At 69.9% G+C, this 57,671-nt stretch carries 46 protein-coding genes and 1 pseudogene (1 of these 47 running past the window's edge); 30 read left to right on the top strand and 17 right to left on the bottom strand.

The window, feature by feature from the left end:
* On the bottom strand, positions 1-546 hold the beginning of the coding sequence (locus ACTWQR_RS41290) for an MFS transporter (protein ID WP_443232401.1). 957 nt of this gene lie to the left of the window's left edge; the window shows 546 of its 1,503 coding nt (coding positions 1-546); its start codon is at positions 544-546; its stop codon lies off the left edge, out of view.
* A 145-nt stretch (positions 547-691) separates the two neighbouring features.
* On the opposite strand from ACTWQR_RS41290, the gene ACTWQR_RS41285 reads away from it, so the two are divergent.
* Positions 692-1,351 (top strand): TetR/AcrR family transcriptional regulator, encoded by a 660-nt coding sequence (locus ACTWQR_RS41285; protein ID WP_443232400.1) that lies wholly within the window; start codon positions 692-694, stop codon positions 1,349-1,351.
* Between the two features lie 91 nt (positions 1,352-1,442).
* Here ACTWQR_RS41285 and ACTWQR_RS41280 read toward each other — a convergent pair whose 3' ends face one another.
* Positions 1,443-1,886, bottom strand: a complete 444-nt coding sequence (locus ACTWQR_RS41280; RefSeq protein WP_443232399.1) for a nuclear transport factor 2 family protein — start codon at positions 1,884-1,886, stop codon at positions 1,443-1,445.
* A gap of 150 nt (positions 1,887-2,036) precedes the next feature.
* Here ACTWQR_RS41280 and ACTWQR_RS41275 point away from each other — a divergent pair, with 150 nt between their 5' ends.
* A complete protein-coding gene (locus tag ACTWQR_RS41275; protein ID WP_443232398.1) occupies positions 2,037-3,605 on the top strand; it encodes an MFS transporter in 1,569 nt (522 codons plus the stop codon).
* A 47-nt stretch (positions 3,606-3,652) separates the two neighbouring features.
* Here ACTWQR_RS41275 and ACTWQR_RS41270 read toward each other — a convergent pair whose 3' ends face one another.
* The 3 genes from ACTWQR_RS41270 to ACTWQR_RS41260 are packed head-to-tail and all read right to left on the bottom strand — an operon-like array spanning position 3,653 to position 6,704.
* A complete protein-coding gene (locus ACTWQR_RS41270; protein WP_443232397.1) occupies positions 3,653-4,390 on the bottom strand; it encodes an SDR family oxidoreductase in 738 nt (245 codons plus the stop codon).
* 46 nt (positions 4,391-4,436) lie between these two features.
* Positions 4,437-5,489, bottom strand: a complete 1,053-nt coding sequence (locus ACTWQR_RS41265) for a 3-oxoacyl-ACP synthase III family protein (protein WP_443232396.1) — start codon at positions 5,487-5,489, stop codon at positions 4,437-4,439.
* Positions 5,490-5,540: 51 nt separating this feature from the next.
* On the bottom strand, positions 5,541-6,704 hold the full coding sequence (locus ACTWQR_RS41260) for a zinc-binding alcohol dehydrogenase family protein (protein ID WP_443232395.1): 1,164 nt from the start codon (positions 6,702-6,704) through the stop codon (positions 5,541-5,543).
* 154 nt (positions 6,705-6,858) lie between these two features.
* On the opposite strand from ACTWQR_RS41260, the gene ACTWQR_RS41255 reads away from it, so the two are divergent.
* Genes ACTWQR_RS41255 through ACTWQR_RS41220 form a run of 8 tightly spaced genes read left to right on the top strand, consistent with a single transcriptional unit; the run spans position 6,859 to position 21,142 of the window.
* On the top strand, positions 6,859-7,488 hold the full coding sequence (locus ACTWQR_RS41255; RefSeq protein ID WP_443232394.1) for a class I SAM-dependent methyltransferase: 630 nt from the start codon (positions 6,859-6,861) through the stop codon (positions 7,486-7,488).
* 11 nt (positions 7,489-7,499) lie between these two features.
* Positions 7,500-8,345: a hypothetical protein gene (locus tag ACTWQR_RS41250; protein ID WP_443232393.1), complete on the top strand. Its 846-nt coding sequence runs from the start codon at positions 7,500-7,502 to the stop codon at positions 8,343-8,345.
* On the top strand, positions 8,342-8,854 hold the full coding sequence (locus ACTWQR_RS41245) for a hypothetical protein (RefSeq protein ID WP_443232392.1): 513 nt from the start codon (positions 8,342-8,344) through the stop codon (positions 8,852-8,854). The genes ACTWQR_RS41250 and ACTWQR_RS41245 overlap by 4 nt, the downstream gene beginning before the upstream one ends.
* Positions 8,839-10,608, top strand: a complete 1,770-nt coding sequence (locus tag ACTWQR_RS41240; RefSeq protein ID WP_443232391.1) for a fatty acyl-AMP ligase — start codon at positions 8,839-8,841, stop codon at positions 10,606-10,608. Before ACTWQR_RS41245 ends, ACTWQR_RS41240 begins: the two co-directional genes overlap by 16 nt.
* Positions 10,605-12,197, top strand: a complete 1,593-nt coding sequence (locus ACTWQR_RS41235; protein WP_443232390.1) for a type I polyketide synthase — start codon at positions 10,605-10,607, stop codon at positions 12,195-12,197. The genes ACTWQR_RS41240 and ACTWQR_RS41235 overlap by 4 nt, the downstream gene beginning before the upstream one ends.
* Positions 12,198-12,210: 13 nt before the next feature.
* Positions 12,211-13,059, top strand: a complete 849-nt coding sequence (locus tag ACTWQR_RS41230) for an LLM class F420-dependent oxidoreductase (protein ID WP_443232389.1) — start codon at positions 12,211-12,213, stop codon at positions 13,057-13,059.
* Positions 13,060-13,070: 11 nt separating this feature from the next.
* The gene (locus ACTWQR_RS41225) at positions 13,071-17,111 is read left to right on the top strand and encodes an SDR family NAD(P)-dependent oxidoreductase (protein WP_443232388.1); all 4,041 of its coding nucleotides are present in this window, start codon (positions 13,071-13,073) and stop codon (positions 17,109-17,111) included.
* Positions 17,108-21,142, top strand: a complete 4,035-nt coding sequence (locus ACTWQR_RS41220) for a type I polyketide synthase (RefSeq protein WP_443232387.1) — start codon at positions 17,108-17,110, stop codon at positions 21,140-21,142. Before ACTWQR_RS41225 ends, ACTWQR_RS41220 begins: the two co-directional genes overlap by 4 nt.
* Here ACTWQR_RS41220 and ACTWQR_RS41215 read toward each other — a convergent pair.
* The 4 genes from ACTWQR_RS41215 to ACTWQR_RS41200 all read right to left on the bottom strand — a co-directional run bounded on the left by ACTWQR_RS41215 (position 21,122) and on the right by ACTWQR_RS41200 (position 28,625).
* Positions 21,122-21,487, bottom strand: coding sequence for a BlaI/MecI/CopY family transcriptional regulator (locus ACTWQR_RS41215; protein WP_443232386.1), 366 nt, complete (start codon positions 21,485-21,487; stop codon positions 21,122-21,124). The genes ACTWQR_RS41220 and ACTWQR_RS41215 overlap by 21 nt on opposite strands.
* 37 nt (positions 21,488-21,524) lie before the next feature.
* Positions 21,525-22,940, bottom strand: coding sequence for an amidophosphoribosyltransferase (purF, locus tag ACTWQR_RS41210; RefSeq protein WP_443232385.1), 1,416 nt, complete (start codon positions 22,938-22,940; stop codon positions 21,525-21,527).
* Between the two features lie 121 nt (positions 22,941-23,061).
* Entirely contained in the window at positions 23,062-23,862 is an 801-nt protein-coding gene (locus ACTWQR_RS41205; protein ID WP_443232384.1) for a thioesterase II family protein, read from the bottom strand.
* Positions 23,859-28,625: an amino acid adenylation domain-containing protein gene (locus ACTWQR_RS41200; protein ID WP_443232383.1), complete on the bottom strand. Its 4,767-nt coding sequence runs from the start codon at positions 28,623-28,625 to the stop codon at positions 23,859-23,861. Before ACTWQR_RS41200 ends, ACTWQR_RS41205 begins: the two co-directional genes overlap by 4 nt.
* A gap of 349 nt (positions 28,626-28,974) precedes the next feature.
* Between ACTWQR_RS41200 and ACTWQR_RS41195 the strand changes: the two genes are divergently transcribed.
* The 12 genes from ACTWQR_RS41195 to ACTWQR_RS41140 all read left to right on the top strand — a co-directional run bounded on the left by ACTWQR_RS41195 (position 28,975) and on the right by ACTWQR_RS41140 (position 41,917).
* A complete protein-coding gene (locus ACTWQR_RS41195) occupies positions 28,975-30,594 on the top strand; it encodes a (2,3-dihydroxybenzoyl)adenylate synthase (RefSeq protein ID WP_443232382.1) in 1,620 nt (539 codons plus the stop codon).
* A 139-nt stretch (positions 30,595-30,733) separates the two neighbouring features.
* Positions 30,734-32,116 (top strand): salicylate synthase, encoded by a 1,383-nt coding sequence (locus ACTWQR_RS41190; RefSeq protein ID WP_443232381.1) that lies wholly within the window; start codon positions 30,734-30,736, stop codon positions 32,114-32,116.
* Between the two features lie 29 nt (positions 32,117-32,145).
* Positions 32,146-32,838: a TetR/AcrR family transcriptional regulator gene (locus tag ACTWQR_RS41185; protein ID WP_443232380.1), complete on the top strand. Its 693-nt coding sequence runs from the start codon at positions 32,146-32,148 to the stop codon at positions 32,836-32,838.
* A 26-nt stretch (positions 32,839-32,864) separates the two neighbouring features.
* Positions 32,865-33,248 (top strand): BlaI/MecI/CopY family transcriptional regulator, encoded by a 384-nt coding sequence (locus tag ACTWQR_RS41180; RefSeq protein ID WP_443232379.1) that lies wholly within the window; start codon positions 32,865-32,867, stop codon positions 33,246-33,248.
* Positions 33,245-34,153 carry a M56 family metallopeptidase gene (locus ACTWQR_RS41175; RefSeq protein ID WP_443232378.1) on the top strand — a complete coding sequence of 303 codons (909 nt, stop codon included), beginning with the start codon at positions 33,245-33,247 and terminating at the stop codon, positions 34,151-34,153. Before ACTWQR_RS41180 ends, ACTWQR_RS41175 begins: the two co-directional genes overlap by 4 nt.
* Before the next feature lie 266 nt (positions 34,154-34,419).
* Positions 34,420-34,674: a polysaccharide lyase beta-sandwich domain-containing protein gene (locus ACTWQR_RS41170; RefSeq protein ID WP_443232377.1), complete on the top strand. Its 255-nt coding sequence runs from the start codon at positions 34,420-34,422 to the stop codon at positions 34,672-34,674.
* 277 nt (positions 34,675-34,951) lie between these two features.
* The gene (locus tag ACTWQR_RS41165; protein WP_443232376.1) at positions 34,952-36,049 is read left to right on the top strand and encodes an alpha/beta hydrolase; all 1,098 of its coding nucleotides are present in this window, start codon (positions 34,952-34,954) and stop codon (positions 36,047-36,049) included.
* Between the two features lie 7 nt (positions 36,050-36,056).
* Entirely contained in the window at positions 36,057-37,496 is a 1,440-nt protein-coding gene (locus ACTWQR_RS41160) for an FAD-binding oxidoreductase (RefSeq protein ID WP_443232406.1), read from the top strand.
* A 13-nt stretch (positions 37,497-37,509) separates the two neighbouring features.
* The gene (locus ACTWQR_RS41155) at positions 37,510-38,181 is read left to right on the top strand and encodes a hypothetical protein (RefSeq protein ID WP_443232375.1); all 672 of its coding nucleotides are present in this window, start codon (positions 37,510-37,512) and stop codon (positions 38,179-38,181) included.
* On the top strand, positions 38,178-39,167 hold the full coding sequence (locus ACTWQR_RS41150; protein ID WP_443232374.1) for a patatin-like phospholipase family protein: 990 nt from the start codon (positions 38,178-38,180) through the stop codon (positions 39,165-39,167). The genes ACTWQR_RS41155 and ACTWQR_RS41150 overlap by 4 nt, the downstream gene beginning before the upstream one ends.
* Positions 39,164-40,141: an NAD-dependent epimerase/dehydratase family protein gene (locus ACTWQR_RS41145; protein WP_443232373.1), complete on the top strand. Its 978-nt coding sequence runs from the start codon at positions 39,164-39,166 to the stop codon at positions 40,139-40,141. Before ACTWQR_RS41150 ends, ACTWQR_RS41145 begins: the two co-directional genes overlap by 4 nt.
* Positions 40,142-40,174: 33 nt before the next feature.
* Positions 40,175-41,917, top strand: a complete 1,743-nt coding sequence (locus tag ACTWQR_RS41140) for a GMC oxidoreductase (protein WP_443232372.1) — start codon at positions 40,175-40,177, stop codon at positions 41,915-41,917.
* Here ACTWQR_RS41140 and ACTWQR_RS41135 read toward each other — a convergent pair.
* Positions 41,914-42,147 (bottom strand): annotated as a pseudogene (locus ACTWQR_RS41135) (integrase core domain-containing protein); the annotation flags it as partial. The gene ACTWQR_RS41140 and the pseudogene ACTWQR_RS41135 sit on opposite strands and share 4 nt — an antisense overlap.
* 438 nt (positions 42,148-42,585) lie before the next feature.
* Here ACTWQR_RS41135 and ACTWQR_RS41130 point away from each other — a divergent pair.
* From ACTWQR_RS41130 to ACTWQR_RS41105, 6 genes are all read left to right on the top strand, one after another.
* The gene (locus ACTWQR_RS41130; RefSeq protein WP_443232371.1) at positions 42,586-43,014 is read left to right on the top strand and encodes a hypothetical protein; all 429 of its coding nucleotides are present in this window, start codon (positions 42,586-42,588) and stop codon (positions 43,012-43,014) included.
* A 59-nt stretch (positions 43,015-43,073) separates the two neighbouring features.
* Positions 43,074-44,318 (top strand): CaiB/BaiF CoA transferase family protein, encoded by a 1,245-nt coding sequence (locus ACTWQR_RS41125; RefSeq protein WP_443232370.1) that lies wholly within the window; start codon positions 43,074-43,076, stop codon positions 44,316-44,318.
* A 59-nt stretch (positions 44,319-44,377) separates the two neighbouring features.
* Positions 44,378-45,556, top strand: coding sequence for an acyl-CoA dehydrogenase family protein (locus ACTWQR_RS41120; protein ID WP_443232369.1), 1,179 nt, complete (start codon positions 44,378-44,380; stop codon positions 45,554-45,556).
* Positions 45,557-45,752: 196 nt separating this feature from the next.
* Positions 45,753-46,058, top strand: a complete 306-nt coding sequence (locus ACTWQR_RS41115) for a hypothetical protein (RefSeq protein WP_443232368.1) — start codon at positions 45,753-45,755, stop codon at positions 46,056-46,058.
* A 187-nt stretch (positions 46,059-46,245) separates the two neighbouring features.
* Positions 46,246-46,368 carry a hypothetical protein gene (locus ACTWQR_RS41110; protein ID WP_443232367.1) on the top strand — a complete coding sequence of 41 codons (123 nt, stop codon included), beginning with the start codon at positions 46,246-46,248 and terminating at the stop codon, positions 46,366-46,368.
* 156 nt (positions 46,369-46,524) lie between these two features.
* Positions 46,525-47,760, top strand: a complete 1,236-nt coding sequence (locus ACTWQR_RS41105) for a zinc ribbon domain-containing protein (protein ID WP_443232366.1) — start codon at positions 46,525-46,527, stop codon at positions 47,758-47,760.
* Positions 47,761-47,828: 68 nt separating this feature from the next.
* Here the strand turns inward: ACTWQR_RS41105 and ACTWQR_RS41100 are convergent, their stop codons facing one another.
* The 6 genes from ACTWQR_RS41100 to eno all read right to left on the bottom strand — a co-directional run bounded on the left by ACTWQR_RS41100 (position 47,829) and on the right by eno (position 54,403).
* Positions 47,829-48,695: a 3-hydroxybutyryl-CoA dehydrogenase gene (locus tag ACTWQR_RS41100; RefSeq protein WP_443232365.1), complete on the bottom strand. Its 867-nt coding sequence runs from the start codon at positions 48,693-48,695 to the stop codon at positions 47,829-47,831.
* A 400-nt stretch (positions 48,696-49,095) separates the two neighbouring features.
* Positions 49,096-50,004 (bottom strand): LysR substrate-binding domain-containing protein, encoded by a 909-nt coding sequence (locus ACTWQR_RS41095; RefSeq protein WP_443232364.1) that lies wholly within the window; start codon positions 50,002-50,004, stop codon positions 49,096-49,098.
* A gap of 196 nt (positions 50,005-50,200) precedes the next feature.
* Positions 50,201-51,307 (bottom strand): alcohol dehydrogenase catalytic domain-containing protein, encoded by a 1,107-nt coding sequence (locus ACTWQR_RS41090; protein WP_443232363.1) that lies wholly within the window; start codon positions 51,305-51,307, stop codon positions 50,201-50,203.
* A gap of 129 nt (positions 51,308-51,436) precedes the next feature.
* Positions 51,437-51,988 (bottom strand): carboxymuconolactone decarboxylase family protein, encoded by a 552-nt coding sequence (locus ACTWQR_RS41085; RefSeq protein ID WP_443232362.1) that lies wholly within the window; start codon positions 51,986-51,988, stop codon positions 51,437-51,439.
* Between the two features lie 32 nt (positions 51,989-52,020).
* Entirely contained in the window at positions 52,021-53,025 is a 1,005-nt protein-coding gene (locus ACTWQR_RS41080; protein ID WP_443232361.1) for a VOC family protein, read from the bottom strand.
* A gap of 67 nt (positions 53,026-53,092) precedes the next feature.
* On the bottom strand, positions 53,093-54,403 hold the full coding sequence (gene eno, locus ACTWQR_RS41075; protein ID WP_443232360.1) for a phosphopyruvate hydratase: 1,311 nt from the start codon (positions 54,401-54,403) through the stop codon (positions 53,093-53,095).
* A 537-nt stretch (positions 54,404-54,940) separates the two neighbouring features.
* Between eno and ACTWQR_RS41070 the strand changes: the two genes are divergently transcribed.
* Complete coding sequence (locus tag ACTWQR_RS41070; protein WP_443232359.1) at positions 54,941-55,534, top strand: NADPH-dependent FMN reductase; 594 nt, start codon at positions 54,941-54,943, stop codon at positions 55,532-55,534.
* A 79-nt stretch (positions 55,535-55,613) separates the two neighbouring features.
* Here ACTWQR_RS41070 and ACTWQR_RS41065 read toward each other — a convergent pair whose 3' ends face one another.
* Entirely contained in the window at positions 55,614-56,645 is a 1,032-nt protein-coding gene (locus ACTWQR_RS41065) for a LacI family DNA-binding transcriptional regulator (RefSeq protein WP_443232358.1), read from the bottom strand.
* 184 nt (positions 56,646-56,829) lie between these two features.
* Here ACTWQR_RS41065 and ACTWQR_RS41060 point away from each other — a divergent pair, with 184 nt between their 5' ends.
* Positions 56,830-57,609: a fumarylacetoacetate hydrolase family protein gene (locus tag ACTWQR_RS41060; RefSeq protein ID WP_443232357.1), complete on the top strand. Its 780-nt coding sequence runs from the start codon at positions 56,830-56,832 to the stop codon at positions 57,607-57,609.
* The last annotated feature ends 62 nt before the right edge of the window (positions 57,610-57,671 follow it).

Genomic DNA, 57,671 nt, shown 5'->3' with positions numbered 1-57,671 from the left:
CAGGCTGGTGGTCAGCAGACCGCCGAGCAGTACGCCGAACGCGGCTCCGCTGCCGCCGATGGCCGCCCATACACCGAGTGCGCGATTGCGTTCGGCGCCATGGAACATCGAAGTGATGATCGCCATCGCGGCAGGGGAGAGCATGGCGGCTCCCACACCCTGAGCGGCGCGGGCGGCGATCAAGGTTCCGCCGTCCTCGGCCAGACCGGACAGCAGGGACGCGGCGGTGAAGACGAGTAGTCCGGCGAGGAACATCCGCTTGCGGCCCACCGCGTCACCGGCGCGACCGCCGAGCAGCAGCAGACTGCCGAAGCAGAGGGTGTACGCCGTCACCGTCCAGGTCAACTGGCCTGCGCTGAGGGAGAGTTCGTCGCCCACGGTGGGTAGTGCGACGTTGATGACGGTGACGTCCACGATGAGCAGGAACTGGGCCATGCACAGCAGGGCCAGGGTCGCCCAGCGATGCGGTGCGGGCGGGCCGTGCTCGTCTTCGTGGTGGTGTGCTCCGGGATGGGCAGGCCCGTGGGGTGAGCTCTCCTGGGTCACCGGTGCGCTCCTGATCTCTGACGGTGCTGTAAGGGTTACCGTAGCGCCGCGGAATCCTAAAGTGAACGGCCATGTAAAGGTTTCTTGATGCGCCTCGGGGGAACCGGGCCTTGCCCGTTTCAAGCGATCGTTTTAGATTGAGGTCATGGCTGAGAAGGACGTGACCACGCCTCCGGGCACCAAGGACCGGATTCTCGACGTCGCCGAACGGCTGTTCGGCGAGCGTGGTTACGCGGCGACCTCGACGCGCGCGGTGACCGAGGCCGCCGGAGCCAACGTGGCCGCGGTCAACTACCACTTCGGGTCGAAGGAAGGCCTGCTGCGTGCGGTGGTCGGCCGGGCCATGCGACCGGTCAACGAGGAGCGGCGGCGTCTGCTGGACGACTTCCTCTCCGGCCAGGGCAAGCCCGAGGTGGCGGACCTGGTCGGAGCCTTCGTCCGTACAGGCGCGAACCTGACGCGGAAGCTGGAGGACCGGACGCCCGCCGTCGTACGCCTCCTCGGCCGGGTGATGGTGGAACCGGACCCGGAGATCCGCCGCTTGTTCGCCCAGGAGGTCGAAGCGGTGGAAGGCCGCTATCTGGAGGAGCTGGTCCGAGCCCTGCCCGCGCTGTCCCCGGACGAGGTCGCCTTCCGCTACCGGGCCATGGTCGGTCTCCTCGCTCTCCACCAGGCGGGTGCCCTCGCTGATCTGGCCCCCCACGGCACCCCCGCGGGATCCCCTTCCGCGCCGACGGAGCGGGACAGGGAAAGGGAAACGGAACGGCTCGTGGACGCCGTACTGGCGGTCTTCGAGAGCGCGTGAACGGGTGCGGGCCCGGCGAGCTGCCACCGCGGCCCGTACCGAACCCCGCCCGATGTCTGCCCGATGCATGCCAGAGCTCCGTCAGGGGCCGTCAGAGGTCGAGTGAATGACCGGCCTCCACTGCACCGGCCATGATCTTCGCCGCGTAGTCGGTGTCCGTGTACTCCCTGATGGACGTGATGCGGTCGCCCTGGACCTCGTACACGTGTGAGTACTGGTTTTCGTAGACCGCGCCGTGGAGCAACCGGCCGTGGCTGACCGCCTCCGCGCAGACGACATCGCCTTCCGCGATCATGCGGGTGATCTCAGTCTGTGGCTCGCCCGTCTCGAAGATCGCGAGCATGGTCGGGATGATCCGGTCCAGGACCACCTTCTTCTCGTGGGTGCCGGCGCCCGGAATATCGCGTGCGCACACCGTCCATGTCGCGTCATCCGCGAGGAGTGCGTCCAGGCCGGTGCGGTCCTGGCGGTTGAGCGCGTCGATGAAGGCGCGAACCGTTTGCTTGTTCTTCTCGGTGCTGTGCTGCGAAGTCAACGCGATTACCTCCCGTGGGCGCCGGTGCGGCGCACCTGGTTGCGGCGCTCGGGGCGCCTCCCTTACGGTAGTTCAAGCGATCGTTTCAATCAATCGTTTGTATCGTTGGGCCTCCGCCTCACGCGGGCAGGGCCGCGCAAGGAGCGAAACATGGAGAAAACGCAGGGGACGGCCACGTCTCCCGTGCTGAGCGCGCCGCCTGGACCGGCACGACGGCGGTTTGTTCTGGCCGTCATGTGTGTGGCTCTGATGATGATCGTCAGCATGGTCGTCGGTCTCACCGTGGCGCTGCCGGGCATCGCCGGAGACACCGGGGCCAGTCAGGCCGAGCTGCTGTGGATCATGAATTCCTACGGTCTTGTCTTCGCCGGGTTCCTGCTGCCCGCCGGAGCCCTGGGTGACCGTTACGGGCGCAAGGGCATGCTGCTGGCCGGTGTGCTCGTCTTCGGAGTGGCGTCCGCGGCGGCGATGTGGGTGGACGATCCGAGCGTGCTCATCCTCCTGCGGGCGGTGGCCGGCGTGGGATCCGCCATGATCATGCCAATGACGCTCTCGATCGTCACCACCATCTTTCCGTCGGAGGAGCGGGCAGGGGCCGTGGCGATCTGGTCGGCGGTGGCCGCGGGCGGCGCGCTGCTGGGTCTGTTGATCTCCGGCGCGCTGCTGGAGGCGTTTTCGTGGAGGTCGACCTTCGGGGTGAGCGCCGGACTCGCGGTCGTGTCCGGGATCCTCATCCTCGCGGTCGTGCCGACCTCGAAGGATCCGGACGAGACTCCCGTCGACGTGGTCGGCGCACTGCTGTCGGTCGTCGGCCTCGTGGCCATCGTGTACGCGATCATCGAAGGTCCCGAGCGTGGCTGGACCGACCTCGCCGTCGTGGTGGCGGCGGTCGGCGGTGCCGGGGCTCTGCTGGCGTTCGTGGTGTGGGAACTGCGTGTCGCCCATCCGTTGCTCGACCCCCGGTTCTTCCGTATCGGAGCCTTCGCCGCCGGCTCGGTCGTGATCGTCATGGCGAGCGTGGCGATCTTCGGCCTCTTCTACGTGATGCTGCAGTACCTGCAGTGGATCAAGGACTACTCGCCGCTGGTCGCGGGTCTCGCCCTGATGCCCATGACCGTCGCCGTCGCCGTGGTCTCGCCCGCGGCTCCCGCTCTCGTACGGCGGCTGGGGCTGCGGGTCGTGATGACGGTGGCCATGACGATCATGGCAGGGGGCATGGGTGTGCTGGCCACCCTGGACAAGGACTCCACCTACCTTCCCGTGCTGTTGGGTACGTCGGTCGTCGGAGCGGGCATCGCCATGTGTCTGGCGCCGGCCACCGACTCGATCGTCGCCTCCCTCCCGGCCTCGAAGCAGGGCGTGGCGTCCGCGGTGAACGACGTCACCCGCGAGGTCGGCGGGGCGTTGGGCATCGCGATCCTCGGCAGCGCGTTCAACAGCGGCTACCGCTCCGGTGTCGGTGAACGCGGCGACACCATCCCTTCGGAGTCGCTGGCGGTGGTGCGCAACTCCATCGACGGCGCGCTCACCGTCGCGGAACGGATCGGCGGTGCCGCCGGAGCCCGCGTGGCCGAGGTGGCCCGTGATGCCTTCGCGGACGGGCTGGACCGGGCGATGATCGTCGCCGCGGCGTTCGTGGCCCTCGGTGCGGTGGCCGTGCTGCTCCTCGCTCCGGGCAGGGAGGAGAGCATTCGCCTCCAGGAGAAGCAGCCCGGCTGATCGGCGGCCGGGGGTCGCCCGTACCCGTCGACGGCCAGGGTCCGCAGTCAGATCGACATCCCGCCGTCGACGGGGAGCACAGTGCCGGTCACATAGCGGGCCTGATCCGACGCGAGATAGGCCAAGGCCCAGGATATTTCGGCTGCGGGAGCGAAGTATCCCGCCGGGATGATGCTCTGGAGCCGTTCGCGCTGCTCATCGGGCAGGGCCGTGATCATTCGGGTTTCGGCCACGGGGGATATCGCGTTGACGGTGACGCCGAACCGCACGAGCTCCTTCGCGGCGGTCTTGGTGAGACCGATGATCCCCGATTTCGCGGCGGAGTAAGCCGTCTGACCGACATTGCCGTGCATTCCGGCGTACGACGTCACGTTCACCACGCGTCCCCGGCCTTGCCGGCGGAAGTGCGGAACGCTGGCACGAATGAAGCGGAAGGGGCCCCCGAGGTGCACCGCGAGCACGGAGTCCCAGTCTTCGTCGGTCAGGTTCCAGATCATCCTGTCCCGTAGGATTCCCGCGTTGTTGATCAGGACGTCGATCCGGCCGGTGTCCGAGATGACATCCGAAACGACGTCGGTGACCTCCTGTGTGCGACTGACGTCGACTTCCGCGAAACGCGCGCCGTCCAGGCTGTCGGCCGCTTCCTTGAGCCGGGCCCCGTCACGGCCGACGAGCCATACGACGGCTCCCGCGGCGTGGAAGAACCTGGCCGCCGCCAGGCCGATGCCCCGGCCGGCGCCGGTGATGACCACCGTCCGTCCGGTGAAGTCATAGGTGACGTGCAAGGGTTGTCTCCTTGTCGGGTGAGGATCACGTCTTGTCGGGTGGGGATCACGTCTCTTGGATGACGAAGTCCTCGGGTCCGCACCAACGGACCAGGGCGGCCCCGTAGTTCAACCCGCCGCCGAACGCGGTCAGCAGCGCGAGCCCGCCCGGGCGCAGACGGCCCGAGTCGACTGCCTCCCGCAGGACGAGGGGGACGGAGGCGCCGGAGGTGTTGCCGAGCAACTCGATGTTCGTCAGCGTCCTGTCGCGCGGCAGCCCGAGGGCGTCGAGGATTCCGTGCACCAGGTTCCGGTTGGCCTGGTGCAGGGCGAGGAAGTCGATGTCGTCCAGCTCCAGCCCGGCCTTCAGTACGAACTCCCGGATGAATTCGGGTATGACGCCGAGGACGAACTCCTTGATGTCGTTTCCGCGCATGGTCGTGAAGTTGTCCCCGAACGCGGATTTCTTCGGCAGGCCGTTCTTGTCCGTGCGTGACTCACGTGCGGCGTACACCGACGCGTAGTGATCGGGGTCGCTGCGCAGGAGGACGTCTCCCATGCCCTTTCCGGGGAGCGTCGGCTCCAGGATGTAGCAGGCCGCCGCGTCGCCGAAGATGACGCCGACCGTGCGGTCCTCCGGGTCGAAGAGTTTCGTTCCCACATCCGTGAGCACGACGGCCACCCGCGGATATTCTCCGGAGGTGACGTACTTCGCGCCGACGTCGAGTGCGAATACGGCTCCCGGACACCCTCCGCTGTTCACGTCGAAACCCGGAGTGAGAGGCATACCGGCCTTGTGCGTGATCGCGGCCGCGGTATTGGGCAGCATATGGTCGGGCGTATAGGTGCTGCAGATGACCAGGTCCACGTCGCGGACGTCGATGTTCATCTGGTGACAGGCGTCCGCAAGGGCCTTCGCCCCCAGATCGGACGACCACTCGTCGGGCGCCGAGAAGCGGCGTTCCTCGATACCTATCCGCTCGCGTATCCAGTCGTCGTTCGTCGGAAGGGTCCGCGCCAGCTCGGCGTTGGTGACCACCCGTTCCGGAAGATAGCGGCCGATCGCTCTGATTCCCGCCCCGGGCCGGCTCTCCGTGTCGTACAGCGAATGCCTCGCCATGGAGTGATTTCCTTTCTTCGGTCCAGTCCAGCGGGTCTCGGGTGGGGATCCTCAGGCGTGGTTCACGCGATAGAGCGGGAAATAGGATTCGATTTTCCCTTGTGAGTAGTCCTCGGCGAGCTGCTCAACCTCGTCGAACTCGTAGATTCCGGCCGGATCGATCGAGGGCATCCATGCCGTGCGCTCCTGCTGGTCGCGTATGGTCGCGCAGTCTTCGTATCGCCAGACATGCGTATTGACGTGGAGGTGCCGGTTGATGCACTCACTCGCGCGCAGACTGTAGGTTCGCATCCCCTCTTTCCAGCCGACGGTGGTCACGACTCCTTGCCGGGCCATGGCCTTGACGGTCGCCTTGTACAGCGGTGCCCCGATGTTGTCGACGAATATGGCGACGCCGGCCCCGTCGCTGAGGGCGTTGACCGTCCTCAGGAATTCCTTCTCGGACGTGCGGTGACGTGCCACCGCGGCGGGATCATTCGGCGGGTTGTCGGGATCGTGGGTCAGATGCGGGAAGAGCCGCCGGTCCACTCCGGTGATGCCGAGCCGGTCGAGTTCGGCCAGCCTGGCATCGCTGCCGGCGGTCATCGCGACCCGGAACCCGGCCCGCCTGGCCAGTTGCAGCTCGGCGAGCACCACACCGCCGCCCCAGCCGAAGACCAGGTGGTCGCCGGGGTCCTGGTCCTCCATCTGCGTCGACCAGCAGCGGTGGGCGACGCGCCAGTTGTCCCAGGCGGTGAAGTAGCGGGCGTAGGCCGCCCATTGCGGGAGCGAGTACCTACTCTGCTTCGGAATGGGGAGGAGAAGGTCGGAATCCACTTTCGTGCGCTTCGCCAGAAGTCCGATGGTGTGCGGTGCTTCATATGCGTAGACAAGCTCCGCGTAACCATATCGGTCGCGTTTCGAGAAAGGCATCACCATGCAGATGTCGCCCTCTTCGAGGGAATCGGTTCTGCCGGGATCCAGGACCCGCACAATGCCCAGATTTCCCAGGACCACCTTTTTCTCGTCCCGTATACGGCACACATCGATCGGTCGACGCGACCGGGCGTGCTCGATATTCGCTTCCCAGGATCCGTACAGCGGCTCGACCAGTGATTCGTGGCCGCTCGGTTCGGTGAAGGCGAATGATTCGCGGTGTAGAGTTCCGGTCGGTCGAGTCTCCGGGCCGGCGGTCTCCGGTCCGGCGTGGAGCACCCAAGCATCAGTGTTGATCACGTTCGCCTCCTCGTCTCCTGAAATGACCGTAGCGATGAATGCGCGGCAGAAGCAACAGGCCCTCGAATTTTCTACGATGCTGTAGTTCTACGATTTCGTAGAAAATTCACTCTCTATTGCGGCCGTTCGGGACCCGGGGCTAGGGTTGCCCGGCATGGGAAACGGTCGCATATCACAGATGCTCGCCCGGCAGTACGACAGCCTCTCGCAAAGACTGGAAAGGCGTATAGACGGACCGCGGTTGCGCACCGCCGTGGTCGGCGATCTCACCGGTCGTGTGCTGGAAATAGGGGCGGGCACCGGACGTAATCTTCCGTACTACGCCAAGGCCGACCATGTGGTGGCCGTGGAACCCTCACTCGGCATGCGTACGCAATTGCTCGGGAAACTGGACGGCCTGGTGCCGACGGTCGAAGTGATCGATGCCTCGGGCGAGCGCCTTCCCTTTTCCGACGGAGAGTTCGACGCCGCCGTCTCCTCTCTGCTGCTCTGCATGGTGGACGACCTCGACGTCGTACTGCACGAGATTCACCGAGTGCTGAAACCGGGCGGAAAGCTGTCCTTCTTCGAGCATGTCCGTGACGTCGGCCGACGCGGCCGGACCCAGGATCTGACCAGCCCGCTGCTGCGGCGCGTTCAGTTCGGCTGCCGTCCCAACCGCCGGTCCATAGAGCGCATGGAGGCCCTGGGGTTCGATGTGACGGTCTCCGATCCGCCGGCGCCGATCAGTCCCAAACCCCCGTTCAGCGGGCCCTACTTCACCGGAAGGGCGATCCGGAGGTGACGCGGGCGTCGGTGTTCTCGCAAGCGCTGGCGGAGGTGCAGTTCCGGGTCCCGTACAGCAGTGCCGCCTCCTACCACGAGTACTACGGGGCCGGGGCGCCGCCGTGGCGTCTGGGCCGCGGCTGCGGCTGGCAGACCTTCGAGGTCGCGCGACTCGTGGCGGAACACTCCGGCCTTCGCCCGACGCATCTCTACGCGGGCGGCCACTCGCCGGCGACGTACTTCGCAGAGGGGGAGATCACGGTTCTCGACCCCTACCTGCCGCATCTCGAACCCCTGTGGCTGCGCCGCGCGGACGCGGTGTCCGGAGTCGTACGGGGAGGCACGGACGCCTATCCGATCAGGGTCCGCGCCGACGGGACGCCCGCGCCCGCACGCCTGAGCGCGACCTGGTGGGTGGCCGACGGAGTCCTCCTCCTGGAGTACTCCCGGTTCAGCCCCCGACGATCCGCCATGGTGACGCATCGGGCGTTCACCTTTCATCTGGGCACCGAACTTCCGGCGTTCCCGGTGCCGTCGGGGTTCGCCCGGCGCCTGCTGCTGGAACCCATGCAGAACAACCTCTCCGTCCGCGCCCTGCACCGGCGGGAACGCCGGATGGGCGAACTCGTCCTGCCCTTCGGCGGACGACCGCGGGACCGACTGGTGGACCCCGCCTTCCTGATCACCAAGGACAACCAGGGCCGGGTGAGCCGATCCGGGACCCCCGACTTCTACCGCGTACTGGACCTGATCGCCGACGCGGTGCACGGCACACCCGCCGAGGTCACGGACTTCGTGATGGATGCCGCGGCGATCTACCACCGGGTCGTACCACTCGACCAGAAGTGGCCCGAATACTCAGCGGAGGACGAGTGACAACGAGCTTCTTCCTGGCCGGCGTCATGCAGGGAAGCCGCCGCGACATCGACGCCGCCGACCAGTCCTACCGTCTCCTGCTGCGCAGGATGATCGAAAGAGTCCATCCCGCCGCCGTCGTGCACGATCCCCATGAACTGGTGCTGCGGCGCTACGGCGACCGCGTGGCGGAGATGCGGGGAGCACTCGCGGCCGTCGCCGACGCGCCGGTCATCGTCCGCGAGCGCCTCGGTCCCGAGGTGCTCGAACTCCTCGACGTGTTCCACGAGATGGCCCGACTCGCCTCGGCCAGCGACATCTGTGTCGTGTGGCTGCCCGGACACGAACCGAGCATGGGCACCGCCGCCGAAATGTACGGCGCCTACCAGGCGGGACGGACCGTCGTCACGATCACCGAGATGCGCTACAACGTGGCCGTCCTGTCGTGCTCGACAGTGATCCTCCCCGACCTGGCGGCGTTCTCCGACTGGCTTGTGAAGGACGGTGACTCGTTGTGCACGACATCGTGACGTCGGCCCTGCGGGAGGAGGTCTCGGCACTGCACGGCGGATTCGCCGCGGCCGTGCGGGACCTCGCCAGGAAACGCCCCGACGCGGTCGCCATGACGTTCCTCGACCACGACACCGACCGGGCGGGCCGGACGATCCGGCTGACCCGCGGCGACCTCGACGGCAGGGCGACGGCGATGGCCGGACTGCTGCAGAAGCTGGCGAGTCCAGGGGACCGGGTGGCCATCCTCTGCCCCAACGGCCCCGAATACGTGGCGGCCTTCATGGGCTGCCTGTACGCCGGGCTGCTCCCCGTACCCCTGCTGCCGCCCGAACTGCAGCGCCGCACCGAGCGGTTGGCCCCCACCCTCGCGGACTGCACCCCCGCGGTGGTCGTCACGGTCGACCGGCACCAGGGCTCGGTCGCGGCGGCCCTCGCCACCGTCGGCGGCCCGACATCCGGCGCGTACATCGTCCTCGCCGACCAGGTGGACGACGGGCACGCCAACTCGTGGACCCCCGCAGACACGGCCCCTTCCGGGACCGCCTACCTCCAGTACACCTCCGGCTCGACCCGGAAACCCGGCGGAGTCGAGGTCACGCACCACAACATCGCCGTGTCGGTCGCTCAGCATGTCGACCGCCAACAGGTCGACGAGCACTCGACGATCGTGAGCTGGCTCCCTTTCTTCCATGACATGGGGCTCGTGTTCGCGTTGATCCTCCCGCTGGGCACGGGGGTCCCCGCGCTGCAGATGACCCCGCACGCCTTCATCCAGCACCCGCTGCGCTGGCTGCGGCTCTTCGGCGAGTACCGCGGGACGCACACGATGATCCCCAACTTCGGGCTGGACGTGTGCGTGGACGCGATCGCGGAGGAGGACAGGGCGGGCCTCGACCTGTCGTCCGTACGGTACTTCGGCAACGCCTCCGAACCCGTCCGGGCGCAGTCGCTGGCGCGCTTCACCGAGGCGTACGCCCCGTACGGCTTCCGGCACACCGCACACTCGCCCTGCTGGGGGCTGGCCGAGGCCACCCTGCTCGTGACCGGGATCAGTGCGGCGGCCGAGCCGGTGGTGAGCAGCTTCGACCGGGCGGCCCTGGCCGCCGGCCGTGTCGAGCCGTGTGCCGACGCCGACCCGGCGGCTCGCCCCCTGGTGGGGTGCGGCGAGGCCTTCCAGGGACAGGACGTCCGTGTGGTGGATCCCGCCACCGGACGGGAGGTGCCCGCCGGCGAGGTGGGTGAACTGCTGGTCCGAGGCGACAACGTGTGCCAGGGGTACTGGCAGCGCCCGGACAGCGACGAGACGTTCCGCGCCGTCCTCGACGGCGAGGCCCGCTGGCTGCGCACCGGAGATCTCGGCTTTTTCCACGACTCCGAGCTGTTCATCGCCGGGCGGGCGAAGGACATCGTCATCGTCGACGGGCGCAACCACCACGCCATTGACATCGAGGTGACGGTCGAGCAGGTCAGCTCCGCGGTCCGGCGGGGGCATGTCGCCGCCTTCCCGGTGGAGACCGGGGAGCGTGAACTGGCCGTTGTGGTGGTCGAGTTGCGTCCGGAGGCCACCGTCGATCCGGAGGAGCTGCGCACCGCGATCCGCGCCGCCGTGGCGGACGCGCACGACATCGATCTGCACGACGTCGCCCTCGTCACCCGCGGCTCCATCCCCAAGACGTCCAGCGGCAAACTGCGTCGCCGCATCTGCCGGGACCTGTACACCGGCGGGGAGCTCGCGGCCCAGACCGTCGCCGCCGATCGGACTCCGTCATGACGGAGTTGCGGCAGTGGCTGGTGGAGCGGCTCGCCCGGCTGTGTGCCGTCGAGGCCGACCGGATCGACGTCGACCGGCCGTTCCGGGAGTACGGACTGACGTCGCGGAACGGAGTCGCCCTGTCCGGTCAGCTGGCCCGGTTCCTCGGCAGGGCCGTCGCCCCGACGGTCATCTGGGAACACCCGACGGTGCGTCGGCTCTCCGACCATCTGGACGGCACCCCGCGGCCCGCCCCGAAGCTCCGGGACGGGGAGGCGGCCGCCGTCGCCCGCCCCGGTGAGAGCGCCGACCGTGCGCTCGCCGTGATCGGTGTCGGCTGTCGGCTGCCGGGCGGCATCTCCACCCCCGACGCGTTCTGGGAGCTCCTCCGAGCCGGCCGTGACGCCGTCCGCCGCGTACCGGAGGACAGGTGGGAGGCATACCGTCTGGCGTCCCCCGCCCACGCCACGGTGCTCGACCGCACCACCCAGGTCGGCGGCTTCATCGACGACATCGAGGGTTTCGACGCGGAGTTCTTCGGCGTCTCCCCAGCGGAATCCGCCGAGATGGACCCGCAGCAGCGGATGTTCCTCGAGGTCGCCTGGGAGTCTCTGGAACACGCGGGGATCCCGCCGGACAGCCTGGCGCGCAGTCGCACGGGGGTCTTCGTCGGTGCCAGCGGGGACGACTTCGCGCGACGGCGCATGGAGGACCTCCAGGGGATCAACGGCTGGTCGCTGCCGGGCACGACCCTCAGCGTGATCGCCAACAGGCTGTCGTACGTCCTCGACCTGTGCGGCCCGAGCCTCACCGTGGACACCGCCTGCTCGTCTTCGCTCGTGGCGCTGCACCTGGCGGCCCAGAGCCTGCTGACGGACGAGAGCGATCTCGCGGTCGTCGGCGGTGTCAACGTGCTGCTCTCGCCCGGCGGAACGGTGTACGCCGACCAGGCGTCGGCGTCCTCGCCCAGCGGGCGCTGTCGGCCGTTCGACGCGGCCGCGGACGGGATCGTACGCGGTGAGGGCTGTGTGAGCGTCGTGCTCAAACGGTATGGCGACGCGGTCCGGGACGGCGACCGGGTGCTGTCCCTGGTACGGGGCACCGCCGTGAACCAGGACGGCCGCTCGAACGGACTGACCGCCCCCAGCCCGGCGGCGCAGGAGGCCCTGCTCACCCAGGTGTACGCCGCAGCCGGCATCCCGTGGACCGCGGTGACCTACGTGGAAGCGCACGGCACCGGCACGCCCCTAGGCGACCCCATCGAAGCCGGTGCGCTGGGAAACGTCCTGGGGCGTGACCGGCCGGCGGCCGCCCCCCTGCTCATCGGATCGGTCAAGTCCAACCTCGGCCACCTCGAGGCCGCCGCCGGTCTGGTGGGCCTGGTGAAGAACGCCCTGGCGCTGCACCGCGGACGGATACCCCCCACCCTCCACCACACACGGCCCAACCCCGCCATCGCCCTGTCCGACCTGGGGATGGAAGTCGCCTCCCGGCTGACCGAATGGCCCGCGGGCGACGGCGAACGGGTGGCCGGTGTCAGCTCCTTCGGCATCGGCGGGACCAACGCGCACGCCGTTCTCTCCGACCTGCCCCGACCCGTTCGCCCGTGACTGCGAGGTCTTCATGAAGTTCGGACTGCTTTCCGTCATCACCGACTTCTCCATCGACCCGAGAGAACTCGGACGCCAGGCGGAGGAGCGCGGCTTCGACTCCCTCTTCGTACCGGAGCACACGCACATGCCCGTACACATCGACAGCGAACGGCCGGACGGCGGACCGGTCGTCCCCGAGGCGATGCAGGGCCTCGACCCCTTCACGGCGCTGTCCGCGATCGCCGCCTCGACCTCCCGGCTGCTGATCGGCACCGGAATCTGCGAGGTTCCGACGCGTGATCCGATCATCCTGGCCAAGCAGGTGGCCAGCGTCGACGTGCTCTCCCAGGGCCGGTTCCTGTTCGGCGTCGGCACCGGCTGGGTGCGCGAGGAACTGCTCAACCACGGGGTGGACCCGGCCACCAGGACCGCCCGTCTCATGGAGTACCTGGAGGTCATGCGGACCATCTGGGCCGACCACGAGGCCTCGTTCGCCGGAGAGTTCGTCAAGTTCGACCCCATCGTCTCGCTGCCGAAGCCGGTGCAGCGACCGCATCCACCGATCCTGATGGGGCTGACCGGAACCAGGGCACTGGACCGCGTGACAGCGGCCCGGGCGGAGTGGATGCCCATGTACGGGCTGGAGGGTGAAGGCCTCGCCGAGCGCGTCGCCCTGCTCAACGAGCAGGCCGCCGAGTCGGGGCTCGGACCGGTTCCGGTCACGGTCGTGGAGGTTCCGCCGGAGGAAGAGGCGGTCGCCCGGTGCATGGAGTCGGGCGTCAGCCGGTGCGTCTTCACGCTGCCCCCGGGCGAGCGGGAGGACGTGCTGCCGCTCCTCGACTGGTACACGGAACTGAGCGAACAGGCCGAGTACCTGTGAGGGGCGAAGAGATGTCAGCCGCCCGCCCGCTGCTCTTTCCCGTGTCGTGCCGATCCCCGAAAGGGGTGCGGGCCAGGGCCGCGGGCCTGGCCGAATGGCTCACGGGCCCCGGCGCCGACGCGGCCCTCGCCGACGTGGCCCACACACTGGCCCGGCGCCGCCCCCACCTCCCCGTGCGGGGGGCGGTGCTGGCCCATGACCGACAGGAACTCACCGACCGGCTCCGCACGCTCGCGGCCGGCGAGAACGGCGAAGGCATCGTCGCCGCGGAGGCACCGCGACAGGCGTCACCGGACGTGGTCTTCGTCTTCTCCGGATACGGCTCCCAATGGGACGGCATGGGCGAGGGCCTGGCGGCGGAACCGGCCTTCGCCGCCGTGCTGGACGAACTGGAGCCCGTCTTCCGTGCCGAAGGGCGCGGTTCGCTGCGCGAGTTGCTGACGAGGACCGGCCTCTCCCGGGCCGACGCCTCGTTCGTGCAGCCCGCGCTGTTCGCCATGCAGGTGGGGCTCGCCGCGGTGTGGCAGGAGTACGGCATCAGGCCGGCCGCGGTCATGGGGCAGTCGATGGGGGAACTCGCCGCCGCCGTGGTGAGCGGTGGGCTGCCCCTCGCGGACGCGGCGCACGTCATTCTGCGGCGCTCCGAGGTCATGCAGCGCCGCATGTTCGGGCTCGGTGCCACCGCCGTCGTGGAACTGCCCGCCGAGGAGGTGGAGCGGCGGCTGAGCGCCGGTGCCGATCTCGAGATCGCCGTCTACAGCTCGACCCGAGCCACGGTGGTGGCGGGCGACGGGAACGCCATGGAGGAGTTCCTGTCCTCCTGCGAGTCGGACGGCATCGCCACCTATCCCGTACGGGGAGGCCACGCCGCCGGACACAGCAGGTTCGCCGACCGTGTCGTACCGGAGCTGACCGGTCTCCTCTCGGACGTGAACGGCACGACGCCCTCCGTCCGCTTCTATTCCACGACCCTGCCCGACCCCCGCTCGGCACCGGCTTTCGACGGCGCCTACTGGGCGGCCAACGTCCGCCGTCCGGTGCGGTTCCTCGCCGCGGTCGACGCCGCCACCGAGGACGGGCTGCGCACCTTCCTGGAGGTGTCCCCGCACCCCGTCGCCGTGCGGTCCCTCGCCGACACGCTGGCCGACACAGGGGTCGGGGACGCCGCCGTCTGGGAGTCCCTGCGCCGAGGGCGATCGGCCGGCTCCGCCGTACTGTCCGGACTCGCCCGGGCACACTGCCGCGGCATCGAGGTGGACTGGGCGCGGCTGTATCCGTCGGGCCGCCTCGTGGACCTTCCGACGACCCCTTGGGACCACGACCGACGCCAGCCGGTGACCGGCCGCGTCGCCGTCGCGGCCGAGCGCACCCACCCGCTGCTCGGGGTGCACGTCCGGCTGCCCGGTACGCCCGCTCGGCACGTCTGGCAGACGACCCTCGACCCCGCGCACCTCACCTGGCCGGCCGACCATCGGTTCGAAGACCTGCCGATCCTGCCCGGGACCGGCTACTGCGAGATGGCCCTGTCCACGGCGTGCGTCGCGTTCGAGGCGAAGCCGGAGGACGTCGTTCTGACCGAGGTCGCCTTCCGGAGGCTGTTGCCCCTCGTCTCACCGGTGACCGTGACCACGTCCCTGACCGTCACCGGGGCGGCCGAGGGAGAAGTGGAGATCACCAGTAGGCAAGGAGACGCGGACATCGTCCACGCGACGGCGAAGGCCGCCGTCCGGACCCGGGAACCGGCCGACACGGACACCCTGGACCCGAATGCCCTGTCCGGCCCCTTCGACAGCCCCGCCGAGGTCTATGCCCGGCTGCGCGGCGCCGGCCTCAACCACGGTCCGGCGTTCGCAGGACTCACCGGTCTCTCGGTCACCGGGGATCTGACGCTCACCAGGGTGAGCCGTCCGACCGCCGCGCAGCACGATCCCCGGATGCGTTTCCATCCCGCCCTGCTCGACGCCTGCCTGCACGGAGTGGCCGCGGCACTGGTACGGGACTCGGGGCGGGCCTGCCTCCCCGACGCCATCGGCGGGCTGAGGCTGACCGGCGAGCTGGGCGACAACGTCGTATGCCGGGCCCGGGTCCGGACCGACGACCGCGGCTGCACGGCCGACCTGGAGGTGTACGACGAGGACGGGCTGCTCGTGGCGGAACTCCAGGGCGTCGCGTTCCGGAACATCGACGAGGACGCTCTGCCCGCCTCTACGGACGGCCTGCTCTACACGGTGGCGTACGAGCCGGCACCCCTGCCGGCGGAAGCCGGGCCCTCGCCTTCGGGCCCGGACCCGGCTACCTGGCTGGTGTACGGCGGCAGCGGCGAGGAGGAGTTCCGCGAGCGGTTGCTCACGCGGATGGAGGGTGCGGGGATCCGGCCGACGCTGCTCGAAACCGCGGACCTCTCGGAGTGGACTCTCGAGGCGGAAAGCGAGACCGGGACCGAATCCGGGACCGTGACCGCCGCTCCGGCCGTACAGGGAGTGGTGCTCCTCGGCTGGGAGAGCGGCCCGGCCATCTCGGACCCCGCCGATGCGACGGTCGGCGCCGATCGACGCCTGCTGTCCATGGTGCGTCTCGCCGCCGGGTCGGCCCGCGGTTCAGGAGCGGCCGGATCGCCGCGGTTGTACGCGGTCACGCGCGGCGCCTGCCCGCCCACCGGCGAGATCCCCTTCGATCCGGCCCAGAGCGGGCTGGTCGGACTGATCCGGTCGCTGCGCGCCGAACGGCCCGAACTGAGGCCCGTCCTGGTCGACCTGGACCCGGATCCCGACCCCGTCCACCTCGTACGGGAACTGTCGTCCGCGGCGCCGGACGACGAGGTGGTGTGGCGGGAAGGTGTACGGCATGTCGCCCGCCTGAATCCGCTGCCGGCCGGCCTTCCTGCCGCCCCGGAGCGCACGGTGGTGCGGCCGGGCGGGGGTTATGTGGTGACGGGAGGCACCGGGGGACTCGGCCTCGCCACCGCCCGCTGGCTGGCGGAACGAGGCGCCGGATGCGTCGTGGTGAACGGCCGCTCCGTTCCCGGCCCCGACGCCGCCCGCGCCATCGAGGACATCCGAGCCACCGGCACCCGCGTCGTGGTCGTCCTCGGCGACATCGCGGAACCGGGTGTCGCGGACGTGGTGATGAGGGCGGTGGCGAAAGCTGGTGCCCAGGTCCGCGGAGTGGTGCATGCCGCCGGTGTACTCGACGACGCCCTGGTGACGGACCTCGACGCGGAACGTGTCCGGCGCGTGTGGTCGGCGAAGGCCGTCGGTGCCTGGCGGCTGCACCTCGCCACACCGGAGGACGGCGTGGACTGGTGGATCGGCTACTCGTCCTCCGCCGCCCTGCTGGACGCCCCCGGTCAGGCCAACTACGCCGCCGCCAACGCATGCCTGGACGCGATCGCCTGGTGGCGGCACGCGCACGGGCTCCCCGCGCTCTCCGTCAACTGGGGACCCTGGGCCGAGATCGGGGGAGCCCGGGACGCGAAGGTCAGCGGGCTCGCGAAGATACGCCCACGGGAGGCGTTCGCCGCGCTGGAGGAACTTCTGGCCCATGGTCGCACCCAGGTAGGCGTCGTCCGGCTCGGGCCCGACTTCTCGACGGTGTTCCCCGAGACACGCGGCTCGTCCTACTTCGCGCGGGTCGTCGCGGGACTCGCCCAGGACGTGGCGGACACGGCCCGGTTCGACCGGCATCGACTCCGCGGAATGAGCCACGAGGCGGCGCGCCGTGCGGTGACCGGGCGGCTCACCGAGCGGATCCGCCCGCTGCTCCGGCACCAGACCAACGGGCTGCCGCTCGGCACCCCCCTCGTCCACCTGGGGCTGGACTCCCTGGCCGCCGTGCGGATCAAGAACGCCGTACGGGACGACTTCGCCCTGGACGTCCCCGTCTCCCGTCTGCTGCAGGGAGTGAGCGTGACCGCACTGGCCACCGAGATCGTCGCCGGTCTCACCGACAAGGCGGAAGAGCCGACGGAACCCGCCGCCGGTCGGGGCGACCGACGCATCCGGAGCCGTCGAACGCGCACGGCACAGCAGGCTCGAAGGAGGAGGCCGCAGTGAACGTCGGACCCGTGCAGGACCCGGACATGGCGGAAGAACCGCTTGAGGGCATCGCGGTCGTCGGAATGGCGGGGCGCTTCCCGATGGCGCGCACGGTCGCGGAGTTCTGGCGCAACCTGCGGGAGGGCAGGGAGTGCCTGGAGACCCTGGACGATGACGAGCTCCGTCGCCAGGGCGTACCCGACTCCGTGCTGAGCGATCCCACCTACATGCGGCGGGCAGGAACGCTCGAGGGGATCGAGGAGTTCGACGCGGAGTTCTTCGGATTCGCGCCCGGGCTCGCGGCCACGATGGACCCGCAGCAGAAGCTGCTGCTCGAATGCTCCTGGCACGCGCTGGAGGACGCCGGGTGCGATCCGGCACGCCACGGGGGTGCCATCGGGGTGTTCGTCTCAGGGTCCGCCTGCGGCTATTACCCGTATCACGTACTGTCCCGGCACGATCTGCGCAGGCTGCTGGGCGCGGGTTCGTCCTCGGCCCAGATGTCCATGTGGTCGGCGAACGACGTCAACTTCTACGCGACACGCATCGCGCACGCCTTCGACCTGCACGGCCCGGCCCTGAGCGTGCAGACCGCGTGCTCCAGCGCACTCACCGCCGTACACCTCGCCTGCCAGAGTCTGCTGTGCGGCGAGTCCGACATGGCGCTGGCGGGTGGCATGTCCGTCAAGGTGCCGCACCGTGTCGGCTACCTCCGGGATCTCGACTCGGTGATGTCACCGGACGGCCACTGCCGGCCGTTCGACGCGAAGTCCGGCGGGACGGTCTTCACCAGCGGCGGGGGAGTGGTCGCACTCAAGCGGCTGAGTGACGCGCTCGCCGACGGTGACGACATCCGGGCCGTCATCCGGGGCTCCGCCGTCAACAACGACGGTTCGCTCAAGATGGGTTACACCGCCCCAAGCGTCGAGATGCAGGCGGCCGTGGTCCGCGAAGCCCTCGCCGTGGCGGGGGTGGACCCGCGCCACGTGGGATACGTGGAGGCGCACGGCACCGGCACCGCGCTCGGCGACCCCGTGGAAGTGGCCGCACTGCGCAGGGCGTTCGGCGAGCGGCCTGACGGGCCCTGGTGTGCGCTCGGCTCGGTGAAGGGCAACGTCGGGCACTGCGAAACGGCGGCCGGAGTCGTCGGCCTCATCAAGACCGTGCTGTGTCTGCGGAACCGGACCCTGGTGCCCACCCTCCACTTCACCGAGGCCAATCCTGAACTCGAGCTGGCAGGAGGCCCCTTCCGGATACAGGCCGAGCCGGCCGACTGGCCCGGCGACCAGCCGCGGCTCGCCGGGGTGACGTCGCTGGGCGCGGGCGGCACCAATGTGCACGTGGTGCTGGAGGAAGCGCCGAACCACGAGGTGTCGCCGGCTCGCTCCGAACCACAGGTACTGGTGCTGAGCGCGCGCACCGAGCGCGCCCTCACCGAGTCGGGTGAGCGTCTCGCGGCACACCTGGGTGAGCGGCCCGACGCCGACCTGGCCGACACGGCGCTGACGCTCGCGGACGGCCGCCGGGCGTTCCGTCATCGTCGAACCGTCGTGGCGCGTGACGCGACGGAGGCCGTGACGGCGCTCCGGACCACGGGCCCGGTCACCGACAGCGAGGCGATTGGCGAAGTGCCCGCCGTGCTGCTGCTGTTCCCCGGAGCGGAGGAGGGCTACGCGCCGACAGCCCCGGCGTTGTACGAGACCGACCCCCTGTTCGCGGAACCCTTCGACCGCTGCGCCGAGTTGTTCGTCAAGGAACTCGGCACCGAGTTCGGCGCCGCCCTTCGCCCGGACTCCGGGGGACCGGCACGGCACGCGGAGGCTGCCGATGCGCGGATGTTCTGCGTGGAGTACGCGATGGCCCGTGCCCTGGAGGGGTGGGGGGTGCGTCCCACGGCGGTCGCCGGCGAAGGGGTCGGTGAGTACGTCGCCGCCGAACTGGCAGGAGTGATGAGCCTCGCGGATGCCGTGCGGCTCGTCGCCGGGCGGGACTCCGCGGACCTGACGCTGAACGCGCCGACGCTGCCTCTTCTCTCGGTGGAAGCCTGCGGGTGGCTGACACCGGCCGAGGCGACCGACGCCGGTCGATGGGCCGGACGCGGCAGCGCGCGGGCGCGCTGGGACACGGCACTGGACATCGCCCAGGCCGACGGCGACCACCTGCTCGTCAACTGCGGACCGGGACACCGCCGGCGTGCGGATCTGCACGTCGTACCTGGTCCCGATGAGGATGCCGACGACCTGGCGGTCTTCCGGGGAGCACTGGGGAAGCTGTGGGCGCACGGCGTGCCGGTGGACTGGGCGCCGATGCGTCCCGGACACCGCCGGACCGCTCTGCCCGGCTATCCGTTCCAGCGGTCGCGGCACTGGCTGGACTCGACGTACGCGCAGACTCCGGCGGCTGCCCCGGGGGAGACGACGGATGTCACCGCCTTGGCCGCCGCGGAGTCCGACCTCGCGGCGGGCACGACGGAGCAGGTCCTGTCCGACCTCTGGTCCGACGTCCTCGGCATCGACGCGATCAAGCCCGACGACGACTTCTTCCTGCTGGGAGGCGACTCCGTGATGGCCGCGCAGATCGCCGGCCGCGCGCGCTCGGCAGGGCTGCGGTTCAGCCCGCGTGCGATGTTCCAGCACCCCACGCTGCGGTCGCTGACCGAGGCGGTGGACCCTGACGCGACCGGCTCAACGACTCAGGCGACAGTCGCACCGCCCCGCCCACCGGTGTCCGCCGCCGACGAACTCCCCCTGACACCGGCCCAGTTGGAGCTGGTCGGCGACCCCGCCGATCTGCTGGACCTGAATGTTCCCCTGGTGTTCCGGGTCGGCGACGAGATCACGGCGGACGTGCTCGACGAAGCGCTGCTCCGGACGGTGCGCCATCACGACGCGCTCTGCGTGGAACTGGTCGAGCGGTCCGGGATGTGGGAGCACCGCAGGGCGAACCCGGACGGCCCCCTGCTGACCGTCGTGCCATGGGAGGAGAACGGCCAGGTGGACCCGGCCGCGCTGGTCGACGCCGCCGCTGCCGAGGTTCGGGGCCGCCGCGACCCCGCCGGGCGCGCCGCCGTGGAGGCGGTACTCGTCGACGCAGGGCCGGAGAACGGTCGTCACCTCGTGCTCCTGGTGCATGCCACGGCGATCGACCTCACCGCACAGCGCCTGCTCGCCGAGGACGTGGCCACCGCCTGCCGCCAGCTTCTCGCCGGACGGCCGGTGAACCTGCCCGCCGTCAGCACGACATGGCGGACCTGGTCCGACTGCCTGACGACCTGGGCGCTCGACGACGCCGTGCTGCTCGAACGCCCCTTCTGGCTGGACCTCCTGCGCCGGGCCGGTGCACGGCCGGCGCTCGCGTCCGGAGCCGGCGACGTCCCGGGCACACCGGGAGCCCGAGGGGCCGTACGCCTCCTGCGCGGCACCGTCGACGCGTCACTGACGGGCTCGCTCCGGGCGATCCAGAGGCGGGAGCGCATGGGGCCGGGCACGCTGGTGCTCGCGGCCGTGTCCGGGGCGCTCGCCGAGGAGGCGGACGGCGAGGAGGTACTGATCGACATCATGGACAGCGCGCGCAACGGCGAGTTCCCCGGTATCGACCTCAGCCGGACCGTGGGCCGCTGCACCTCCGCGCATCCGCTCCTCGTCGGGGCGAACCGCAACGGACCGGCGGACCTGCTGAGCCGTACGCGCGAGGCGCTGGACAGCGTGCCGTTCCACGGCGTGCACTACGGCGTACTGCGTCATCTCCACTCGCAGACGGCCGAGGCCCTGCGACGGCTGTCCGCGGCGGACGTGACCTTCACCGACGGCGGAGTGCGAAAAGAGGGGACCGCCACCACCCGCCGGGCTCCGCTCCAGGCCGTACCACTGGGTGACCTCCCACTCGGCGAGCCCGCCGTGGCTCGTGGTCACGCGCTCGATGTGCGCACCTACCGGCAGTCCGGCAGGATCCACGTCGACTGGTGGTACGACGGGGCGCGTTGCGCGGAGGAGACCGTGCGGCGCCTGCGCGACCGCGTTCTCGCGACGCTAGGAGGATTCGCGCAGTAGCGCCGACTCGTCGACGGCCAGGCGCAGTTCCGCCCGCAGCGCGGGATCGGCGTACGCCTGGTCGACGAAGTGGGCGACTGCGTCGGTCCCGAAACTGGTGAGTACCTTTCGCACGGCCAGGCCCACCTCGTCACGGCAGGTGGCGTGGTAGACGTAGTGCCGCCCCTTGCGGTGGCGGGCGGCGGCCCCGTTGTCCACCAGCCTGGTCAGCACGGTCAGGACCGTGGTGTAGGCGAGCCGGTCCTCCCGTTCCTTGTTGAGCTGCTCCTGCACTTGGCGTCCCTGCATCGGGCAGCCGGCCGCTGAGAGGAGATTGAGGACTTGGATCTGCAGTGAGGTACCCATCGGTTCCCTCCGGTTGACCGGTGCGGCACGAGTCGTGTCAGCGCTGCTGCTGTAGGAAGGCCCCGTCCCGGAGGTCCACCGCGGTGGGGAACCGGCCGTCGAGGCAGGCGGTGCAGTAGGTGTCCGGGTCTCCGCCGACCGTGTCCAGCAGGGTTTCGAGCGGCAGGAACTCGGCGCTGTCGCAGCCGAGATGCCCGGCCAGCCGGTCGGGCGGAACCTGCGCGCCGAGCAGCGCGTCCCCCCGCCCGGTGTCGATGCCGTAGAAGCACGGCCAGCGGTGCGGTGGGGATGCGATCCGCAGGTGGACGGCGCGCGCCCCGGCCGCCCGGAGCATGGCCACCACCGCGGTCATGGTGGTGCCCCGGACCAGCGAGTCGTCGATGAGGACGACCTCGCGTCCGGCGACCGCGGCAGGCACGGCGGACAGCTTCTGCCGGACGGCGGCCTCGCGGCCCGCCCGGTCACCGGCGATGAAGGAACGGCCCACGCCTTCGTGCCGCAACAGCCCCTGCACGGTGGGAAGTCCGGCCTGCCAGGCGTAGCCGTCGGCTGCCACCCGGGCCGTGTCGGGCACGGCCACCACCACGTCCGAGGACGGCGGCGGAGGTGCGCACGCGGCCAGCGCCAGTCCGGCCGCGTACCGCGCCTCGTACACGCTCCGGCCGCCGATACGCGAGTCGGCCCGGGCGAAGTACACATGCTCGAACACACATGAGGCGCGCCGGGCCCCCAGCACGTCGAGACGGCTGCTGTGGATACCGTCGGCATCGGCCTCCAGGACCTCGCCGGGCTCCAGTTCACGGACGAAGGTTCCGCCGGTGGCGGCGATCGCGGCGGACTCCGATGCCAGCAGCCAGGTGTCGTCGAGCTGACCCAGGCACAGGGGCCGGAACGCCTGGGGATCGCGGGCCCCGTACATCCGGCGGCCGTCGGTGAGCACCAGGGAGTACGCGCCGGTGACCTGCGGCAGTACTTCGTGGAGCGCCTGGAACAAGGTCACACCGCTGTCGGCCATGGCCGAGGTGAGCAGCCGGCCGAGGACGGCGCTGTCCGTGGCACCGGCGGATATGCCCAGCGTGGCACGGGCCTCGTCGGTGTTGACGAGTGTGCCGTTGTGGGCCAGGGCGACAGTGCCGCTCGCGTCACCGTCCATCACGAGGGGCTGAGCCGACTCGTCGTCGGGTCCCGCGCCGCCCGACGTCGCGTACCGCACATGTCCGATGGCCCCCGCCCCGCCCCGCAGCGCACGTGGGTCGGGGTCAGGGAAGACGTCCGTCACTCGCCCGGATCCGGTTCGGCACTCGATGCCGGAGCTTCGGCAGACGGCGATGCCGGCGCTCTGCTGCCCGCGGTGCTGGAGGGCGATGAGCATGCTGCGCACGGCCGGTGCGGCCGGGCCCCAGGCGCCGACCACGCCGCACGACTCGCGGGGTTTGGCGAGCGGATCGTTCACCGGGAACCGTCCTCGGACGTGGGCCCGCACTTGTGTCCGTCGTGGTCGAGCCCGCTCACGCGTCCTCCATGAAGTAGTCCGGTTCCTGGGCATGAGCCGCATGCGGCGGGCGTGGCCCGGGTCAGGGTGTCGAGGCGTGGCCGTCTCGGTGGCTGCCTCGCATGCCGAGCGCGGTGAGCAGGTAGGCGATCAGTTCGGACCTGCGGTCGGTCAGGTAGAAGTGGCCGCCCTGCATGACGCGCAGGGTGAAGGTGCCGGTGGTGGCCGCCTGCCAGCCTTCCGCGAGCCGGTTGGGGACTTCCGGGTCGTGGCTTCCCACCACGGCTGTCGTGGCGCAGGTGAGCGGCGGGCCTGCCCGGTAGCGGTAGGCCTCGATCAGCCGGTAGTCCCCGCGAATGGCGGGCAGGAGCGTGGCGCGGATCTCCGGATCGTCGAACAGCGTCGAATCCGTCCCGCCGAGCCGGGCCAGTTCTCGGACCAGGGTGTCGTCGTCCCGTGGCCGTCCGTTCCCGGCGTCGGTGTTGAAGGGGGCCGGCCGCGCCGAGATGAACAAGTGGCGTACGAGACCGGGGGACCGGCCCTCGAGGCGGCGTGCCACTTCGAAGGCGACGGATGCCCCCATGCTGTGTCCGAACAGCACCAGCGGTACGTCGGCGACCTCGGCCACGGCCTCGGCGAGGGGGTCGGCCAGCAGGTCCATCCGGGCCGGCACGGGCTCGTCGAGACGATCGTCGCGTCCCGGGTACTGAACTGCCAGCAGCTCGACTCCCACGGGGAGTTCACGCAGCCACGGGTAGAAGAAGCGGGCCGATCCGCCCGCGTGCGGGAAGCAGACGAGGCGCAGCCGCGTGCGACGTCGCGGCCGAGGGCTGCGCAGCCACTCCTGAGCGAGGCCGGTGGCCCCGGGTTTCGTCGGGTTCACCGGTCTGCCACCTCTCCGCCCGTCACCTCTCCGTCCGCCGTGTCTCCGTCCGTCACCCCTTGGTCCGTCTGCCGAAGCCGCTCCGCGACTGCGGCGAGAGTGGGTCGGCGCACCATGGTCCGCAGCAGTTCGTCGAAGGACAGCGTCCCGGCCCCCGGCAGCTCACGGCGGAGTCGTCCGATGAACTGGGCGACGAGCAGGGAGTCCCCGCCGAGCTCGTGGAAGTTGTCGTCACGGGCGACCGCGGGTACGGAGAGCAGGTCCGCCCACATGGCGGCCAGTCGCCGTTCCAGACCGTCCAGCGGGGGCGCCGAGCGCACCGCGTCCTCGTGCCGGCCCTCGGCGACCCAGGAGAGCACGGTCTTGCGGTCGACCTTGCCGTTCGAGCTGAGGGGCAGTTCCTCGACCGTCTCGATGTGGGACGGGATCATGTACTCGGGGAGTTGTTCGCAAAGATGCTCGCGCAGGTCCTCCAGATCGATGTCGGCCCGGTCCCGCTTGAAGGTGGCCGCGATCAGGTGCTGGCCGAACGGGGCGAGGTCGCCGCCGTCCTCGGGGAGTACCAGCATCGCCTGCGCCCCGGCCTCGGCGAGCAGGGTGCGCCACTCGTCCACGTTGAAGAAGGTCTGGTCGCGCCCGCGCCGCCGGTCATCGAAGTCTCCCTCTGTGTCCGGTGTGGTGCCGTCGAGTTGGATGAGGAACTCCATCCAGGTCATCAGGTCGGGGCGGTCCACGGCGAGTTCGGTGAAGACCAGCCAGCCGCCGGGAGCGAGCAGTTCCCGCAGTCTGCCGAGCACGGCGTCGATGTCGCGGGCGTTGTGGAGTGCGTTGGCGACCACGATCATGTCGAAGCTCTGCGGCCGGAACCCCTGGGCGCGGTAGTCGGCATTGAAGTCGAACAGGCCGTAGCGCAGCCACTGATGGGTGGCGAACCGGTTCCGTGCCTCGTTGAGGAAGAAGTGCGACACGTCGGTGAACAGGTAGTCGGGCTCCATCCCGGGAGTCCCCGTGGCCGTGGGCAGCACGGAGATCATCTGGTCCGTCGTCGCCCCGACCCCGGCCCCGGCTTCGAGAATGCGCAAGGGGCGTCCGGGGCCCGCGCCGGCGGCGAGGTGCGCGGCGACGCCCGCGGTGGCCCGGTTGAGATACCGCATGATCGTGTTGTCCGCGTACAGCGACCGGGCGGACTCCGACTCGCCGTCGGGGAACAGCAGCCGGACCTGATCCAGCTCGCCGCGCAGCAGTTCGGGCAGCCGCCGCATGCTCGTCGTGAGCAGCGGAAGGACGGGCGTGGTCCACAGCGGTTCGCAGCCCTCGGTCTCCAGTCGGTGCAGTTCCCCGGTGAGCAGTCCGGCATCGGCCGGCATCAGGTCCCGGTAGCGTCCGGTGTCCGGGTCGCGGTGCACCAGGCCCGCGCCTTCCAGTGCCGCGAGCCAACGGCGTACGACACGGTGGAAGCGGGGTGGCACACCCGCGCGTCGCAGCACCTGCTCCGCCGTCGGCGGTTCGGCGTCCGGTGGGAAGGCACCCAGAGTGCGCAGGGCCGCCGCCATCGCCGTGAACGCCGTCCGGTTCAGCCGCTGTTGCTCCGCCTCGACGTGAACGAGCTCTGTCCGTCCGGCCGTTCGCGCGCCCATGGCGTGAGCGACCTCGGCCAGCACACGGGTCTCCTCGGCCGCTGAGGCGGATTCTTCGCGGCGACTGCCGGTCACCACGGCCGCTATGCGCCGGTTCGCGGAGCTCGTGCCGTCGACGACGACAGCGGTGGTTCCGACGTCCGGATGTGCGAGCAAGGCGGCCTCGATCTCGGCCAGTTCGATCCGGTGCCCGCGCACCTTCACCTGGGTGTCCTCACGGCCGAGGAACTCGATGCTGCCGTCCGGGAGGTACCGGCCGAGATCGCCGGTGCGGTAGAGGCGCTCCCCGGTGGCGGGGTGGGTGACGAACCGCTCGGCGGTGCGCTGCTCGTCGCCCAGATAGCCCATGGCGACGCCGACACCGCCGATCCACAACTCTCCCGGGACGAGTTCGGGGCGGGGACGCAGGGCCGCGTCCAGTACGTGGAAGGTCTGGTTGGCCAGCGGTGTGCCGTACGGGATGCTGCGCCAGGTGGCGGGTACGTCACCGATGGGGTGGTAGATCGACCAGATAGCCGCTTCCGTGGCACCCCCGAGGCTGATGAGTTCGAGGCCGGGACAGCGACGGCGGACGGCGTCCGGGAGAGTCACCGGTATCCAGTCCCCGGACATCAGGGCGAGCCGGAGTGTGCCCAGACCGACCGCGGGTTCACTCTCCGCGTAGTGCTGGAGCATCTGCAGCTGTGCCGGTACGGAGTTCCACACGGTGACGCCGTGCCGGTCGATGAGTTCCGCCCAGTGCGAGGGATCGCCGCGGCGTTCGGGGTCCGGCAGGACGAGACAGGCTCCGACGCCGAGCAGGCCGAAGATGTCGTACACGGAGAGGTCGAATCCCAGGGCGGCGAGGGCGAGTCCGCGGTCCTCGGAAGTGATCTTGAACCGGTGGTTGATGTCCGTGACGGTGTTGACCGCGCTCCGGTGGCTGATCATCACGCCCTTCGGGCGGCCGGTCGAGCCCGACGTGTAGATGACGTACGCGAGGTCGTCGCCGCTCACCGTCGGTTCGGGCAGCGCCGTCCCGGGGGGAGCGGGGGCCAGCACGTCCACCTCGACGGTGTGCAGTGCGGCGGGGAGTTCCCCGAAGGCCTCTGACCGGGAGTGGGTGAGTACCTCACGTACTCCGGCGTCCGCGAGCATGACGTCCCGGCGGGCCGGCGGCTGATTGGTGTCCACGGGCAGGTAGGCGCCGCCGGCGAGCAGGATGCCGAGTACGGCGACGATCTGCTCCCAGCCCTTGTCCAGGACGACGGCGACCGGTTCACCGGCCCGTACCCGGCGCGCGCGGAGTTCGCGGGCCACGGCGAGGGCGCGGTGCAGGAGTTCGTCGTAGCTCATCCGTCCGTCGGTGCCCCAGCGCAGCGCGATGTGATGGCCCTGACACCGCGCCGCCCGGACCACGGCGTCGTGCAACAGTTGTCCGGTCTCCGGGGCACCGGTGTCGTTGACGCGCTCGCGGGTGGCGCGCTGCCGATCGGGCAGGAGCGCGGGGACGGGGGAGGACCAGGCACCGTCCGTGGTGGCGAGGGCCCCGACGAGTCGCTCGTACGCGCTGAACATGGCGTCCAGCAAGCCGTCCGGGAACAGCTCCTCGGCCGCGTCCCAGGCGAGCAGCAGCCCCCCGGAGTCCTCGTACAACTGGTGGTCCAGCCATACCTGCGGGGTCTGGGAGATCATCCAGCCGAACTCGCCCAGCGTGTTCCGGAACCGCTCGTCGACGAACGCGGAGCCGAGGTTGCTGGCGAACACGACGGGAGCGGACGCCCGGTCTCCGGGCCGGGCACGCGCCAGGTCGCGCAACACCTCGACCGCGGAGTACTCGGCGTGTGCCACATCGCTCTGGAACTGTGCCTGCAGCCGTCGGGCGTGCTCGACGAACGGCCCGTCGTCCGAGGTGTCGGCCGTCACCAGAACGAGATTGGTGAAGTCGGCGACCAGGCCGCCCACCTCGGGGTGCAGGGGCTGCCGGTCGAAGAGCGGGAGATTCAGTACGAATCGTTGCTGGGCGCTCCAGGCACCGAGCACCTCGCTGTAGGCGGCGGCCAGGGCCATGGCGGGCGTGACTCCGTGTGCCCGGGCCCGTTCGGTGAACCCGCGCCAGGCGTCGGGCGCCAGCCGCGCCAGGCGGCGGGTGAACCTGGGACGCTCCACCTGCTCCGGGTCCACGGCCAGCGGCAGCGCGGGACCGCCGGGCAGCTCGGGGAGCCGGTCGCGCCAGTACGCCCGGGCCTCCTCCCTGGACGAACGCCGCCGCGCGGCCAGCTCGCTGAGGTAGCGGGGGAAGGAGTACGCGGGCTCGGCCGGCGAAGGTCCCGAAGGGCCGGGCGCATCGTGTACATCGTGTGGTTCGGTGTAGTACTGCGCCATCTCGGCGAGCAGGTGCTGGATGCTGAGCACGTCGGCGACGAGCAGATCGATCCCGAAGTGGATCCGGGTGGCACCGCCGGGACGCAGGGACAACTGGACGTCGAAGACGTGACCGGCGGCCACGTCGAACCGCCGGTGCGAGAGCTGGTCCCGGATGCGGTCGAGGGCCTCGTCCGCCGCTGCCCCGGGCGACGTCCGCAGGTCGTGCACGGTGAGCCCCGGCCACGGCGAGGTGTCCGCGACCCGTTGGGTCCCGTCCTCCAGGAAGCGGGCCCTGAGCATGCCGTGCCGGGCGATGAGGGCCCGCACGGCAGACTCGAGGCGGTCGGCCCGTACACCCCGGCCGTCGAACTCCATGTACGCGTGGCAGCCGTTGCCGCCCAGCGACTGGCCGTCCGTCCGCCCGATCCAGTAGGCCTGCTGCACCGGGGTCAGGGGAAAGGCGGCCGCATCGTCCGTCACGGTCTCGGCCGGTCCGTGCGGGCCGTCGGTACATCGGTCCGCCTCCGCGGCCCCCGCACCGGAGAGCCGTTGCGCCAGCAGCCGTGTCCAGGCGCCGATGGTCGGCTCCTTCGCCAGTTCCGCGTAGTCGACCTCGGCTCCGGCCGAGCGCCAGCGCCCGACGAGGGCCATGGTGCGGATCGAGTCGAGCCCGTGCGAGATCAGGTTGTCCGTCTCCGCGGCGGCGTCGGGCGGCAGGCCGAGCACTTCGGACACGGCCTCGCGGATCCGGCGCTGCACAGCGGGTGCGGGGTGCGTCATCACTGTCCTCTCTCCGGGGCCTCGCCGGCTGATTTACCGGCGCTTTCTGGATGGCCAGCGCGGTTAATTCACGGGATTCAGATCATCGTCCAACGTAAAGCACCGTGCACGTCCGGTGGAAGGTAGGTACTCAAAGGAGTAGTACCCGGCGTGGGTATGTCGTAAGTGACCGTTTAATCCCCCCAAATCTCCCCAAAACCACAGCGAACTTGACTCTTGCTTTGCCTTTTCATGGGTGATTGTTTATTGACTTGGATCTTTATGGAAGACAGATTCTTTACGGTTCAGTAAGAGTTTCCGGATCCCTGGAAATCTCGATTTGAGGGGTGTGAATCCCGTGGAAGTGGTTATGTGGCCCGCCGAATTCGCCGAACGGTATCGCCGTGCCGGCCACTGGCGGGGACGGCCGCTGGGCGACTTGTTGCGCGACAGAGCGCGCAAGCACCCCGATGCCGCCGCGCTGCGCTACGGCGACCTGTTGTGGAGCTACGCCGAGCTCGACGATCGAAGCGACCGGCTCGCCGCCGGACTGGCCGAACTGGGCATCCGCGCCGGAGACCGGGTGGTCGTCCAACTTCCCAATGTCCCCGAGATGTTGCCGCTCCTGTTCGCACTGTTCCGCCTCGGCGCCCTGCCGGTGCTCGGGCTGCCCGCGTACCGCAGCAGCGAAGCCGTTCACCTCTGCCGGAGCACCGACGCCGTCGCCTACGTCATCCCCGACACGGATCCGGACACCGGCTTCGACTACCGAGGGCTCGCCGACGAGGTGCGCGCGAAGGCTCCTTCACTGCGCCATGTACTGGTCGCCGGAGAGCCGGGGTCGAACAGTTCCCTGCGCGAGATCGACGCCTTCCCGCGGTCGTTGCCCGCGCCGCGGGCGAGCGACCCGGCACTGCTCCTGGTCTCCGGCGGTACGACCGGGCTGCCCAAGCTGATCCCGCGCACCCACGACGACTACTACTACAACCTCCGTGCCAGTGCCGAAGTCTGTGCGCTGCACGAGCACAGCGTCTACCTCGCGGTACTGCCCATCGGCCACAACTTCCCGCTCGCCTGCCCCGGAGTCCTCGGCGTGCTCCACGCCGGAGGCACGGTCGCGCTCTGCCCATCGCCCAGTCCCGAGACCGCGTTCGCCGCCATCGAACGGTTCAGGGCGACTGTCACCGCGGTCGTGCCGCCCCTGGCCGCACTGTGGTCCCAGGCCGTCCAGTGGAACACTGCGGACATCAGCAGCCTGGAGCTCCTTCAAGTGGGCGGTGCCCGTCTCTCCCCGGACACGGCCCGGCTCATCGGCCCGGCCCTCGGCTGCGAACTCCAGCAGGTGTTCGGCATGGCGGAAGGCCTGCTCAGCTACACCCGCCGGGGCGACGACCCGGAGACCGTCGCGACAACACAGGGCCTCCCGCTCAGCCCCGACGACGAGATACGGATCGTGGACGAGGCCGACCGGGACGTCCCGCCCGGCGCCGTCGGCAGCCTGCTCACCCGGGGCCCGTACACATTGCGCGGCTACTACCGCGCGCCCACGTACAACCTCCGAGCCTTCACCGCGGACGGCTACTACCGCACCGGCGACCTGGTGAGGCTCACCCCGGAAGGCCGGCTCGTCGTCGAGGGCAGGGAGAAGGACCTGGTGAACCGGGGCGGCGACAAGGTCTCCGCGGACGAACTGCAGAACCATCTGCGGGCTCACCCCGCGGTCCTCGACGCCGCCGTGGTGCCGGTGCCCGACCCGTATCTCGGCGAGCGGACCTGCGCCTGCCTTCTCCTGCGCGAAGGGTACGACGACGTGTCCGACCTGGCCGGCTTCCTGCACAGCCGAGGACTGGCCGCGTACAAGATCCCCGACGTGGTGAGGATCTGCGACTCCTTCCCCCTGACCAGCGTGGGCAAGGTCGACAAACGAGAACTCGCCCGGTCCGCCGCGCCCGACCCCGGTGCGACGGCAGCGGACCTCCGCCCCAGGTGACCCCGGGGTGGGCCCCCGCTCCCGGTGACCCTGGGACGGAGCTCCGCTCCGGCGATCCCGGCGCGGAGCCCCACCGGGGGGTTCCCGTCTGTGGGCGTGCCCCGATCCGACCCGCTCACCTTCAACCCGGAGGACAGCCATGGCCGAACGGCAGCACTACTTCGAATTCACCGTGCCGATTCCGGGCGACCCGATGCTCCACGCCGCCCGCCTCGCCCGCCGCGGAGCGCACGAGCAGTACGTGGTGTACGAACGACAGCGCGAGTGGTGCTACGCGGGGGGAGCCGAAGCCGAAGTCACGGTCTTCCGCGACTTCGTCGACTTCCGGGCGGGTACGGAACGCGCCTCGGTGCCGGCCGCGGACGAACCACTGCGCCAGGTGCGCCAGTTGCTCGGCAGCCTGCCCTTCGACGGCTGGCGGGCATACGGCTGGGCGTCGTTCGAGCTCTCCTACGCGCTCGCCGACCGGGCGGACGAAGAGGTCCCGCCGGACGGCGACCCGTTGCTGCATCTCGTCGTCCCCGCGGTGGAGGTGCGCCTCGGCTCGGGTGAAGCACTGATCCGATGTACCGACCCGGCCATGGCGGACAAGGTCCGGGGCCTCCTGGCCGACACAGCCTCCGAGCCGCTGCACGCGCCCGCGTGCTCCGTGGACATCTCCGGCGGCGGACGGGAGCCGTACCAGACGGCTGTGTCCGCCGCGGTGTCGGCCATCCGCAGCGGTGAACTGCACAAGGTCATCCTCTCCCGGACCGTCGAGGTCGAGCAGGAAATCGACCTGGTCGGCACGTATGTGACAGGACGGCGGGCCAACAACCCGGCCCGCTCCTTCCTGCTGCGTCTCGGCGGGGTCGAAGCCGCCGGATTCAGTCCGGAAACGGTCGTGGAGGTCGCCGCCGACGGCGCCGTCTCCACTCAGCCGCTCGCCGGCACCCGTGCGCTGACCGGAAACGCGCCGCAGGACGCAGAGCTGCGGATCGAACTGCTCGGGGACGCCAAGGAGGTGTACGAGCACGCCATTTCGGTGCAGGTGGCGTGGAACGAGATGACTGGGGTCTGTGCCCCCGGGTCGGTACGGGTCGAGGAGCTGATGGACGTGAAGCAGCGGGGCAGCGTCCAGCACATCGCCTCACGTGTCACCGGCCGTCTCGCCGAGCGCGCCGAGGGACCCTGGCCGGCCCTGGCCGCGGTCTTCCCGGCCGTCACCGCGTCCGGCGTGCCCAAGCCGGCCGCGTACGACCTGATCCGTCGTCACGAGCCCGAACCCCGAGGCCTGTACAGCGGCGCGGTCCTGACGGTGGGCAGCGAGGGCGACCTGGACGCCGCCCTGGTACTGCGCACCGTCTACCGAAGTCGCGGGCGTACGTGGCTTCGCGCCGGAGCCGGCATCGTCGGCGAGTCCCGCCCCGAGCGGGAATTCGAGGAGACTTGCGAGAAACTGCGCAGCGTCTCCCGGCATCTCGTACCGGCGGACGATGCGGCGACCGCGGGATGGCAGGCCCAGGTCGGCGGTTCTGGATGAGAAAAGGGGCGGTGGCGTACCCTCCCCCCATGCCTACGACTCCCAGCCGCAACGCGCAGTACGGCGGTGCGGCGCGGACGGCATCCGGCGCGTCCGGCGGGACTCCGCGTCGGCGCGCCGACGCGGAGCGAAACATCGACTCCATCGTCGCGGCCGGGCTCGAGTGCTTCCGCGAGGACCCGAACGCCAGCATGACGGCCGTCGCCCGCGCCGCAGGAGTCAGCCGGGTGACGCTGTACGCGCACTTCCCCTCGCGTGAGGAGTTGTTCGAGGCGGTCCTGGCCTACTCGGTGAACGAGGCGGACAAGGCCCTCGCGACTCAGGAACTGGACAATGGCCCTGCCGACGAGAGCATGGTCCGCATGGTCCGTTCCTGCTGGCGGATCCTTGACCAGCACTCCTTCCTGTTGACCGCCTCCGAAGGGCTCGTCGGAGAGCCACGCCGACGCCGGCAGCACCGCAAGGTGCTCGACCGCGTCGACCGGCTCATCGCCCGGGGTCAGGAGGAGGGCGTCTTCCGTACCGACCTTCCCCGTACCTGGCTGGTCACGGTCTTCTACAGCCTGCTCCACACCGCGGCCGGGGAGACCAGGGCACGGCGGCTGAAGGCCGGAGAGGCGGCATCCGTACTTGAACGCACCCTGCTCGCCACACTCAGGAAACCCGAGCCACGCGAAGGACCGGCATCCGGGACCGAACCGGGCTCGCACCCGTCGCTATGATCGCAGCGCGCTGGGGAGGACGGTCGATGTGGAATCTGGGAAGTCTTGAGGCCGAGGTGATGGACCGGATCTGGGCCGGCGACGGACCGGTCACGGTTCGCGACGTGGCAGAGGAGATCAACTCGGCCAGGCCGCAGCCGCTCGCGTACACCACGGTCATGACCACCATGTACAAGTTGTTCCGCAAGGGCTGGCTGGACCGCAGCAAGTCCGGGAAACAGTATGTCTACGCACCCGTCGAGGCCCGGGACGCCTGCGTCGCCCGCCTCATGACACAGGTGCTCGGGAAGAGCACCGACCCGGAGGTCGCGCTCCTCCACTTCGTCGAAGGGCTCGGCTCGGAGCGATCGACGGCACTGCGCTCCGCCCTGCACCAGCTCCCTGCCGAAGACGACGACTCCGGCACATGATCCGCCTCGCGCTGCTGGCCGGCTATCTGGTGGTGTTCGCGACCTGGATTCCCTGGGCGCTGTCCCGGGCCGCCTGGGTCTCGCGTCTGCCTCAGGCCGCCATAGCGCTGTGGGCGGGGCTCGTGGTGGCGGTTTCGGCCGGAGCGGCGGCATTCGGAGTGATGTCCGCGCGGCATGTGCGGTGGCATGCCACCGACCTCGTCCGGTGCTGCACACGGCTCCTGGACGCCTTGGCGGGACACCTCTTGGTGATCCTCTGCCTAGCGGGTGCGCTGTGGGTCGCGGTGGTCGGCCTGCGCGGCGTCATCACCGGCACGAGGACACTCTGGCGGCTGCGCAGGGGATGGCGTGACCACGTGGACGCACTCGACCTGTTGGCCCGTCCATTCGGGGACCTGCCCGCCGTGGTCCTGGAACACACGACGCCGGCGGCCTACTGCGTACCGACCAAGGGCGGCCGCGTGGTGCTCACCTCGGGTGCGCTGCGGCGGCTGCCGCCCGGCACGGTGGCCGCCGTCGTGGCCCACGAGCAGGCGCACCTGCGCGGTCGGCATCACCTGATGGCGGCTCTGGCCGCCTCACTCGCCGGGGCGTTCCCGTACGTGCCGCTGTTCCGCCTGGCCGGCGCTGCCATGGCCGGGCTCGTCGAACTGGCCGCGGACGACCACGCGTCCCGACGATGCCGTAGGGAGTCGGTGGCCAGGGCATTGTCCGTCCTGGTCGCCATGCCGCTCGGCGCGGGAGCGCTGCAGGCGGGCGCCGAAGGCGCCAGCGAACGTATCCGCCGACTGCGCAGGGCTCCCGCGAGCGGGGGACGACAGGCTGTGGTGGCCATGGGCGGCTTTCTGTCCACCGTTGCTTCGTCGGCCGTGATCGCCACTTGGGCGTGGGTCGGCGGGTGTTGATGCCGGGCTGTCCGGCGGCGACGGAACCTCGACCGAAGAGCGGAAGGCATGGGGTCACGCCTCGCGGGCAGCGGACTTTGACCGCAGCCCCACACGCCAGCCAGCCTCGATCGAACCGCGCGAGGTCTTCAACGCGATTCTGTACGTCAACCGCACGCGAATCCCATGGAGAGTATTCCAGCACCCACGCCTGCAGGCCTTCACCCACACCGGCCTCGGCCTGACGGCCGCCAACAGCTTCACGCGGCCGGCACGAGGCCAACGGGATGCGTATGCGCATCGACGGACCCGCCTCGGTGATCGTGCGGCGCGAACACCGCGGCCCGACCACCGTCGCCGTGTCCGACCCGACCATGCGCCGGGACACGGTCAGTGTCCTGCTCCGCGGTCGGCCGCTGCGGGAGGTCACGCCGGACGACGGAGTACGCGTGAGCGAGGTCTACGGCGGAACCCGGCTGGACTTCGACACGCACCACTCGTACGGACGTAGCTTCACGGTCGTGCTGCGCCCCTCCGGTTAGAGGGCGCCGGCGCCGCCACGGCTGCGGATCGGCCGGAAAAACGTGCGTCAGACGCGGAACGCACACATCCGTCACGCTCTTCAGATGATGCCGCGGGGGAGCCGCCGACGTAGCCTGCGAGTGTGTTTGGTCCGGCCGCGCCCCGTGCGATTGACCGCTTGGGCCGAAGGCTGTTGACGCCGTACGAGAGCGGTCCGTAGCGTCCTGAACTCCTCAGCGCACGTACCGAAAACGATCCCGGGGCCCGTCAGCGGGCGATTCCCGAGGGGAGACCGACGTGACACGTGCCATTCCGCTGTTCACGCTCCAGGGCGTACCGGACGCGGGGATCACCACACACCCGTTCACCACCGATGACGGAATCGGTCTGAGCATGCTGCGCTTCCTGCGGGGTGCCTCGGACGACGTCGTGCTGATCATCCACGGGCTGACCACTTCGAGCGACATGTTCATCATGCCCGAGCACCGAAATCTGGTGACCTGCCTGCTCGACAACGGCTACTCGGACGTATGGACGCTCGACTACCGCATGAGCAACCGCCACCCCTACAACCGGGGGCGGCACCGCTACACCATGGATGACATCGCGCTGTTCGACTATCCGGCCGCGCTGCGCGAGCTGCGTGCGGAGGTCGGCCCCGACCGCCGGATCCATGTGATCGCGCACTGCCTGGGTTCCGTCTCGTTCACCATGAGTCTCTTCGGCGGCGCGGTCGACGGCATCGCCAGCGTCATCGCGAACAGCGCGGCGCTGACCCCGCGGGTGCCTGACTGGTCCCGTTTCAAACTCGCCGTCGCGCCCAACCTGACCGAGTACGTGCTCGGCTTCCCGTATCTCGACCCCCGCTGGGCAGACGAACCGCGGTTCACCCCCGCCTGGGCCTTCGCCCAGCTGGTGGACCTCTTCCACCAGGAGTGCGACGAGAGTTCCTGCCACATGCTCAGCATGATGTGGGGCACCGGCTGGCCCGCCCTCTACAGCCACAACAAACTCCACGAGATCACCCACCGGCGCAGCGGCGACCTCTACGGCGCCACCGGGGTCCACTACTACCGCCATGTGGCCGCCATGGTGCGCGCCGGGCGGGCCGTCAAGTACGACAAGGGCGATCCGGTGTACGACCGGCTGCCCGACGACTACCTGGCCGGAGCCGCCGACATCGACACCCCCATGCTGCTGACCACCGGGGACAGCAACCGGGTCTTCACCGACTCCAACGTGGTCTGCCACCAGCGGCTCGAAGCGGTCGCCCCCGGCCGCCACGAACTGGCCGTGTTCCCGGGCTACGGCCACCAGGACGTCTTCATGGGCGAGCGCGTCGACCGCGACATCTTTCCCCGGATGCTCGACTTCCTCAAACAACACGGAGCCTGACGTGCCGATGGCGTACGAGCCCAGCAGCCACGAAACGTTCACCCACGACTCCCTGGCAGGCCTCGCCTACGACTGGGAACGCGTCGGAGATCCCGGCGTCGAGGCCAAGTGGCCCGGCAAAGTCCTGCTGCCGCGCGGTACGGCCGACGTGGTGCGCGCGGTGCGCGAGGCACGCCAGCTGGACGAGAAGATCGTGATCCGGGGCAGTGGTCACTCCAGCAACAACCTGGTCACCGCGGACGGCGGGACCCTCCTGCTGACCACCCGGATGAACCGGATCGTCGAGGTCGACGAGGAGAACCTGACCTGCACCCTGCAACCGGGGGCGTTGCTCGCCCAGGTCGACGAGCAACTGGCCAAGCGCGGCCTTGGGTTGTCGATCATCGGGGACCACAACCACATCACCGCAGCGGGGTTCGCGTCGGTGGGCGGCATCAGCCCGGCGTCGCACCGCTTCGGGCTGTTCCTCGACACCGTGTCGGAGCTGGAGTACGTCGACTGGGCAGGCGACATCCACCAGTGCAGCCGTGACCAGCAGCGGGACAGGTTCCTGCGGGTGCTCGCCGGTACCGGACGGCACGGGGTGATCACCAGTCTCACCGTACGGATCATCCGCATCGACAAGTTCCGTACCGTACTGGCCAACAACCGCTTCATCACGACCGACTTCGACGACTTCGTCGAGCGCTCCGCACGGCTGATCCGCGACCCGGGGGACGCGCTGATGGAGCGCGGAGCGTGGGCGGACCTGCCCCTGCCGGTCGGCAGCCTGCGGATCGGGCAGTTCTCCTCGTACCACGGGACCCAGCAGAACCCTCTCAAGTCGATCTATGACCGGATCGCCTACGGCTACCAGCAGTTCCTCGGCTACTGGGCCGGCCGGCTGCCCAGCGCCCTGGACGAGATCGTCAAGTACGTGGGCATGGGGGCCATCCTGATTCCGCCGCGGTTCGGTACGGCGAAGAACATCGAGCGCTTCACCGACCAGATCCTCGACTCCACGGTCGGCGACCCGACCCGGATGTTCATCGTCCTCGCGCCGGTCGAGCACTACGAGACGCTGTTGCGCGAGCTGTCCGCGCTCTGCCTGCGGGAGCGGAGGGCCAGCGGGGCCGTCACCTTCGTGTCGGTCTACGTCAAGGCGGTCCGCTCCGAGTACCTCTCCGGTCCCGGCAGCGCAGACGCCGGTCCCGACAGCGGTGACGGGGCGAGCGCCCGGACCCCGAAGGGCTTCTGCGAGCTAATGCTCTACCTGGGCGTCGACCCGGAGAAGATGACCGGCCCGGTGCTGCGCTCCCTGGTCTCCGGTATCGACGAACTCGCCGTCGAGCACGAGGCGTTCCGCTACATGCACTCGCTGACCAGCGAGGACCCGGTCATCCGCCGCAAGGTCGACCCGAACGCGCTCTACGACCTCGAGTACGCCCTGGAATCGAAGGAAGCCTAGGAGGCGGGCCACCATGACGACACAGACGACACAGACGTCGCTCACCTTCCGCGAGAAGATGTCCGGTCCCTTCGCGATGGGCGCCACCTCCCCGCAGGACGGTGCCCGCCGAGGGCGGCTGACCGACTGGCGGTTCGTCCTGCACGCCCTGGTCACCGTGGACGACACCCGGGCCTTCACCACTGAGCCGCGCCGCCCCGGCCGCCTCACCGGCGAAGTGGAACTCCCCGGCGTCAAGAACCGGATCCCTTTCACCGACGGCGTGTTCCACCTCTTCCCCGACCCCCGGGGCGACGCCGCCGAGGGCAGCCTCCTGATGGAGTACGAACTGACCTTCCATCACCGCGGAACGCCCTACCACCTCACCGGGCGCAAGTCGTCACCGCCGCGGCCCGCCGCCGTGGCGCCGCTGTGGCTGTGGCCGGACACCACCACGATGGCGGTGCGGCTGCGCCGTGGTAACGGCGGCGACGGCGAGATCGTGGGCGCGGGAATCCTCCGGCTCGGCGCGGGCGACCTGGCCCGTCTGCTCGCTTCGGTCCGCACCCCCCGGGCCGACGGGCTGCTCGACTCCGGGCAGGCCCTGGGCGCGTACGCTCGACTGTTCGCCGGCGGCCTGGCGCAGACCTACCTGCCGTGGGACCGGAAGCCGGTTCCCGCGGACGTCGAAAGCGGTGCGGCGTGAAACTCGCGGTGGTCTTCTCCGGCGGAGGCGCCCCCGCCGCCTACTTCAGCGTGGGCGTGGCACGCGCGCTGGCCGATGCCCGTCTGGTGCCCGACGTCCTGTCCGGGGTCTCCGGCGGAGCCCTCACCGCGTACGGTCTTGGCACCGGCCTGGACGCCGAGGACCTGGCCCGCATGTGGGAGTCGATCGACTGCACCGACCTCTTCACGCCCCGGCTCGACGTCTGGAACCTCCTGGACGTGCGCGCTCTGCTGAGCCGGCCGCGGCGGGGCATCCCCGAACACCTCCTCGGCGCGACCCGGTGGATGTGGCTGCTGAACAACGGACCGGCCCGCCGTACCTTCACCCGCTACTTCGGCGCCGGGCAGCGACAGGTCGGCGAGGGCCGTACGGTGATCGTCTCGGCCGTCGACCAGGCGGGCGCCGGAGTGGTGCGGTTCACCAACGCACTGCCGCCCGAACACCGCCGCAGCGACGAGTTCCGGCAGTCGGACCTCGGCATCGACCACCTCCTCGCGACCACCGCCGTGCCGCTACTCTTCGCCTCGGGCACGGTCTCCGGCGACGCCTTCGTGGACGCCGGACTGGTGGCCAACACACCGCTGAAGCCGGCGCTCGCCTACGAACCGGACGGGGTGATCGTCGTCGCGGCCGGGGGCGCCGTACGTCCCGCCCCGGCACCCGGCTCACTGTCCGAAGCCATCGGTCTCCTCGCGGAGAACGTCGCGCACGCCGCGCTGATGGCCGACTACCGGCACGCCGGGACCGTCAACCAACTGATCTCCGAGGCCCCGCAGGCCACTCCGAAGAAAAAAGTGGAGATGCTGCTCATCAAGCCCACCGGGCTGCCGTTCACCGCGTCGGGGTTCCTCGACTTCAACCCCTGCACGGCCCATGAGGTCATCGAGCGCGGCCGGGAGACCGCGGCGAAGGCCCTGGCGTCCTGGACACCGTTGGCCTCCGCCACGACGGGAGCCGGCACGTGAGGGTCTTCGTCACCGGGGGCTCCGGCTTCCTCGGCGGTCACCTCCTCCACGCGCTCGCCGCGGATGGGCACTCGGTACGGGCACTGGCACGCAGCGCCGCCGCGGCGGACACGGTCACCGGACGCGGCGCGGAAGCGGTCCAGGGCGGGCTCCTCGACCCCGTGGCGCTGCGCTCGGGGATGGCGGGCTGCGACGCGGTGGTCCACGCGGCCGCGTTCACCGGGCAGTGGGGGCCGCGAAGCGAGTTCGTCCGGGTCAACGTGGCGGGAAGCGAGGCCGTGGTCCGCGCGGCGCGGGAGGCCGGGGTCCCCCGGCTCGTCCACGTCAGCTCCGAGGCGGTACTGGCCGACGGTCGCCCGCTGCGGCTGGCCGACGAGTCCCGGCCGCGGCCCGCGCGCCCGGCCGGCGAGTACGCCAGGACCAAGGGGCTGGCCGAGGACCTGGTGCTGGCGGCGTCGTCCACCGTGCTGACCACGCTCGCTGTGCGCCCGCGCCTGGTGTGGGGCCCCGGCGACACCACCGTGCTGCCCGCGGTCGTCGAGGCGGCCCGGCGCGGACGGTTCGCCTGGGTCGACGGCGGCCACTACCTCACCTCCACCTGTCACGCGGCCAACGCGTCCGCGGGCATCCTGGCCGCCCTGCGGCGCGGCGCGGGCGGACGGGCGTACTTCCTCACCGACGGTGAACCGGTGGAGTTCCGGACCTTCCTCACCTCGCTCGCCGCGACCAGGAACACCGTGCTGCCGGACCGCTCCGTGCCGCACCGGGTGCTGTCCGCCACCGCGCTCACGGCGGAGACCGTCTGGCGTGTGCTCCGTCTGCGGGGTGAGCCGCCGGTGACCCGGACCTTCGTCGCGCTCTCCGCGCAGGAGATGACCGTCGACGACAGTGCGGCGCGGCGGGAGCTCGGCTACCGGCCCGTCCTCACCCGGGACCAGGGACTCAAGCAGCTCGCCGCGAGCGAGCAGCAGTAACGCGAGCGAGCAGTGATACAGGAGGGCCACGCCATGACCGCGACCAGTGTTCCCGGTGTTCCCGAACATGTCGATGCCGTCGTCGTCGGATCGGGCTTCGGCGGCGCCGTGTCCGCCTACCGGCTCGCCGAGGCCGGACAGAGGGTGATCGTGCTCGAACGAGGCCGCCCGTACCCGCCCGGAAGCTTCCCGCGTACACCGCGCGAGATGGGCCGTGCCTTCTGGGACCCGAGTGCCGGGCTGCACGGAATGTTCGACGTCTGGACGTTCCGCGGGTTCGACTCCGTCGTCTCCAGCGGCCTCGGCGGCGGCTCCCTCATCTACGCCAACGTGCTGCTCCGCAAGCCCGAGAAGTGGTTCGTCCGCGAGGATCCGCTGCCCGGCGGCGGCCATGAGAGCTGGCCGGTGACCCGCGCCGAACTCGATCCGCACTACGACACGGTCGAGAAGATGCTGGGCGCCACCCCGTATCCGCTGCACGCCCCCGCCTACACCGACACCCCCAAGACCCAGGCGATGCGCAGGGCCGCCGAGAAGCTGGGCCTGGAATGGCAACTCCCGCCCCTGGCCGTCAGTTTCGCGCCCCGGCCCGGAGCCGCGCCCGCCATCGGACTGCCGCTCGACGACCCGGGCTACGCCAACCTGCACGGCGTGCCGCGGCGCACCTGCCGGCTGGTCGGCGAGTGCGACATCGGCTGCAACGACGGCGCCAAGAACACCCTCGACCACACCTATCTCTCCGCCGCCGCGGCCGCGCACCCGCACCCCGCCGACATCCGCACCTGCTGTGAGGTGCGCACCGTCGCCGTCCGGGACAAGGGCGGCTACGCGGTGGGTTACGTCGAGCACGACCCGGCCGCCGAGGGAAAGCGCACCGACACCGCCAAGCTGCCCCTGCGCACCGTCACCTGCGACCGGCTGATCCTGGCGGCCGGCGCCTACGGCACGACGTACCTCCTGCTCAGCAACCGCGACCGGCTGCCGGGTCTGAGCCGGGCGCTCGGGACCCGTATGTCCGGCAACGGCGACCTGCTGACCTTCCTGCTGCCCAAGGGTGACCGTCCGGGGCCCGCACTCGACGCGAGCCGGGGCCCCGTCATCACCAGCGCGATCCGGGGAGGCGACTTCACGGACGGCGGGGACGCCCAAGGGCGCGGTTTCTACATCCAGGACGGCGGATATCCCGGCTTCGCCGACTGGCTCGTCCAATCGGCCGACCTGACCGGCAGCCTCTTCCGCACCGCGGAGTTCCTGGCCCGCCTGGTGCTGAACCTGCTGCGCGGCCGGCCCGACAACCGGCTCGGCACCGAACTCTCCCGCCTGCTGGGCGAGGGCGCCCTGTCCGCGGGCACCCTGCCACTGCTCGGCATGGGCCGCGACGTACCGGACGGTGTCGGCCGGCTGCGCGACGGACTCCTCGACGTGGCCTGGACCACGGAGACGAGTGCCGCGTACTTCGCCCGCGTACGGGAGACGATGGGTGAGCTGGCCGAGCAGTTGGACGCTCACTACCTGGACAATCCGATGTGGTTGTTCCGACGGATCGTCACCGTGCATCCGCTCGGCGGGGCCCCGATGAGCCACCACCCGGCCGAAGGGGTCTGCGACGCCTACGGCCAGGTGCACGGACTGCCCGGCCTGTACATCGCCGACGGCGCGGCGATGCCGGGGCCGGTCGGCGCCAACCCCTCCCTCACGATCGCGGCGCTCGCCGACCGGATGAGCACGCGCCTGATCGAGGAAAATCAGGCCCGACCCGCGGGAGCCCGTGGCTAGGTGTGCTGTTCGGACACGTTGGTGACGCGACTGGCTGGTGTTTGGCCGCTGATGCCGGTGTGGGGTCGGTGGTAGGTGTACCAGTCCAGCCAGTCGGGAAACGCGGCCTGGCGTTCGGTTTCTGAGGTGTAGGGCTGCTGGTAGGCCCATTCCTCCCGCAGGGCGCGGTGGAAGCGTTCGACCTTGCCGTTGGTCTGCGGCCGCCAGGGACGGGTCCAGCGAGGGCCGATGCCCAGCTCGTGGCAGGTCTGGCGTTCTGCTTTGGGCGGACGCCGAAGGCGCCCCAGCGTTGCCAGGGCGCTGGCCGCGCCGCCTCGACGCTCACTTGACACTGGTTCTGATGGGGCGTCAGGCGCCCCCCCCTGCTGTCAGTTCTCGGAGCGGCCCTGGAGAGGGGCACGGCCGTCCACCGGGAAGTGATCGACGGGCACGGTACTAACGTACGGCGGCGTCCAGCTGAGCACTGACCGGACCCGCTCGCAACCGGGGCTCCGCTGTGAGGCTAGCGCCTGGAAAGCAGCTCTGACCTCAGCGAATGGAACGCGTTCCGCGCACAAAGATGCGTCAGCTCGTCGTTGACCGGCGATCCGCGGCAGGGCCAGGGTGGTGGAGCCATATCGGATTCCGATCACCGTTTCCGGTCACCGAACTGCATGCAGGAGGCCGTGATGCTCCAGACAGATACCCGTGAACACACCGAGTTCAGGGAAGACAACGAAGCGGCTACCGCCGGCACGACCGCGCCCGCCACGCCGAACGCACCGGCGGACTGCGACGAACTGCTCTTCCAGCGCTGCCTCTGGTGCCGCACACCGGCCTACCGCCGCTCGTTCTGCCGTGCCTGCGGATCCACGGCCTTCCAGCGGGACCGCAGCGTGGGCGTCGGGGTCGTCGTTCGCCGCCACGGCCATGTCCCGCACAACACGTGGTTCGTCGCGATGGACGAGGGCTTCAACCTGCTCTGCCAGGTCACCGGGACGGAGCCGGTCGCGGTCGGGTCGAGGGTGAGTGTCGTACGGGCTGTTGCCCCTCTCGGTCAGGGACTCCCCGTCGTCGAACCCACTCGTCCGGCACCGACTTCGGAGCGCTGGTGGTAACTGCAAACGGCTGAGACGCAGTCACCTCGCGTACGCGGGACAATCAGAGAGGAGGGTGCGTGGGCACCCAGCAGAACACGCCGGACGGATGGGCCGGCGTCGTCGAGGGAGCGGGGCGCGGCGCGCTGGAGGGTCTGCGCATCGCCGACTTCTCCCGGGTTCTCGCGGGCCCCTACGCCACCATGCTCCTCGCCGACCTCGGCGCAGACGTGGTGAAGGTCGAGCGGCCGGGCATCGGGGACGACACCCGGGCCTGGCACCCTCCGGCGGACCACGACGGCACGTCGACCTACTTCCTCGGCGTCAACCGGAACAAGAAGTCCGTCACCCTGGACCTCACGACCGACATCGGCCTCGAACAGGCCCGCGCCCTGGTCGCCGAGTCCGACGTGCTGGTGGAGAACTTCCGCCCCGGCACGATGGAACGGCTCGGACTCGGCCAGCGCGAACTCCGCGCCCGGCACCCGGGGTTGATCTACTGCTCGATCAGCGGTTTCGGCAGCGGTGCGGGCGCGGCGATCCCTGGATACGACCTGCTCGTGCAGGCCGTCGGCGGTCTGATGAGCGTGACCGGGGACGCGGCCGGGGAGCCGGTGAAGGCGGGCGTGGCCCTGGTCGATGTGATCACCGGCCTGCACGCCTCGCTGGGCATCCTCGCGGCCCTCCGGAACCGGGACGCCACCGGGGAGGGCCAGCACGTGGAGGTGAACCTTCTCAGCTCGCTGCTGTCGGCCATGGTCAACCAGGCGTCCGCGTTCGCCGTCGCCGGTGTGGTTCCGGGGCGTATGGGCAACGCGCACCCGAGCATCGCCCCGTACGAGACCTTCCCTGCCGCCGATCGTCCGATCGCGATCGCAGTGGGCAACGACCGGCAGTTCGCCGCGCTCGCCGACCTCGTCGGGGATCCCGGTCTCGCTCTCGACGACCGCTTCCGCACCAACGCCGACCGAGTCGCCCACCGCACCGAACTGCGGGACATCCTGACCGAACGGCTGGGCGCCGCCGACGCGGACCACTGGTCGGCCGTCCTGCTGGCCGCGGGTGTGCCCGCCGGACCGGTCAACACCCTCGACGAGGCGTTCGACTTCGCCCGGAAACTCGGCCTTCCCGGCATCGTAGACATCCCCGTCGCACCCGCCGACGGAGCAGAGGGCAGACCCTCCCGCCAGGTCGCGAGCCCCATCACGCTGAGCGGCACGCCCGCGCGGTACCGCCTGCCGCCACCGCGCCTGGGCCAGCACACCGCCGAGATTCTGCACCGCCCTTTCCACCACGCCTCCGCACAGAACGAAGCGGTCACCTGACCGTTTCCGTCGCAGGCACCACGACCCAACCGATCACCACAAACCCCCAGGAGCTCACGATGAGCGGCGCCAAGCCCATGAAGGACCCCCTCGACCTGCTCGACCTCTCCTCCACCCTCAGCGACGAGGAACGCGAGATCCAGGCCACCGTCGCCAAGTTCCTCGCCGACCGGGTGCGCCCGCACATCGGCGAGTGGTTCGAGAACGCACACTTCGCCCGCGAACTCGCCCCGGAACTCGGCAAGTTGGGTGTTCTCGGCATGCACCTCGAAGGGTACGGCTGCGCCGGGACGAACGCGGTCAGCTACGGCCTCGCCTGCCTGGAGCTGGAGGCGGCGGACTCCGGCTTCCGCAGCTTCGTCTCCGTGCAGGGCTCGCTGTCGATGTTCTCCATCTGGAAGTGGGGCTCGGAGGAGCAGAAGCAGGAGTGGCTGCCCCGGCTCGCCGCCGGTGAGGCCATCGGCTGCTTCGGTCTGACCGAGCCCGACTTCGGCAGCAACCCCTCCGGGATGCGCACCAGGGCAGTCCGCGACGGCGAAGACTGGATCCTGAACGGCTCCAAGATGTGGATCACCAACGGCGGCATCGCCGACGTGGCCACCGTCTGGGCACAGACCGAGGACGGCGTCCGCGGCTTCCTCGTGCCTCGCGGAACGCCCGGCTTCACCACACAGGACATCAAGCAGAAGATGTCGTTGCGCGCGTCCATCACCTCGGAGCTGTACTTCGACAACGTACGGCTGCCCGACTCGGCGCGGCTCCCGCTCGCGGAGGGCCTGCGCGGCCCGCTGTCCTGCCTGAACGAGGCCCGCTTCGGCATCCTGTTCGGCGCGGTCGGCGCGGCCCGCGACTCGCTGCAGGCGGCCATCGAGTACGCCGACTCGCGCGTGCAGTTCGACAAGCCGATCAGCGCCTTCCAGCTCACCCAGAAGAAGCTCGCCGACATGAGCGTATCCGTGGGCAATGCCGCACTGCTCGCCATCCACCTGGGCCGGCTCAAGGACCAACACCGCATCAGGCCCGAGCAGATCAGCGTCGGCAAGCTCAACAACGTTCGGGAGGCGATCGCCATCGCGCGGGAGTGCCGCACCGTCCTGGGGGCCAACGGCATCTCCCTGGAGTACTCGCCGCTGCGCCATGCCAACAACCTGGAGTCCGTCCTGACCTACGAAGGCACCAGTGAGATGCACACCCTGGTCGTCGGGCAGGCGATCACTGGCCAGGCGGCGTTCCGCTGACCGCTGAAGGCCGGACTGCTGAAGGCTCACGTGTTTCCTTTGGCATCCGTAGCGATGCATCGCCCGTCGGTGTCGTGCCGTGTGTCCGGTACCGGTCTCGGTGTCGTGTCTGAGTGCGTGGATCGAATGCGTGACCTTTTCGCGGGTGTGTCGTTGATCGGATGACATCACCACGGGCAGGAAAGGGGGAGTGCCGGTGAGCCGGAAGCTGCCGCTGGGCGAGGGCGAAACGGCCCGGACCGCCTGTGCCCGTGGACTGCTGTGTACGGGCGTGGTGGAGAAGACGGGCGAGGTGCTGTCGGCCGCTGTGCTGGCACAGCGGGTAGGCTGCGCCGCCGATCTGGTCTCCGGGATGGCCGCCGACCTGCTGGCCGAGCACTGGAACGCCACCGATGTGGACACACTTGCCTCCGGTGAGGACGCGGGTGGGCGGACGCTGCCGTCGAACGCGTGGATGGCGTTGCGGAGGCTGGGCTGGACGGCCGCCGCGGCCGGGGCGTGAGGGTCAACGACCGGCTCGTGCGCATGGCCCAGGAGCAGGCCGGGCGTGTCCTGCGCTCGGCCCACTGGCGGGCCGAGCTGACGTCTGCAGTCCTTCAGACGTGGCCGTGCGATCCGGGCAGGCGCACGCCTGAGGAGTGGGACCGGGTGCGGGAGGCGGTCTCCGGCGGCCCGGATCTCCCGTCGAGGTGATCCGCTCCCGCACCCGACAGATCAGCGCCTTCGCCACACAGCACGGCCGTCTGCCCGCTGATGTGTTCGAGCTGGAGGCCCATCCTGGGGCGGCGCAGATGCTGCTGCTGTCGGCGTGAGACGGGCAGCAGGCCACCATCGAACGCGGCGAGGACGACCCGCAACGCGCGCTGCTGCGTCTGCAGCTGCCCACCCGACCCGACCCGCGTTCCTACCGCGACTGGACGTGGGTAGCCTGCCCCATCACGCTGCCGCCCACGGTCCCGCCCGGCGCGGTGCTGCACCTGCCCACCCTGCGCCTTGCGGGCGGGAAGGTGCGCGCCGACCTGGCCTACACCCACGCCGTGCCGAAGACGTCCCGTACCGGCCACACCGTGGCGCTCGGTGTGGACTGGGGCTTGAACACCCTGCTGTCCGCGGGCACCGCCCGGTTGCACGGCGACGGTCAGATCACCGCGCGCGGGCACGGCGCCCAGTTCCGGGCCGCCGGCGTCCTGGCTAGGCAGCACCGGCTCCGGCGCCTGTCGGAGTACCTGCACGCCAAGGCCGACCAGTATCAGCGGCTCATCGGCGACACCACCAGGCATTCGCTCACCGGCAGACATGAGGTGCTCCGTGAGGAGATCCGCCAAGTCTGCGACCGCAGGTCGAACCTCAACGATGCCCTGGCCTGGGCCGCTGCCCGCTGGACGGTGGATCAGGCCATCGCCGCCCAGGCCACGGTGATCTACCTGGAAAACCTGCGGTCGATGGAAGCCAAGGGCATGGGCCGCACCACGAATACGCGCCTGTCCCAGACGGTGCGCGGGCAGATCGCCGACCGCATGCGGCATCTGGCCGCAGAGGTGGGGATCGCCGTCGTCACCGTCCCGCCGCGCAACACCTCCCGGCACTGTCCGAGGTGCCTGACCCCGCTGCGGCACCGCAAGGCCCCCGACCGCCCCACCGCACCGGGCTGGAAATGGGCCGTCTGCCCCGACCGGGCCGGATGCGGCTGGCAGGGCGACCGCGACCACGGCGCCTGGCAGCGCATCGCCGCACGCGGCCTCGCCCACCAGGCCAAGACCGTCACCGACCGGGCCACCGGACAGATGGCGATCCGCACGGTCGTGGACAAACTCGAAACCCAGGCGGTCATCACCCCGACCGCCGATACCAGCCGGGCCGACCGGACCAAGACCGGCCCCATCCGGCGCCGATCCACACGCCCCACGCCCAGGCGACGCAGGGCACCCTCCCCCATCGGCCCCTGCGGCCCGGCGGGCCAGCGTCCGGAGGGACACGCACCAACGGGCCGGAGGATGCTGCCCCGCGCAGCCCACCGGCACCAGGGCGTGACGACGATCAGCACACCCACCCCCAGACTCCGTCCGGGGGGACCCCCATCCGGCCGACACCGGCCACGAGGAGCAGCACTGGGCGCGGGCTTCCACCTGCACGCCCACGCCACCCCTCCACAGTGGGCACAACCCACGCCAGAAGCTATGTCTTGCATGGGATCACTAGGCTGATCAGAGACGCAGAAGGAAGACGCCCGGAGTACGGTGCCCGTACGCGCGACACCGCGTGCTGCGAGCCCTCAGGCCGCCTGGTAGCTGAAGAACCCCTGTCCCGACTTACGGCCCAGCAGTCCCGACTCGACCATGCGGCGCAGCAACGGGGGAGGGGCGTACAGCGGTTCGCGGTACTCCTCGTACAGCGCCTCCCCTATCGCCGCCACGGTGTCGAGGCCGATGAGGTCGGCGAGGCGCAGCGGGCCCATGGGGTGAGCGCAACCGGCGGTCATCCCTGTGTCGATGTCCTCCGCCGTCGCCGTGCCGGAGCTGACCATCCGCACTGCTGCCAACAGGTAGGGAACCAGCAGGGAATTCACCACGAAGCCCGCGCGGTCCTGCGTGACGACCGTCTTCTTGCCCAGGATCTCGCTCGCGAAGGCAATCACGCGCAGTTCCGTGGACTTCGACGTGTGCAAGGAGGGGATCACCTCGACCAGCGGCATGACAGGGACGGGGTTGAAGAAGTGGAGGCCGACCACTGACTCCGGCCGTCCGGTCACGGCCGCGAGCCGGGCGATGGGGATCGAGGAGGTGTTGCTGGCCAGTACGGCGGCCGGGTCGGTGACCACCTCGTCCAGCTGCCGGAACAGAGCCGTCTTGGCCTGCTCGTCCTCGACGGCGGCCTCGATGACCAGGTCCGCCCCGGACAAGTGGGAGAGGTCTGCGGTGACCGAGACCCCGGCCAGGGCATGAGCGCGGTATTCCGGGGTGATGGCGCCGCGCTTCTCCGCCTTGAGCAGGGAGTCCGCCACGCCCGCCAGGCCGGCGCGGGCTCTGTCCTCGGTCACGTCGCACAACGTGACGCGCAGTCCGGCCCGGGCGCAGACCTCGGTGATGCCCCGGCCCATCTGCCCGGCGCCGACGACGCCCACGTGCTTGATAGATGTCATGTGCTCCTCCGCCTGTCCCTCCGTCCGGCGGCGGTCGAATGCCGCCGACCCGGTATGTGGTGCGGTGTTGAGCCTAGGCCGGGTACACCCCGTCTGACCTGCTCAGATGGTGCGTTTTCCGCGTACAAACATGCGTCGGCTCGTCGTTGACCGGCGGTGCCGCGCCGAGCCAAGCCGATCACGATCCGGGGCGGGTCTCGGCGGCCGGAGAGACGAGCACGAGGGGGCGGTCGGGGATCGCGGACCGCACAACCGGACAGGAACGCGACGGCACTTCCGGGGGAGCGGGTCCAGGGCCCCTGAGCAGACTGCAGAACGTGGACTTCGCCAGAAGGCGGCGTACTGCACGTCCGGGATCTCCTGCGAGGGCATACCGACCGCCTGCCTGGGCAGCGCGGCTTCAGTCGGCGGCGACCGTGGCGGCAGCCGCCTCCCGCAGACGGCGGATCACGCCGCGCACCGCGGGCGAGGTCTCGCCCCGGCGGTAGGCGCCCACCAGCCGGGTGGTCAGCGGTACGTCCGCCAGCGGACGGTAGGCCACCCCGGGGATCTGCACGCGGCGCAGCGAATCGGGGACCAGGGCGACCGCGAGACCACCGCCCACGAGTGTCAGAGCAGCGATGAAGTCCCGTACCGGGGCAGCGCACCGCGGGCTGAACCCCCCCTGTACCGCCACCTCCAGGATCTGGTCGCGGCAGCCGTACTCCTCGTCGAAGTGCGGGGCCACGAACTGCTCGTCGCACAGCTTCGCCGCCGGTACCGCTTCGTACGCCGCGAGCGGCGCGTCGGCCGGCAGCGCCAGGACGACGTCTTCGGTGAGCAGACAGGTTGCCGTGACTTCGGGCGGGTACTCCGGCCTCCAGCGCAGGAAGCCGACGTCTACGTCCCCGCAGGCCAGCGCTTCCAGCTGCGCCGGCGTCTCCAACTCGCGTACCTGTACGATGAGTTGTGTGCCGGGGGCCGCGCAGCGGGTGAGCACATCGGTCAGCACCCCGGAGAACGCGGCCGAGGCGACGTACGCGATCTGGGCGTGCCCCAGCTCCCCACGACCGGCACGTCGGCCCACGGCCTCGGCCCGCGCGGCCTGGGCGAGGGTCAGCCGCGCCTCCTCGACGAACAGTTGCCCGGCGCTGGTCAGCGCCGGGCGGGTGCGTCGTCCGCGGTCGATCAGGCGGACGCCCAGGTGTGACTCCAACGCCCTGATCTGAGCGCTGAGTGCCGACGGAGCGAGATGCAGACGGTCCGACGCACGCGCGAAGTGCAGTTCCTCCGCGACGGTGACGAATGATTCCAGCCAGCGCAGTTCCACCGGTTCCTCCGTCCTGCCGGGCCTGTTCCGACGAGAGCACCGGCCGTGTGCACGGCCGGTGGGTTGGACACCCCGCGGCGAGCAGTCAGGGCATAACAGGACCGCCGCGGGGTGAGTATGGGCGTCAGGGCCGCTGTCGGCCGAGGAGCGTCCGGACGAGCGGGCAGGCCCGGATCCGCACCTGTGGACCGGCGGCTCAGGGGATGACGACGTAATTGCTGAATCCGCCGTCGCGGTCCTCGAGGCCCGAGATCGCCTCGTTGACCTTGGACAGCGGGAATGGCTTGGCCTGCAGGTAGGACAGGTCCAGGGTGCCCGTGGCCACCATGTCGGCGAGTTCCTGCCCCTGGGCGGTGGTGAACCAGTTGGAGCCGATCAGCTGGACCTGCTCGTCCATGAGCCACTTCACGTCCACGGGCAGCCGGTCTGCCACGCCGCCGACGTTGACCACCTTGCCGCCCCGGCGGACACCCTGCATGGAGTCGAGCATCGTCTCCACCGGGGCCTTGGCGCCCAGGGCGCTGATCACGTAGTCCGCACCTTCGCCGCCGGTCAGGGACTTCGCCCACTCGCCGGTGGAGCCGTCACCCAGGCGGAAGACCTCGATCCGCTCCGGGGCCAGTTCCTTCACGCGCTTGAGGAGCTCCTCGTTGCGGCCGGTGCCGAGGATCCTGGAGGCGCCGGAGGCCAGCGCGAGCACCGTGGACGCTACACCGAGTGTTCCCGTGACCCCGTCGATCAGCGCTACCTGGCCGGGGCCGGCGGCGGCGTTCTTGAGAGCTCCGTAGGACGTTCCGATGTAGCCCAGCTTGCCGGCCTGCTCGAACGTCATGGTGTCAGGGATGTTGACGATCGAGTACTGCGGGGCGGTCATGTACTCCGCGAAACCGCCGTACGGGTACAGGTCGAAGATCCGCTGGCCGTCACGGGACGTGCTGAAGTAGCCGTTCAACGTGAAGTAGCGGCACCGGCTCAGTTCACCGCCCCGGCACACCTGGCAACTGCCGCAGGACCGCAGCGGGTTGACGTACACCCGGTCACCCGGCTTGGTGTGCAGCACCGCCTCGCCGACCTGCTCGACCACGCCGGCGGCATCCAGGCCGAAGATGGCGGGGAACCGCGGCAACGGTTGGTGCGGGAACCAGGTCGGCCAGTTGTTGATCACGTTGGCCATGTTCGGCACGATCCCGCACGCTTTGACCCGTACCAGCACGTCGGTCGGCCGTGGGGTGGGCACGTCGATCGTGTCCACGGACATCGGCTCACCGAGCGCGTGCAGTCGGGCAGCGAGCATTTTCGCCATTGAAATACTCCTTGAAACTGCTCCGTCCCGACGATCGGGGACGGAGAAATCTTTTTCGGCGACCGAGACGACGGACCGGCGGCTCGGTAATCACATCTCAGGTATTGACGGGCCTTGCGGCGCCGAGTCCTACGAACTCGGGAAAGGATGCGGGTAATTGTCCTCGAGGTCGATTCCCAGCAGCCCCATGATGCGGACGCCGGAGTTGTACCAGGCGATGGACAACGACAGTTCGACCATCTGCTTGTCCGTCAGGTGGTCGGCAGCGGCACGCCATGTCTCGTCCGAGACGTCGACCAGGAGCGTGGACTCCTTGGCGAGGCGCATCACCGCCTTCTCCGTGTCGTCGAACAGACCGGACGACTCGAAGTCGGCCACCGCCGCGAGCTGTTCCCCGGTGAGCCCGGCCTTGAGCCCGTGCGACTGGTGGTGCGCGACCTCGTACGCGGACCGGGTCGCGTACCCCACGGTCAGGATCGCCAGTTCGCGCAGCTTGGGGCTGAGGTCGGCGGCTCGCAGTGAGTTGGCATAGGTCAGGAAGGCGTCCAGCTGCGTGGGCGCGTTGGTGAGGGCGAGGAAGATGTTCGCCGTCGGTACCTTGCGTTCGGTTTCCAGCCGGTCGTACAGGGGCTTCTGCGACTCATCCGCGTCCTCGCGGCGCAGGTAGGGGACTCGTGCCATGGCGTCTCCTTGGGTGACGTAGCGGCGAAAGGTCAGGGGGTGGGCTGCTCGAGCAGGAACCGCTCGAGCGACATCGGCTTCGGCGGCTCGGCCGGCGGAATCTGCGGCACGCCGACGAAGGGCGACGCCTCGAAGTACCACTTCTCAAGGGCCGGGAGGCCCCAGCGGGCGTTGGTGCTCAGCGACCCCGCGTCCCAGCGCACCGGCTCGATCTCGGTGTCGATCGTCTGGTAGTGGCTGTTGAAGACCTCCACCCGGTGCCCGTCGGGGTCGCGGAGGTAGGCGAAGAGCATCCCGCCCGGACCGTGGCGTCCGGGGCCACGCTCCACGCCGTCGCCGTAGCCTTGGATGCCCGCCCAGTCGCAGGCGGTGAAGATGTCATGGCTCTCGGAGACGGTGTAGGCGAAGTGGTGCAGGGCGGGCCCGGTGTTCTCGACGATCGCGAGGTCGAGGCAGGTGCCCTTGCGGTACATGAAGGCACCCAGCAGCTTGTCGCCGTGCTCCAGGTACTCCGAGTTGCGGAAGCCGAGCTCGCCGTAGAACGCGCACAGCTCGTAGGTGTCGGGCGCGAAGGTCTGGTAGTGGTCCAGCCGCTGCGCGTGGGCACCCTTGTGGAGTTCGAAGTTGATGTGCAGCCTCGGCCGCGTCTCCATGTGCGCGCACAGTTCGAGCGGTGTGCCGATCGGGTCGCTGACGTGCAGGGTGCGGCCCTGGTACGGGACGTCGACCCACTCGGCGGGCAGTCCCCGCTCACGGAACCAGGCGTACGCGAGGTCGAGGTCCTCGTCGAAGAACACTCGGAAGCCGATCCTCCCGCACTTGCCGGCGCCCTCCTCGTCCAGCTCCAGGACGAGGCTGTGGTGGCAGGCTTCGGCCAGGCCGCGGAGGTAGCAGGTGCGCTCGTCCTCGTCGCTGACGACCAGCCCCAGCACGTTCACGTAGAAGTTCCGGCTCTCGGCCAGATCCGCGACCGTGAGGCGAACGTGACTGGAGCGGGTGATGTTGAAACTCGGGCGCAGATTGACGGGTGGCAGCATGCTGGTCTCCGTGCTCGGATCGGCTCTGGATTTCGATGACAGTGATATGTAGTATCTCGTGGCCGATTTACGGCTTGGTCGTCGAGGGCCCGGCACCGGCGAATGTGAATGCGGACCATCCACTGAATTCCGCGGATTCACCGAGGGACTCCTCGATACGCAGAACCTCGTTCCACTTGGCCATTCGCTCGGAGCGGGTGAACGAGCCCACCTTCAGCTGGCCCGCGTCCCAGCCGACGCTGAGATGGGCGATGGTGATGTCCTCGGTCTCTCCGGAACGCGCCGAGACGATCGTGCCGAAGCCGGCCTCCTTTCCGGCCTGCAGGGCCTGGAAGGCCTCCGTGACCGTACCGGCCTGGTTCGGCTTGACGAGAACGGCGTTCGCTGTTCCGCCGGTGGCCGCCGCCTCGACCCGCTTGGCGTTCGTGACCAGGTAGTCGTCGCCGATCACCTGGCAGCGGTGGCCATGGCGCCGGGTGAACTCCAGCATGCCCTCGTGGTCGTCCTCGCCCACCGGGTCCTCGATGGACAGGATCGGATACTGCTCGATCCAGCTGCCCAGCATGTCGATCAGCGCTTCGGTGTCCAGGGTGCGGTCGTCCAGGGCCAGCGTGTACTGTCCGCCGCTGCCGAACTGCGAGGCCGCGACATCCAGTGAGATGGCGACCTGGGCCGAGGGGGCGAAGCCCGCGCTCTCGATCGCCTGGGTCAGTGTCTCCAGCGCCTCCTCGTTGGAGTCGAACGCCGGCCAGAAGCCGCCTTCGTCGGCGACCCCCTGCGCTTTGCCCGCTTTCCGCATCAGACTGCCGGCGGCCCGGTAGATCTCCGCGGTCCAGTCCAGGGCCTCGGAGAAGCTCTGTGCCGCGGGGCAGACCACCATGAAGTCCTGGACGTCGACGCGGCGGTCCGCGTGGGCGCCGCCGCCGAAGATCTGGATCTCCGGGAGCGGGATACGGACCGGCCGTCCACCCGCCAGGTGCTGCCACAGTGGCACGCCCGCCGATGCGGCGGCGGCGTGCAGCACCGCCATGGACGTGGCCACGATCGCGTTGCCGCCGAGTCGGCTACGGTCGGGGGTTCCGTCGAGGTCCACCAGAAGCCGGTCGACGGCTTCCTGATCGGTCGCGTCCCGGTCAAGGAGGGCGGGCGCGATCTCCTGGTTCACCGAGCCGACCGCACGCTGGACGTCGAGGCCGCCGAAGCGGCTGCCGCCGTCGCGCAGGTCGAGCGCCTCGCCCTGGCCCGTCGAGGCTCCTGCCGGTGCGATGGCCCGCCCGATCGCGCCGTCCGCGAGGTGGGCCTCGACTTCGACGGTCGGCCGACCGCGTGAGTCCCACACCCTGCGGCCGTAGAGCTTGGCGATCCGCGCGTCTGTCATTGCGGTGCAACCTTTCGGAGTTCGGACGATCGGGTGATGAGGCGGGGCCCGTGCCTGTGTGCACGTCTGTCATCCGAGTGCGGGCAACCCCGCAGCCACCGGCGCACGGAAAGTCCTCGCCGACGAAAGGGCGCGGGCGGACCCCGTGCGCTGACACCCGAGTCGGTGCGCCGGCGCCGGACGCGAGCGAAGTGTCGTAACGGCTCTGTTCGTTGTCGTGTCCGGGCCGGCGAGGGAATCCGGAGACGAAGGGCGGTGACGAGGGTTGCCCGCCCGCACTTTCTTGGTGCTAACGATAGCGCAATCGTGCGAAGTGCCTGGGGGTTGTGTCAAGAGGCAGGTGAAACTTCGATTCAGTGAGGTCGTCGGTTGCCCCCGGCCGTTGGCTCGCCGAGTCGACAGTGCTATCGTTCGCACATTCCATCGCGCTCCGGCAAGGACTCCGCCGGACCTGCGCTCTTCCTGGATCGGACGGACAGCACAGGCGAGCGCGGGTCCGTCGGGCCGGATCGCGCCCGAGAGGAAAGTGAGCCCGATATGGCACCCGAGCCCTCCGCGGCGCCGATGACCCTCACCACTGTTGTGGCCAGTACGCGTCCTGGACGTGTGGGCAGATCCGTCGCGGACTGGTTCACCCTCCGAGCCGCGGAGTGCGACCAGTTCGAGTCGCGCACCGTCGACCTGTACGAACTCGCCCGTCCCTTCTTCGACGAGCCGCATCCGCCCGCGCTGCAGCAGTACACGAAGAGCCACACCCGCGCATGGAGCCGGCTCGTCGACGCGTCGGACGCGTTCGTCTTCGTCACTCCGGAGTACAACGGCGGCTTCCCCGCCCCGTTGAAGAACGCGTGGGACTACCTCGTCGTGGAGTGGCGGCACAAGCCGGCCGGGTTCGTCAGCTACGGGGGTGTCTCGGCGGGCACTCGGGCGGTGCAGATGTCCAAGCAGGTCGTGGCGAACCTCAGGATGCTGCCGATCGGTCCGACCGTGAGCATCCCGTTCGTCAACGAACTCGTCGAGGACGGCGATTTCCGGCCCGGCAAGCCGCACGAGGCCGCTGCCGAGCAGATGCTCGACGAACTCGCGCGCACCGCCCGGGCCATGCGCCGGCTGCGCAGCGGAACGTACTGACCTGCCGCCGAGAACACGAAGGCGCCCGGAGCGATGCGCTCCGGGCGCCTTCGTGTCTGTGGGCGAGGTCGCCCGTGGCTCATCCGGTCCTGGTCGGAGCCCTTCCGCCGGGGGGCGCCGTGCTGCCGCGCAGGACCAGTGATCCAGGGGAGACCGACGTGTACGGGCCGTCGTTGCCCGACTTGGTTTTGAGCCGGCGCATCAGCCACAAAGCGCAACCGGTGGCCATCTCCTGGATCGGCAGACCGATCGTGGTGAGTCCGGGACCCCACCAGGAAAACCCCGGCTCGTCCCCGAACCCGACCACGGACAGTTCCCCAGGCACCTTCACGCCCTGCTCGGACAACTCCTCCAGGACCGCGAGGGTGAGCTGGATCGATCCCAGTACGAGAGCGGTGGGAGCGTCCGTCCCCTTCAGCAGCCGGCGCACCGCCTGGCGGCCGTGGTCCACGGACGACGGCGGCCCCAGCTCCGTGCGCCCGGCGCCGTCCGGCAGGCCGCCTTCGCTCAGGGCACTGCGGAAGCCGCGCAGACGCTCCGCGCCCGTGGGCAGCTCCGTGGGGCCGCCCACGTACGCGAGGCGGGTGTGGCCCTGGGCCACCAGGTGGGCCGTGCCCTGGCGCAGCGCCTCATGGTCGTCCACGCCGAACCACTGGGAACCGAGCGACGGGTGGCGGCGCAGCAGTTGCAGGTGCGGCACCGTGCGCAGGAGTTTGACGGAGTCGCCGTGCGGGCGCGCGGTGGGCACGATGATGACGCCCGCCACGCGGTTCGCGGACAGCTCCCGCAGATGGCGCAGCTCCACCATCCGGTCGTCGTCGGTCTCCGAGAGCATCAACTGGAAGCCCTCGGCCTCCATGTTCTTGGACATCTCGTGCGCGATGGTCGCGTAGAAGCTGTTGCGGATGTCCGGGATCACCAGCCCGACCACGTTGCTGGACGCTCCGCGCATCATCCGGGCCGCTCGGTTGCCGACGTATCCCATTTCGGAAGCGGCCTGGCGGACCCGGAACTTGGTCTCCTCGCTGATGCGGGGATCGTCGGCGAGTGCCCGGCCGACCGTCGAGACGGAGACGCCCAGGCGTTCGGCGATGTCCCTGGTCGTGATCACGTATGGGGCCCCCTCGAGCGACTGGTCCCGTGCCGTTACTTTCCGTATGCCAACGATAGCGCTCTCATCGCGCCCAGCGTTTGGAGGAGTGGGGCGCCGGGTTGATCATCAACTGCGTGCTAACGTTAGCACTATGGGATGGGCCCTACAGCCGCCCGCGGCTGCCTAGTTGCAGGAGGTTTCCGTGCGGATCGTCAGGTATGCCGTCGGCGGCGTGCGTCACTACGGAGAACTCGAAGCCGGTGACGCCAGGATCATGAGATTCGAGGGTGATCCCTTCACCGGGCTTTCCCCTACGGGGCACGTCGACGAAGTCGGGGACACAGTCATTCTCCCGCCGCTCGAGCGACCTCGGATCTTCGGGTTCGCCTACAACTACGCCTCGCACGTCGACGAGACCGACCGCGAGGTTCCAGAAGTTCCCGTGTGCTTCATGAAGCCGAGTACTGCGGCGATTGGACCGGGTGACGCCATCGTCTATCCGGCGGATGGTGAACTGGTCCATTTCGAAGGCGAGTTGGTCGTCGTCATCGGAAAGGAAGCCCGTCATGTGAAGCCCTCCGAGGCTCATGAGTTCATCCTCGGCTATACGTGCGGAAATGACGTCAGCGACCGCATCGTCCAGCGCAAGGAAAGCGCATTCGGAACACTTCTGATCGGTAAGGGGCAGGACACCTTCGCCCCCCTCGGACCGGTCATCGCGACCGAACTCGACCCCTCCGGACTGTCGCTGACGACCCGTGTGAACGGCACCGTCACGCAGTCGGCGAGCACTGCCGACCTGCTGCTCGCCGTTCCCGACATCGTCAGCTACCTCAGCCGCTACCTGACGCTGCTGCCCGGAGACGCGATCATGACCGGCACGCCTTCCGGTGTCGGGCCCATCCGTCCGGGAGACGAGATCGAGGTGGAGATCGAGGGCATCGGCGTCCTGCGCAATCCGGTCGTGGCCGAGAGCCTCTGACTCGGGTCGTCCGCCGGCCGACCTCACACCGGGCCTGGCCACTAAAGAACGGCTGACAGGCA

This window comes from Streptomyces sp. 2A115 (genome assembly GCF_052245575.1).
In the GTDB taxonomy this organism is placed as follows: Bacteria; Actinomycetota; Actinomycetes; order Streptomycetales; family Streptomycetaceae; genus Streptomyces.
Note: the sequence above shows the minus strand (reverse complement) of the source record. Positions and strands in the feature narration are given on the sequence as shown.

What these genes read in the sequence shown, in the direction of transcription:
- ACTWQR_RS41070 (WP_443232359.1), top strand. Translation starts at nt 54,941, where the DNA reads ATGGCACCCGAGCCCTCCGCGGCGCCGATGACCCTCACCACTGTTGTG.
- ACTWQR_RS41080 (WP_443232361.1), bottom strand. Translation starts at nt 53,025, where the DNA reads ATGCTGCCACCCGTCAATCTGCGCCCGAGTTTCAACATCACCCGCTCC.
- ACTWQR_RS41265 (WP_443232396.1), bottom strand. Translation starts at nt 5,489, where the DNA reads ATGGCGAGGCATTCGCTGTACGACACGGAGAGCCGGCCCGGGGCGGGA.
- ACTWQR_RS41160 (WP_443232406.1), top strand. Translation starts at nt 36,057, where the DNA reads ATGGCGTACGAGCCCAGCAGCCACGAAACGTTCACCCACGACTCCCTG.
- ACTWQR_RS41155 (WP_443232375.1), top strand. Translation starts at nt 37,510, where the DNA reads ATGACGACACAGACGACACAGACGTCGCTCACCTTCCGCGAGAAGATG.
- ACTWQR_RS41255 (WP_443232394.1), top strand. Translation starts at nt 6,859, where the DNA reads ATGGGAAACGGTCGCATATCACAGATGCTCGCCCGGCAGTACGACAGC.
- ACTWQR_RS41120 (WP_443232369.1), top strand. Translation starts at nt 44,378, where the DNA reads ATGAGCGGCGCCAAGCCCATGAAGGACCCCCTCGACCTGCTCGACCTC.
- ACTWQR_RS41100 (WP_443232365.1), bottom strand. Translation starts at nt 48,695, where the DNA reads ATGACATCTATCAAGCACGTGGGCGTCGTCGGCGCCGGGCAGATGGGC.
- ACTWQR_RS41190 (WP_443232381.1), top strand. Translation starts at nt 30,734, where the DNA reads ATGGCCGAACGGCAGCACTACTTCGAATTCACCGTGCCGATTCCGGGC.
- ACTWQR_RS41285 (WP_443232400.1), top strand. Translation starts at nt 692, where the DNA reads ATGGCTGAGAAGGACGTGACCACGCCTCCGGGCACCAAGGACCGGATT.
- ACTWQR_RS41235 (WP_443232390.1), top strand. Translation starts at nt 10,605, where the DNA reads ATGACGGAGTTGCGGCAGTGGCTGGTGGAGCGGCTCGCCCGGCTGTGT.
- ACTWQR_RS41130 (WP_443232371.1), top strand. Translation starts at nt 42,586, where the DNA reads ATGCTCCAGACAGATACCCGTGAACACACCGAGTTCAGGGAAGACAAC.
- ACTWQR_RS41140 (WP_443232372.1), top strand. Translation starts at nt 40,175, where the DNA reads ATGACCGCGACCAGTGTTCCCGGTGTTCCCGAACATGTCGATGCCGTC.
- ACTWQR_RS41170 (WP_443232377.1), top strand. Translation starts at nt 34,420, where the DNA reads ATGCGTATGCGCATCGACGGACCCGCCTCGGTGATCGTGCGGCGCGAA.
- ACTWQR_RS41230 (WP_443232389.1), top strand. Translation starts at nt 12,211, where the DNA reads ATGAAGTTCGGACTGCTTTCCGTCATCACCGACTTCTCCATCGACCCG.
- ACTWQR_RS41185 (WP_443232380.1), top strand. Translation starts at nt 32,146, where the DNA reads ATGCCTACGACTCCCAGCCGCAACGCGCAGTACGGCGGTGCGGCGCGG.
- ACTWQR_RS41090 (WP_443232363.1), bottom strand. Translation starts at nt 51,307, where the DNA reads ATGGCGAAAATGCTCGCTGCCCGACTGCACGCGCTCGGTGAGCCGATG.
- eno (WP_443232360.1), bottom strand. Translation starts at nt 54,403, where the DNA reads ATGACAGACGCGCGGATCGCCAAGCTCTACGGCCGCAGGGTGTGGGAC.
- ACTWQR_RS41200 (WP_443232383.1), bottom strand. Translation starts at nt 28,625, where the DNA reads ATGACGCACCCCGCACCCGCTGTGCAGCGCCGGATCCGCGAGGCCGTG.
- ACTWQR_RS41085 (WP_443232362.1), bottom strand. Translation starts at nt 51,988, where the DNA reads ATGGCACGAGTCCCCTACCTGCGCCGCGAGGACGCGGATGAGTCGCAG.
- ACTWQR_RS41275 (WP_443232398.1), top strand. Translation starts at nt 2,037, where the DNA reads ATGGAGAAAACGCAGGGGACGGCCACGTCTCCCGTGCTGAGCGCGCCG.
- ACTWQR_RS41225 (WP_443232388.1), top strand. Translation starts at nt 13,071, where the DNA reads ATGTCAGCCGCCCGCCCGCTGCTCTTTCCCGTGTCGTGCCGATCCCCG.
- ACTWQR_RS41175 (WP_443232378.1), top strand. Translation starts at nt 33,245, where the DNA reads ATGATCCGCCTCGCGCTGCTGGCCGGCTATCTGGTGGTGTTCGCGACC.
- ACTWQR_RS41195 (WP_443232382.1), top strand. Translation starts at nt 28,975, where the DNA reads ATGTGGCCCGCCGAATTCGCCGAACGGTATCGCCGTGCCGGCCACTGG.
- ACTWQR_RS41215 (WP_443232386.1), bottom strand. Translation starts at nt 21,487, where the DNA reads ATGGGTACCTCACTGCAGATCCAAGTCCTCAATCTCCTCTCAGCGGCC.
- ACTWQR_RS41180 (WP_443232379.1), top strand. Translation starts at nt 32,865, where the DNA reads ATGTGGAATCTGGGAAGTCTTGAGGCCGAGGTGATGGACCGGATCTGG.